Source organism: Brevibacillus reuszeri (assembly GCF_001187725.1).
GTDB lineage: Bacteria > Bacillota > Bacilli > Brevibacillales > Brevibacillaceae > Brevibacillus > Brevibacillus reuszeri.
In genome coordinates this window covers 1895521-1953191 of record NZ_LGIQ01000009.1, presented here as the reverse complement: position 1 = coordinate 1953191, position 57671 = coordinate 1895521, and the positions used below count along the sequence as shown (strand labels likewise).

Here is a 57671-nt window from a genome sequence, read left to right as displayed (position 1 = left end):
ATAAGAAAAGTCCTCCTTTAGTGGAAACTAGTAAAGTTTGGAATATTCCTGTAGCCAGTTTACTCTCTCTTCTGGTGGACGTCTAGCTGGGACTCGCTTTGGACGGCCTTAGAGGAGAGGAAAAGGGAGAAAATGCTGTGGCTCGTAGAGACACCTGCAGGGGGGCATCTCAGGACGGCTCCATTTCAAAAGCGAAACCCGCGTCCAAAGCAGTATATTCAGAGAGGCTCGTTCAAGGTGGACGCTAAAGGCAGGTCTCGCTTTCTCCATTGCGCCTTGGTAGGTGTCTCTAAGGCCTTCGCATTTTCTCCCTTTTCCTCTCACGAGCTGCTCCCGTTTCTCGCTCCTTTGTCAGGTGTGGGTTGCTCAGGATGTATTACTACATAAAAAAAGACAGGATCATGAGTAATAATCCTGTCTCTTTGAAAGCTACTTCTTTACTCTTCAAACTTCATCAGGTCTAATCTCGCACCTTTTATTTTCACCAAATAGAGTAAATAGATGAGTCCGACGAGGCTCCACAGAATTCCCAGAATCATTGATTTGATGTCCAGGCTGATCCACATAAAGCTGATGAAGCCTACACCGATGAGCGGTGACAATAGATAGCTCCACCACTCTGTCACCCGTAATCGTTTTTGTTTGCGCATATAGTAGGCAATGACGCTGAGGTTGACGAAGCTGAATGCGATCAGCGCTCCAAAGTTGATAAAGGAAGTCGCTGTCAATAAATCCAGGAACAGAGCAGCAAACATCAAGGTACCGACGAGCAGGACATTGAGCAGTGGTGTCTTCAGCTTTGGATGCACATATCCGAACCATTTTCTTGGCAAAAAGCCATCGCGCCCCATCGCAAAAAGCAGACGTGTGACGCTCGTTACCGATACCAGCCCAGAAGCTAGTGTAGACGATAGAGCGGCAGCCAAAAACACTAATTGAAAAATGGAGCCACCAATGTGAAGGGCAATTTCGGCAGAGGCAGCTTCAGGGTCAGATAGGACAGATACATCCGGGAATAACGCCTGCATGAAGTAAGAAGCTGTAATAAACAAAGCTCCCCCTACCATCGCTACCAACAAAATTCCCCGGGGAATCGTCTTTTTGGCATCGACGGTCTCCTCTGTCAGTGTTGTAACAGCATCAAAGCCGAGAAACGAGAAGCACAGGATCGACGCACCGGAAAACAAGGCAGCAACAGTCAGCTCTGGCGAAAAGAACGGTCGGATCGCAAAGACTTGTCCGATTCCGTCTCCAGTAGCCAGCCCTCGAATTGCCAATCCTGCAAAGAGTACGACAACTGCGATTTGAAAAAGGACAAGAAACGAGTTGATCGACGCTGTAACGGTTACACGAAATATATTAAGAGTAGTAATCAGGACAATAAATCCGACGATCCACCATGTTGTGGGTACCTCTGGAAAAACAGATGACAGGTAAACGCCCGTCAACAACGCATTAATCATGGGTAAAAATAAATAATCGAGCAGCGAAGCCCAACCTACCATAAAGCCAGCGTAAGGATTAATCGTCTGCTGCGTGTACGTGTATGCGGTCCCCGCTGAAGGAAATACACGGACCATTTTCCCGTAGCTGGACGCTGTAAACAATATCGCCAGAAGCGTCACTGCGTAAGCAGCCGGAACAAATCCGCCTGTTTCTTCGGATACAATTCCGAACGTATCAAAAACGGCCATTGGTGCCATATACCCCAAGCCGATCACGACAATATGCCACAGCTTCAAGCTGCGTGTGAGTTCTGCTCTCCCGTTCACTACCTGTCCCCCTTCTATTCATGACATGAATAATTATACACGCCCCTGAAAAAAGTTCCATAAAAAACGCTGCCGAGCACAGTCTCCTGTGCATGGGCAGCGTTCGTTGCTTCTCTCTTCACTTATGCTTTTGGCAGCTCAAAAGAGCTTTTCAGTGAAACGATCCGGTTAAAGACAAGTTTGTCTTCTGTCGTATCCTTTGGATCGACATTGAAGTAGCCGTGACGGAAAAATTGGTACTTTTCTTGCGGCTGAGTATCTTTCATGTTTTGTTCCACAAAGCCTTGCAGCACTTCCAAGGAATTCGGGTTGATGTTGTCCAGGAACGTACCTTCTGTTTCCTCGCCATCCATAATCAATGGCTCGTACAGACGGAATTCAGCCGGAACAGCATCGGACGCATTTACCCAGTGGATCGTACCTTTTACTTTGCGACCAGTAAATCCGCTTCCGCTCTTTGTTTCAGGGTCGTACGTGCAGTGAATTTCGATCACGTTGCCGTCAGCGTCTTTCACTACATCGTTGCATTTGATGAAGTACGCATTTTTCAGGCGCACTTCATTTCCCGGAAAGAGGCGGAAATATTTGTTCGGCGGATTCTCCATGAAGTCATCCTGCTCAATGTAAATCTCACGGGAAAACGGAATTTCGCGGTTACCCATCTCCGGATTTTCCGGGTTGATTTCCGCATCCAGCATTTCCACTTGTCCTTCTGGATAGTTGGTAATAACGACTTTAAGCGGGTTTAAGACTGCCATTGTACGCGGCGCCTTCAGCTTCAAGTCTTCACGAATAAAATGCTCCAGCATCTTCTCATCAACGATGCTGTTGCTGCGTGCTACCCCTACCTCACGGGCAAACGTACGAATCGCTTCCGGTGTAAAGCCACGACGGCGGAAGCCCGCAATGGTCGGCATGCGCGGATCATCCCAGCCATCTACTACCTTCTCATCTACAAGCAGCTTGAGCTTGCGTTTGCTCATCACTGTATTCGTGAGGTTCAGACGAGCGAATTCGTACTGACGCGGCACATGCTCCATCTCACATTCGCTCACTACCCAGTCATACAATGGACGGTGATCCTCAAACTCCAGTGAGCAAAGCGAGTGAGTAACTCCCTCGATCGCATCCTCCAGCGGATGAGCAAAATCGTACATCGGGTAGATACACCATTTGTCACCCGTGTTATGATGATGCGCATGTGAAATTCGGTACAAGACCGGATCACGCATGTTGAAGTTCGGAGAGGTCATGTCGATTTTCGCACGCAACACTTTTTCTCCGTCCTTGAATTCCCCTTGGCGCATCCGAGCCAACAAATCCAGGTTTTCTTCTACTGAGCGGTTTCGGTATGGACTGTCAACACCAGGCTCTGTCAACGTTCCGCGCAATTTGCGCATCTCTTCGGCTGGAAGATCGTCTACATACGCTTTTCCCTTTTTAATCAGCAGCACAGCACGGTTGTACATCTCTTCGAAGTAGTCCGATGCAAAAAACAGTCCGTCCCATTCAAACCCAAGCCATTGTACATCGCGCTTGATCGCTTCTACATACTCTGTGTCTTCTTTTACCGGGTTGGTATCGTCAAAACGCAGATTGGCTTTACCAGAAAACTCATGTGCGAGCTCAAAATTGAGAATGATCGCTTTGGCATGTCCAATATGAAGATACCCGTTCGGCTCTGGGGGAAAGCGGGTAATGATTTCCTTTACTTTTCCCTCTTGCAAGTCGTCGACCACAATATTGCGGATAAAATTGGATGACGCTACCTTGTTTTCCAATGAAATCAACCTTTCACTTCACCTTTACATTCCATAATACTGATTCTACTCTCAGAGTTCAACAAAATCGGGCCGTTGCCCGGCCCGGAGGTTATTACAATCGTGTTATTTGGGAAAATGCCGGTTGCAATAAAGATGGACAATCGAATCGAGAGAACGTCTCTTCTCGGTAATTTCCTTTATGGCTGCTTCATGCTCCGAACGTATGAGATGCTTCAACGGCTGTTCAACCAGATTAAATCGTTGAAAAGCAGCTGCCGCCATTTCATCCCACACTGGATAATAACGTAGCAGATCATCAGGCAATACACGAAAGCGACTTGTGCCCTCTTCTGGCAAGCAGTCAAAGGGTTCATCCAGATTCAGCGTCCCATAATCGTCAGTCAGCTCTTCCCCTGGAAAAATGTCGCGTGCTGCCAGCTCCAGATCGTACATGGTCGCTACGCATGTCGCATAAAAGCTGTGGTTAACAAACCGGGCTTTATCCCAGCACAGAATGTACTTTCCGTACTGGTTTCTGAACGAATATTTTTGCACATCCTGCTTGCGTAATGGGTCCAGTTTTTCCACAAAGACAGGGTCTAATACCTGATCCAAATCATCCATGGCCCATACGATCGTTCCTTTGGGAATGAACTTCGTCGCGAACACACCGTACCCGATCTCATCGTTGATATAGCGCAGTTCTGTATCGGGATGCATCATGGTTTTGTTTCACTCCTTGGCGCAGTCGCCTTTTTATTATCATAAGCAGTTCGGCCAAAAGTGGTGTGCGTTTGTGACCGTTATTCGCCTTACTTTTGAGACTGGTGTCATCAATTTAGGTCATTGTAAAATATATCCATATCTACTAATTCAGCAGAGGAGGTTCGCTTGCTATGATGTCTCCTACCACTCCTCATGATTGAACGAAGTCAGCAGTTCCTCGAATTCGCCCGTTCCAATCCCGGCTATCCCGAGACGGTGAAACAAAGGCTGGAACAGGAAACCGATGTGCAAAAGCGACAAGAGCTATCCGATCAACTAGGCGATCTTCTCACCATGGACGCTTCCCTATCTTCTGTGGTACCTACTCCTCCTACGATTACTTTTGACGGCTCTCTCACTCTGCATGGCAGCAAACGAACAGCCGTATTGATCGCCATGGGAAACGGACATAGTGCCTGTGACTCTGTTCTTTATTTGCCGGATGATCAAGTGATGTTCGCCGCGGACCTCTTGTTTGTGCAGAGCCATCCCAGCGTGCAAACCGGCAATGCCAAGGAATGGATTAAAATACTGGGGCAAATGAATGATCAGTCTTTCCACAAGGTCGTCCCCGGCCATGGTCCTGTAGGAGAAAAGAAGGATGTTCTCGCATTGCGGCAGTATTTGCTCGAATTAGTAGAAAAGGCGCAAGCCCTGCACGTAGTGACGTGCTCACTGGAGCAAATAGCAATCCCCTCCGTGCCAGAGCCGTATGCAGAGTGGAATGTTTCCAGCCTGTACAGACAAAATCTCCAACACTTGCTCCATCAGCTTCCGACAAAAATCATGACCTAATTTTAAGAAGTTGCGCATTTTATTTTACAGACCCATCAAATGAGCTAAATACTTATCAATTATCATGTTTGTTAAAGTGTATACTAACAGAACAATCACAATGTATATCAAATAATCGATTATCAGTTCCTTTTTATTTCTATGAAAACCTTTCCTGTATATCATTTTCACCGTCCAAATTACAATAATTACCCCAATTATGTAGTAAGCGTTGTTAAAAAAGGGATAAATACTTGTATTACCAAGGGCATGTTGATCAGCAAGCAAAAAAATGAGCATTTTTCCAACTAAAATATACATGGATGATAAAAAGCACATAATAACATACTTTCTCATGCCTGGTCACTTGCCTTTCTATGTACTAATAGCCGGCCCATCCTTAATGAGGTGGGCCGGCAGGCGTTACTTAGAACCAACTATTGTTGTAATACCAGTTTGTGCCTTAATGTTCCCGATATAGGTTAAATATGCTACGTTTTTACCTTGCGTTCCTGCTGAGACAATACCATATATATTTAAGTTGCTTGTTACTTTACTGTCGGGAGCACCTACTGGCGAGCCACTATCACCATTTATTACAGGAATGCTTACTTTTTTCTGGCCGATTAAATACGCTCCCCAGGCAAGTACACTTGCGTTTGTTTCCTCTACCCATCCACACATCTGCTTATCTGTTTCGCCAAGTGAAGTGCAAACCCCCATGCCTTCCCAGTCATTAATTTGTTCACCAATGATTTTATACCCGGATGCATCATAACTTGAGCCAGATGTAGTTAAGATATAAGGTGTTGTCAAGCTGGAGTCTACTTTGACTAGGGATGCATCAACTGACCCACCGTAATCAAAAACCTTTTTATAAACAGTACCGATATTATTGTTGGTTGTATAACTTTGATTAACTTTCTGCCCAACAGCAGAAGCACAATGACCGGAAGAGACAAGAAAATAGTTACCTTTGCTATCCTTAGCCGAGAAACCTACTGTGCAAAATCCTGATCCCTCATAATTCATCTGAGCACCTCCGGAAACAGGGCGAAGTTTAATGGAGGCACGGTCTATTTTAGATTCAGCCCGTTCTACTTTTACGAAGTTTATCAATTCATTATCGATTGAATCGCTGTTCATAAATTTCTTAATTGATTTTTTGTTCAATTGGTTAGTGATCTTTTCTCTAGCACTATCCTCATCATTTGTGTACCCAATGATCACTTGCTGTTATGCAAAACTTGAAGATATAGAACCAATTTCATCATCTGTTTCATCGATCGTTGAAGATAGTTCGTCCACAATGCTTTCTAAACTCTTCCTTGAATATTTTACTTCATTGTACTTCACTTTTACGTCCTTACCGAGTGTTTTTGAAACTTCAATCAATTGATCATCACTAGGAATCGAGAGGAATCCAATATTTATTACCCCACCATTCTCTTGGTCCACATATAAACCAGCAAAATTGCCCTCAAACTCATTTTCAAGAAATTTTATTAATTTGGGGATTCTTTCTTGGACCTCGATTCGTTTCCAAAACTCTTCACTTTCAATTGGAGTAACGTATTTGCCTTGTGAGTGAGATTCTTTCGTTTGTGCTTGAATTTGACTAGGTATTGCGGAAAGTGTTAAAGCTCCTATTACAAACAAACTTAATAATTTGCGACTTAAATTCACGAAATTCCCTCCAAAACTTAGAATTTGTCTTTGCAATGCTAAGCAAGTTTTCTGGAATGTAGAGCATGAGCTTTCTCATTTTAATACGATATCTTCGAGATATATCCCCTATTAAATCGCACCACCCTTTCTCCTTTATAAAGGAATTAATTTGTAATTGGTAATTTCACCCTTTTTAGTTTATCTGAAACAATTAGAGAAATGTGTCGAACTGTGTATTAATAACAAAAACAGGTAATTGTATCTATCTTCCTCTGCACGGTAGATAGAATGTCATAACCATTTTCTATTCGTCACAGATTGAAATAGAAAAGCTACCCGGCTGCGTGAGTAGCCAAGTCCCTAATCCCATCATCGTATTGAAAAATATGCTCTTTCTCTCCGAATGACTTTAAAGCTCTAATCATTCCATTTTTTCCACATTAAAAAATTTTTCCCTATTTACCCTAAGGGATAAATAGTCTATATTAATTGCTAATAGGAATTTTAGGAACTTTTTCCCACAACAAATGAATCAGTATTTTGATATTCAATCATTGATATCGAATCGGCAAACCCGGGGAAATCCGGCGACGCAAAGCTACAGGGGCTACCCTCGCATCAGCGGGCACGCTTGCCAGCTACCGAAATATTGATGTAGGACAAGACCAATGATCCTATATCATTGGTCTTTTTTTGCGCTCAAATTGTCTAAATTTGTCCATATTTGTATTTTTATTACATTAACAATCAAAGGAGGTGAGGCTAGACAAGCGCAGAGGAGTTTTTTGGGAATTACCATGTAACGAATCAGAAGGAGGTTTCATCGGAATGTCATTCTGGAAAAAACTATCAGCAATTGCCTTGACTGGTGTAATTGGGCTCTCGACACTCTCGCCAGTACAAGCAGCAAACCGACCAACGTCCATGTCACCAAACGCAATGGTAACTACACCACACTATCTTGCTACTGCTGCCGCACTCAAAACATTGGAAGATGGCGGAAACGCAGTTGATGCAGCGATTACTGCCGCTTCTACGCTGGCTGTTGTCTATCCTCATTACACCACTATCGGTGGAGATAATTTTTGGCTCATTTACAATGCCAAAACAAAAGAACTGAAAGCCTTGAACGGTAGCGGTCGCGCAGGTGAAAAGGCGACGATTGAATATTACAAGGGCAAAGGCTACGACACTATTCCTTCCCGTGGCTACGAATCCGCAAACACTGTGCCTGGCGTAGTTTCAGGCTGGTGGGAAGCTTACAACTACGCTCATAAAAGCATGAACAGCAACAAGCTCTCTTGGAGCAGGCTGCTTGAGCCGGCCATCGGCTACGCAGAGAACGGATATCCTGTTTCTCCAAACCAAGTGTACTGGACCAAGCAAGCTACTGATCCAACGGACAATAATTTGAAAAATCTTCAACGTTTTGATGAATTCCGCAAAATCTTCCTGAAGCCAAACGGTGATTCGTACCAACCAGGCGAGCTTCTCAAGCAAAAGGATCTGGCCAAAACCTTGCAAATCATCGCGAAAAAAGGGGCTGACGGATTCTATAAAGGAGAAGTTGCTCAAAAGATCGTGGCAGATATGCAGAAAAATGGTGGTCTGCTCACGCTGAAAGACTTTGAGAAGCACACCTCCACTTGGGCAGATCCGATTACTGTCGACTACCGTGGTTACAAGGCGTACAATGTGCCGCCAAACTCCCAGGGTATGGCATCGCTCTCTATCTTGAACGTATTGAACAATTTTGACCTAAAGAGCATGGGTGAAGGAACACCTGATTACTACCACACCATCGTTGAAGCGACCAAGCAAGCCTTTGCTGACCGTGACAAATGGTTGACTGACCCTGCATTTGTAGATATTCCTGTTAACGATCTGTTGTCCAAGCAGCATGGAAAAGACATGGCTGCACGTATTGATATGAAGCAAGCTGCCAAAACCGTTGAACCGCTCGATCCAAAAGGGGATACAACGTGGTTTGGTATTGTAGACAAGGATGGCAATGCCGTCTCGATCATTCAAAGCCATTATTTTGACTGGGGCTCCGGTATTGTAGCAAAAGATACAGGTGTTCTTCTGCAAAACCGCGGCAGCTATTTCTCTTTGGACAAGAATCACATCAACCATCTGGAGCCAGGCAAGCGCACATTCCATACGATCAACCCTGCTATGCTGTTTAAAGGAGACAAGCCTTATCTCCTCTACGGAACACAAGGTGGAGAAGGCCAGCCGCAAACACAAGCAGCCCTCGTTACTCGTATCATCGACTTTGGCTTTAGCGTACAAGACGCGATTGAAGCACCTAGATGGCTTCATGGACGCAACTGGGGATCTTCCTCCAACAATCTGAAAGTAGAAAGCCGTATTCCCCAAGAAGTTCTCGACGAGCTCGTGAAACGCGGTCATCCGGTCGAAAAATTGGAGGCAGCTTACACCGACGCAATGGGACAATCCGGTGCTATTCTGATTGACCCACAAACCAACGTCAAATTTGGTGGTGCCGACCCACGCGGTGAAGGCGCAGCCATGGGCTATTAATTGGTAGTAAGACTGCTGAGCTGGCCTCAGCAGTCTACCTTTGTATATTTCATTCCGAGAATCACATACCAACCAGGGATAGAAGAGGGGAAAAACCGATGTTTTTGTTCAGCAAACTCAAACGAAAAATGATCTTTTGGTTTCTCCTGGTATCCATCATTCCACTCGTCGGCACGACATTGTTTATCAGCAGCAGCTTTTCGACGATCTTAATTGATAAACAAAAAAACTCCTATGTTGATCTGACCTCCAGTACAGCCATCGCCATGAATCAATACCTGGACCGACGCATGACAGAGATCCAAATCCTTGCACGCACTTCAGACATCGGCTCCGATGAGGCGGAAGCGAAAAACACCTTCCTTCGCAAATTCACCGAGGATATGAAGCTGTATGACGGAAATACCTTTATATCCAAAGATGGAAAAGTAACATCCGACACCTTTCCCAACAGCATCGGAATCGATCTTAGTGAGCGTCAATTTTTCAAAGACGGCATGCAGGACAAATCCAGCTTCTCCGATGTTTTGATCGCCAAAACGACAGGGAATCGCTCGATCATCGTCGCCTCGCCCGTCACAGGGCCAAATAAAGAAAAGCTTGGTGTATTAACTGGCCTCGTCAACGTCGATCAATTTACGTCTACCTTTTTGCAAAACCTGAGTGTGGGTGATGGCGGATACCCGATTCTTGTCGATAACAAAAATCAAATCCAGTACCACCCCAATCAGGAGCTGATTGGAAAGCCGCTTGCAGAATCCGCTTTGCCTCAAGGTTTAACCGATATTTTGGCAGCAGAAAAAGCAGAGAAGGCTTCCTATCATTACACGGATGCGGGAATGGAATACGTGGTAACCTACTCCCCGATTCCAGCTACAAACTTTGGCTTGTATTTGCACATCCCGATCGCCTCCATCACCGAAGCGGTTTCAGGAGTCAACACGCTGGCAATGGTCATCGTACTCGCAGTCGTTGTCGCTGTGAGCGCTATCGCTTACATCATCGCACAGCAAATCACACGTCCGATTGTAGAAGTGGCTCAGGTTGCTAACCGCATATCAGAAGGAGAATTGACTGTTCAGCCGCTGCAAATCCGGACCAAGGATGAAGTTGGCGCACTCTCTCAATCAGTCAACACGATGGTCGAAAATCTCCGAACGATCATTCAACAAGTAAATGCTACAGCTTCGGACCTCGCCTCCTCTGCTGAACAGCTGTCTGTAAATGCAGATCATACGAGCAAGGCTACGGAGCAAATCGCCACAACCATTCAGGAAGTGGCTTATGGTGCCGAAAAACAAGTGAAGAGCGTAGAAAATAGCGTAGCGGCCATGCAAGAAGTGTCCGGTGGTGCCAAGCAGGTATCAACGAATGCCCAGTACGCTGCTGATTCTGCCGTTGAAGCATCACAGATTGCCATCGAAGGCAATCAGGCACTCCAGGTCGTCGTCAGTCAAATGCGCTCCATCGATGATACGGTTACCAATATTGCGGAAATCGTGAAGCGCTTGGGGAACAGCTCGCAAGAAATCGGTCAAATTGTCCAAGTCATCACGGCGATTGCTGAACAAACGAATCTGTTGGCTCTAAACGCTGCGATCGAGGCAGCAAGGGCTGGGGAGCAAGGACGCGGGTTTGCCGTTGTTGCAGATGAAGTTCGTAAGCTAGCTGAGCAATCTGCACAATCTGCCCAGCAAATTGAAACGCTCATCAGTGCCATTCAGCTCGAATCAAATCAAGCGGTTCTATCCATGGAAAAAGGCACAAAAGAAGTCGCCTTGGGCCTGGAGGTAGTAAACAACGCTGGCAAATCGTTCGAGCAAATTCAGGATGCCGTTTCACAGGTAGCCAGCCAGATTCAAGAGGTAAAAACGTACTCCGTCCAAATGTCGGTTGGTACGGAGCAGGTCGTAGAATTAGTCAGCATGATCGAGGAAGTAGCGGAAAACTCGGCTGATGGCACACAAAACGTGTCAGCCGCCACTGAAGAGCAGCTCGCCGCAATGGAAGAGGTCACTTCCTCCGCAGGCAACCTGGCGAGAATCGCCGAAGAACTGCAATCACATGTAAGCAGGTTTAAGCTGTAAACAAAGCAATGGAAAATGGGAAAGCCGCCGGGTTGCTCTTCCCGACGGCTTTTCCTTCCTCATTCTTTAGATCAATGCAAGCATCCGGTCTGGATGATTGGTGCAAATCTGCATGTCTGCATGCCATGACATCACAGTGCGTATATCACGTGGGTCATCCAGCGTCCAAGCAACAACCTTGTATCCTTTGTCCATCGCCGCAAGAGCCAGCTCACGAGTCAAATACGGATAACCCATGGAGAGAATCGTAGCCCCCGCTTCTTCCATCTGTTCCAGCATCAAGACAGGACGGCCGAGTACAATCAATCCGGTGACAACCTCTTGATCCAGCTGTCTCACCTGACGAATCAAATCGTGATCAAACGAGGTAATGTACACCTCTTGTTTCATGTCGTGCTTTTCTAAAAGCTCCAGCACCTTTTCAGCAATTCCGGGATACATGTCACTCGTAGCCTTCAATTCGATGTTTAAGGTGAGGCGACCTTTTACCGCAAGCAACGCTTCTTCCAGAGTGGGAATCCGCTCATCTGAAAATTCCTCTCCAAACCAGCTCCCGGCATCCAGCGCACGCAGCTCCTCCAGCGTGTGATTCATAACCAGCCCGCTGCCAGTCGTTGTGCGCTCCAGTGTAAAGTCATGAATCAGCACAGGAACACCGTCACGTGAAAGCTGTACATCAATCTCCATCGCAGAAATACCTGGCTCAGATAGTGCAAGTCGAATCGCTGCGAGTGTGTTTTCCGGTGCTTTTCCTGACCAACCGCGGTGTGCCATACAAATATTCATCTGGCCATCTCTCCTCTTGCTTACGATACGCTTATTTTTTCAGTAGCTTGCTGCCTTTGTCCGTAGCTGTTTGCAACGCCTCATCTACGCTAGCTTGACCGAGCATCGCACGTTGCAGTTCTTTTTGAATGACATCCTGAAGCTCTTTGTAGCCAGGAGCCATTGGACGAGGATAGCCGTATTGCAACTGCTCAACTGCTACTTTGAAGTTTGGTTCTTTTTCATAGAAGGCTTTCATTTCAGCTGAGTCTACTGCTGCTGTCGTCACAGGCATGTAACCGGAAGCGATAGACCAAGGAACGGTTTGCTCTGTATCGGTCATCCATTTCATGAATTCCCACGCCGCTTTTTTCTCTGCATCAGAGGACTTGGCAAGCATCACGAGATTGGCTCCGCCTGTTGGCGTACCAAAGGTTTTGTTTGCTGGCAGGAAAGCTGCGCCCATGTCAAATTTGGCATTTTTCTTCAATTCCGTCAAGGAACCTGTGGAGGTGAAAATCATGCCTACCTTTTGGTTCAGGAAGTCTTGTTCTGCTACATCCCATGCATTGTAGTTTTCGCCTGGAGGGTTTTTCATAATGCCTTCCTTCACCATTTTGGACCACAGTTCCAGTGGAGCCTTACCCGCTTCGTTGTTGATCGTCAGCTCTTTGCCATCCTCGCTCAGGATGCTGCCGCCGCCTTGGAATACAAGCGCTTCGTAGAACCAGATATCAACAGGCGTGGAGAATCCGTACCGGGTAATTTTATCCCCTTCTTTTTTGCTCAGCTTTTGCGAAAAGCTGACCAGCTCATCCCATGATTTCGGTCCGTTTGGATCAAGACCAGCTTCCTTCAGCATGTCGCGGTTGATGTACAGAAGCGGAGTAGAGCGGTTAAAAGGCACTGCGTACAACTTGTCTTTCCAGTAAGAGTTTTTCATCAGGCCGGGAATATATTTCTTTTCATCACCTTGCGAATAAGGAGTCAGGTCTTCCAGTACCTTCGCATCAGCGAATGCCGCGATGGAGGCGATCTCCACCATCGTTACATCCGGATTGTTTCCTGCTGCGACGGATGCCAAGACTTTGGAGTGGTTTTCCTGATAAGCTCCCTGATAAGCAGGCTTTACGATAATATCCTTATGAGTGTCATTGAACTTTTTGACCATATCTTCGATTGTTTTGCCGCGAACGCCGCCGAGTGCATACCAGAAGTCAATCTCAACGGGACCGCTGCTGGCAGTTGTCGCCGCCGGTTGAGACGTGCTGCCAGTGCCTGTACTAGCCGATTGTTCTTTCCCTGTCGATCCGCAGCCTGCAAGCACTCCTGACAAGCTGAGAGCGAGCGCACATAGAATGGTTCCTGTCTTTTTCATAGATTTCATGATTTGGTTTCCTCCCACAAGGTATGGTTTATTTGGATTGGTAGACAAACGCTTTGATGATATGGCGCTGGGCTACAAAGAAAATCACGAGAATCGGCAGAATCAGGATCATGTTCCCCGCCATCATGACGTTCCACAAGGTTCCCCCGTCTGACATATGCAGGCTGGAGATCCCGATAGGCAATGTTCGCACTTCGTCGCTGTTAGTCATGATAAGCGGCCAGAAGTAATCGTTCCAGTGATAGATAAAGCTGAATAATCCGAATGTAACCAGCACCGGCTTTGCCATCGGCACCATGATAGTCCACATGATTTTCCACTCCGAGGCATTGTCCAGGCGCGCCGCTTCGATAACTTCGTCAGGTACCTGCATGAACGCCTGACGAAGCAAGAAAATTCCAAAGGCACTGGCCGCGTAAGGCAGGATGAGCGACCATAGCGTATTCACCAGTCCCCAACCGCTCAATTGAACATAGATGGGCAAAAAGATCACTTGTCCGGGAATCATGAGCACGATCAGAACCAGTCCGAACAACAGATTCCGCCCGGGAAACTTGTAGCGCGCAAAGGCGTAGGCAGCTGGCACCGCGGTCAAAAATTGCAGCAGCAAAATACCGACCGCAACCAATATGCTGTTCCACGTGTAGGTAAGGAACGGACCTGACTCCCATGCATGGGCAAAATTGCTCCACTCCCACGTCTCAGGCAACAGAGTCGGGGGAAACTGCCTGACCTCTGACATTGTTTTGAAGGCTGTCGATGCCATCCACAAAAACGGAAATACAAACAGGATGGCCACTACCAAAAGCCCGATCCACTCTACTGTTTTGAGTGAAACTTCACTCACTCGTTTCATGCTGCTCCTCCTTTCTCTCTTCTCGTCATCAACGATAGTGAACACGTTTGGACATCACCAGGAAATGCACAGCCGTCAGAATGCCTACCAGAATCAATAGGATGACGGAGGCAGCAGAGGCGAGCCCGCCGTTATAGAAATCCATCCCTTGCTGGTAAATGTAAAAGACGAGCATGTTCGTACTGTTAATCGGTCCACCCTGTGTCATGATGGCAATGGTGTCAAAGGCCTGAAACGATGAGATCGTATTGATAATGAGCAGAAAAAATATCGTCGGAGACAGCATCGGTACAGTGATGCGAGTCAGCGTCCGCCACCACGGTGAGCGATCAAGTGCCGCCGCTTCGTATATATCACCGGGAATGCTTTGCAGCCCTGCAATGAAAATCAACGTATTGTACCCGACACCTTTCCAAATGCTGACGATGATGAGTGACAATAGCGAGCTTTTCGGGTCGGTCAGCCAGGTATAACCGGGAAGCCCAACAGCTTCCAGAACGGCGTTCAGAAGACCAAATTGCGGGTCCATGAGCCACATCCACAGCATAGAGACGGAAACAAGCGAGATGATATGCGGGCTGAATACTGTCGCCTGAATAATGCCGTACACTCTCGCCTTGCGATTCAGCCACAACGCGAGCAAAAAGGAGATCGTCAAGCCGAGTCCAACAGTCGCAACGGTAAATATCGCTGTGTTCCCCAGCACCTGGCGGAAATCTGTGTCCACAATCAGATCGCTGTAGTTTTGAAGGCCTACCCACTCCATTTCTTCCAGATTGATCAGCGACCAGTCCTGAAAGCTCAAATAGATAATGGACCCAATCGGGTAAAAAAAGAACAGAATGAAACAAATCATGGCGGGTGCCAGGTACAGATATGGGCGGAGGCGCGATGCGAGTTCTAGCCAAGCCAGAGGCACCTTGCGCACTTCTGCTTTCACTTGGCTCGCACCCGGCAGCTCGTAGGCGGTTGCCGCTTTTCGCATCAGCTAACCCCTCCCGCAAGAGTCGACACATGCTCTCTTCCGTTCAGACGCCCTACACGCTTGCCGCTTACCCGGTCAAAAACATACATGTGTGGCCAAGCGACGGTTACGGTTACAGACGCGCCAATCTGTCCGGAAACCTCGGTATCCGCCTTGGCAATGATTCTTCCTTTTTCTGTCTCCACATGGAACAGTGTGTCTGAGCCAAGTATTTCCCGTGAGACGATTTGGCCTCTCGCTATCCACATATCGTCATGTGAAACCGGTGAGACTGTCGCCGGCAGCAATACGGCTTTTTCCGGGCGGAATCCCCACAAATGCTCGCTTTTGGTTTCTGCCGGAACAATATTCATCGCTGGCGAACCAATAAATTGAGCGACGAAGAGATTATCTGGCTCCTGGTACAAATCCATCGGGGCAGCCACCTGCATGATGTTGCCATCGCTCATGACGACGATCTGATCTCCCATTGTCATGGCTTCTACCTGATCATGTGTCACATAGATAAAGGTGCTACCCAGCTGTTTATGTAGACTGGTCAACTCTACACGCATCTGATTTCTCAGCTTGGCGTCCAGATTGGACAATGGCTCATCCATCAGAAACACCTTTGGCTTTTTTACCATAGCCCGGGCGAGTGCAACGCGCTGCCGTTGACCGCCTGAGAGCTGTGACGGCTTTCTTTTCAAATAAGAAGACAAGCCAACGATTTCCGCTATTTCTTCCACCAATACCTGACACTCTTTTTTGGATACTCCCCGATTCCTGAGTCCGTAAGCGATATTGTCGTAAACGTTCATCGTCGGGTAGAGTGCGTAATTTTGAAAAACCATGGCGATGTCCCGCTTACCTGGCGGCAGTTGATTTACGGTTTGATCACCGATCTGGATTTCCCCACCCGATACCGTCTCCAGACCTGCGATCATGCGTAGCGTGGTCGATTTTCCACAACCAGAAGGCCCAACCAGAACAGTGAAGGAACCATCGGGAATGACCAGGTCCAAGCCTTTAACCACATTCTGGCTCTGAAACGTTTTCGATACCTGTGTAAGCATCACTCGTGCCATCTTTTTATCTCCCTCCCTCTGTTTTTACAGCTATCATTTCTGTGACAAACGCTTCGAAGTCAGGGTAAGTAAAATCGGGCTTCGCGTAAGACCATTCTTCCTTGCCGTACCACTCCAGCACTACTGCCTGTACCCCGGCACCTACAGCAGACAGCACATCATAGCGGCTGTCTCCGATCATCATGGCTTCGCCCGGCTGCTTATTCATCTCTGCCAATGCCTTTTGTACTGGCTCAGCAGATGGCTTTCCTCTGGACACATCATCTACAGACACAATCACATCAAACAAATGGTCAATCTCGGCCATTTCCAATCCGGCGACTGCAAATTCACGCTGCTTGTTCGTAACGATCGCCAGTGCATACCCCGCTTCTTTGAGCTTTTTCAAGCCTTCCTGAATGAACGGAAAGGGGCGAACATGATCGTCATGGTTCTGGCGCACAAAGGCGTAGTATTTTTGCAGCACTTCGCTTTTGTCAGGAAGACCTGCTGCCGCTGCAACCGCTGCAAGAAAATCGTCAAAGGACTCACCAAACCGCGCCAACAGCTCTTCTCTGCTGAAATGCCCGGGGGCGTATTCGTTAGCTGTAAAGGCAACGGCATCAATTACGGCATCACGGCTGTCCAGCAAGGTACCATCCAGATCAAATAACAACGCTGTAATCATGTATGAAACTCTCCTTCCACAATGAGGGACTCCCGACCGATACTGCGGTCGCTCCATGCTGTAGTACTACTTCCATCTGTTCCCGCTTGCGAAGTAAGCCTCCGGCGATAATGGGAGTATCAATCATGCTTCTGAATTCTTCGATATACTCTGGCAATAATGCAGGCATCAGCTCGACTGCATCTGGCTGCGTATCCTGTATAGATAGAAGTCCTGACTTCAGCGAGTCACTGTCCACCAAAAACAAGCGCTGAATGGTTAACAGGCCTTGCTTTTTCGCCAGCTTAACGAGTGTATTGCGTGTGGTTACGATGCCATCTGGCTTCACGTAATGCGCGAGAAAAGCAATCCCTTCCCGGTCATAGCTGATACCACCAATTCGCTCGAGGTGGAGAAAAACGGGAATTTCTCTACTTTTGAAAAAGTCCACATAGCCTTTAATGACGCCAATGTTGCCGATGGAAAGCACGGCTGCGCTCAAATTGGCTTCAGCGGCTTTTTCCAGATACTTCGCCTCCTTTACGGAAGCGATAAGCTTTATCTGTGCCAGCCTGGCTCGGAATTCTGCCTGATTCATTCGCATTCGCCTCCTTTTTGTCCATAGCAAAAAACCCAACGACATGACAATGCCAAAGAACTTTCGAGGAAAGTACTTGGAAAGGCTGTCGGGGGTTTCTCCATGGCTCCAACCGAGGGATTTTTTCACTTGTTAATTAGAATGGTACTGTAGAAGCGTTAAGAGAACATAAAGCGATTGTTAAAAAAGGGCAAAGATCGTGTAAGCGTGGAATTGACGGAAATCGAGGAATGGATGTATCATTCAATCTATATTCAAATAATCAAATATTCGAAGATAAGAAGGGTTGCAAAGATGAAGTGGGGCGGAAGATTTGAGGGCTACAATCAGGAAGCGTTCAGGAAGGATTGTATTTCCGGATTTATCGTAGGTATTATTGCGATTCCTTTGGGGATGGCCTTTGCCATTGCTTCGGGAGTGAAGCCGGAATATGGCATTTACACCACGATTATTGCAGGTACCTTGATTTCCTTGCTTGGCGGCTCCCGCTATCAGATTGGCGGACCTACTGGTGCCTTTATTCCGATTTTGTTTGCCATCGTCATGCAGTACGGGTATGAAAACCTGCTCATCGCAGGATTTATGGCAGGTATTCTGCTTGTCCTCATGGGGGTCCTACGGCTTGGCGGCTTGATCAAATTTATTCCCCGCCCTGTCACGATTGGATTTACTGCGGGAATTGCCGTCATCATTTTTACCGGACAGATTTCCAATTTTCTCGGGCTTCAGGGCGTGCAAAGACATGAAGACTTTCTTTCCAATATGAAGGAGATCTTCATCCATTTCGTTACACTCAACATATACAGCGTTGGCATTGCTTGCCTTAGCCTTGCCATTATTTTCATTACGCCGCGATATCTCCGAAGCATTCCGGGCTCTCTCGTTGCCCTTGTGATCACAAGTATCGTGGCTGTACTCTTTTTAGACGGAAAGGTAGCCACCATTGGCTCAACATTTGGCGCGATCCCCAGCACATTGCCCAGCTTTCATTTTCCCGAAATCACATGGGAACGATTGCAAAATTTACTGAGTCCAGCCCTAATCATTGCTATACTAGGAGCGATAGAGTCTTTGTTATCCGCGGTCGTAGCCGATGGGATGACTCGCAGCCAGCACAACAGCAACCGGGAGTTGATCGGGCAAGGCATTGCGAATATGGCAGCCCCGTTGTTCGGTGGTATCCCGGCTACAGGAGCGATTGCGAGAACCGCTACCAACATCAGAAGTGGTGCTGTTTCCCCCATGTCGGGAATCATACATGGCCTGGTCGTGCTGCTCATCCTGATTGTACTCGCTCCCTATGCCTCTAGCATTCCTTTGGCCAGCATGGCTCCCATATTGATGCTGGTCGCCTGGAATATGAGCGAACGCAAGGAATTTATGCACATTCTCAAAGCAAAAACCAGTGATTCAATCGTACTTTTGATCACGTTCCTCTTAACTGTTTTCACGAATTTGACAACGGCTGTTGAGGTTGGTCTGGTTTTGGCAGTCTTGTTGTTCGTCAAACGAATGCGCGATAGCCTGCAGGTAGAAAAAGTGCTGCCAGACCCCTCTTCCAAGCATGAAAAGGTCGCGTCACACATGGTTACGGCGAGCCATGATTGCCCACAAATCAGTATGTTTACGATTGAAGGTCCTCTCTTTTTTGGTGATGCAGACGTGTTTGAACGCTCGCTGATGAGTACCCTTCAGAAGCGCCCCAGCGTTTTGCTGCTCCGAATGGGGCATGTCCCTTTTATGGATATGACCGGCGAAGCGAATTTGGCCAAAGTAGTACGACAATGTATCAATCAAGGCACAACGGTACTTATCTCGGGAATTCAGCCCCAGCCAAAGGAAATCTTGCAGCGCACCGAGCTAGATTCATTAGTGGGCGAATCACACTTTTTTGCCCACACCGGTGATGCCATTAATTATGCACTGAGCAAATTGGATCTGGACAAATGCTTGGGGTGCAAGCATTTTGCTTTTCGGGAATGCTCCACCTTATCCAGTTCTCAGCAGGAGACCTTTGTCCAGAAAACGACCTGAATGACGATACGAACAGATCGGAGGAACTATCGCATTGAATTTGGAGCTACAGCAATTTAAGGCCAATTTTTTCAAGGCATTAGGACACCCCCTGCGCATTCGCATATTGGAATTGCTTGCCGAAGGGGACAAAAATGTGAATGAGCTACAAACCCTTATCGGCAGCGAAGGCTCTGCGGTATCACAGCAGCTCGCCGTATTGCGCAACAACAACATCGTTTATGGTACGAAGGATGGGAACAAAGTCACTTACTCCTTGCGCGATCCCATGATTATTGAGCTTTTAAGCGTGGCTCGACAAATTTTTAACAACCACCTGATTGATACTATTTCCATGCTGGATCGGTTCAACGAGGAGTAACATTAGAAAACTTGGCTTTGCCAAGCCTTTTGGCGCAGGCAGGGCCTTAGTTGCGCTTATACTATCTTCCTTAGAATTCTTATACTTTCCGATAGTACAAAAAGAGCCCAGGACCACTGTAGTCCTGGGCATATTATTTTACTCGGTAACAGCTACCACTGCATCCAGTGCAATCAGCGCTTCTGCTTCGATCGCTTTTGCCATGGCATCAGTATGCGGATTGTACGACTCCAACAGATCTGCGTCAGCGTAGCCGTCGATTGCCAGAATGGAGCCTGTTTTCATTCCGCGCAAGGCAGCGATGACAAACAGAGCGGAGTTTTCCATTTCCACTGCCAGCACGCCTGCTTTTTGATACAGCTTGTGCGGGAATTCCACTACGCCGCTGTAGAAAACATCAAGTGTCAGGGTAATCCCCTCGGCTACACTCAAGCCAGAAGCATCGGCTTTGGCCGCCTGGACAAGGGCATCAGCGACGCGACGGTTGGCAACAGCCGGGAAGCCTGCCGGTACGAGCTGACTGGTCAGCCCATCCTGACGTACAGCCGCAGAGCTGATCACGAGACTGCCTGGCTCGATCTCGCGTTGATACGATCCTGCTGTTCCTACACGAATAATGTACTCTACACCGCCTTTTGCCAGCTCCTCGAAGCAAACAGCAGCGCCTGGCGAGCCTACGCCGTGACTTACGACAGCCACTTCTACGCCCTTCCAGGTTCCTGCATAGCTGTGGTACTCACGATTTTCCCCGATTTGCCGCTGATTTTCCAGCTTGGAGGAAATCAGTGCCGCACGTTTTGGATCACCGCATACAATCACACGCTTTGGCAATTCTGCTGGATCTACCTTTAGGTTCGTCAACATCTTAATCAAACTCCTTTTTCTCCCATTCATCCTCAGGGATAGGCAATGCTTCACCAGAGAACCGTTCTTCCCGGAACGGGTCTGCGATCAGGTGAAAGCCGTTTTGCTCCCAGAAGCCGGGTTTATTTTCCGTCATAAACTCGATGCCTCGCAGCCACTTTACACTTTTCCAAAAGTAAAGATGGGGTACAACCAGTCTGAGTGGCCAACCATGCTTGTCTGTCAGAGGCTCCCCGTCAAAGGAATGCGCCAAGAGCACATCATCTCGCTCCAGATCAGCCAGTGGCACATTTGCTGTATAGTCGTTGTCACCATGCAGCATGACGTAGGAGGCTTGCGGGGTTACCCCGATGGCGTGCAGAAAATCGCGGAAACGCACTCCCGTAAATGCATTGTCAAAGCGTGACCAGCGCGTAACGCAATGGATGTCTCTCGTCACTGTCACCTGTGGCATGTCCATGATCTGCTCATACGTGAGTGTGACTTCCTTGTCCACTTCCCCGAAAACACGCAGTGTCCACGTCTTCATGTCGTAAACCGGCACGTCTCCCTCGTGCAAAATGGGAAACCGCTCGGTTAAAATCTGTCCTGGCGGCAATCTTTTGGCAAGTGCCGGGTCGACAGCAGGAATCTTCATTTTTTTAATTCGATCTGCCTTGTTCATATCGCATTTCCCCCTATCTTGGCTGTTCGTTTTCGCTTGCGAATTAGCGGGTGCTTTGCTGATTGTTGCTGCTGCCCTGACCTTTATCCTTCAGGAAGAACATAGCCAAAATGGTCAGCACATAAGGCAGCATCGAAGTAATTTGGGTCGGCAACGAAAAGCCTTGAAGCCTTATGCTGAGAGCATCCATCAAACCAAACAGGAAGCTGGACGCGAGTATTCCCAGTGGATGAGATTGACCCATCATCATAGCAACGAGCGCAATGAAGCCACGTCCAGCCGTCATACCTTCTGTAAACATGGTTACCTGTCCGAGAGAAAGCTGTGCGCCTGCTACACCGCACAAGGCTCCACACATCACGATTGCCAGTACCTGCAAGCTTGTTACTTTCAAGCCCAGGCTACGCGCTGCTACCGGGTTAAGCCCCACGGCAAGTACACGAAAGCCTGTCACAGTACGATAGAAGAAAATATAAAGCAATATCGCAGCGATAAACGCCACATACACTAGCGGCGAATGTCCTGACAAAATGTCGCCCAGGACAGGAATATCCTTGATCACCGGAATGTCCAGGCGTGGCAATCCAGCCATGTCCTTGTCATAAAAAGCTCCTTTTACACCAAAGATCGCACGCAAGGCAAACGTCGTCAGACCAAGCGCCAGAAAGTTAATCGCCACACCGACAACAATTTCATTTGCCTTCATCCGGATCGTCATATACGCAAATAAAAGCGAGAAGAGAATACTGGCAAGTGCCGCAATCAAGATGGCGAGGAAGAGATTCCCGGTAAAATGGTTGCCCACGATCGCCGAGAAAGCACCAACGAGCACCAGCCCTTCCAAGCCTACATTAAAAACACCTACACGCGCGCATAGCGCCCCGCCCAAGGCAGCAAGCAAAATCGGCGTTACCATCCGAATGGTAGAACTGACGAGGGTCCAATCAAGCAGCTCCATGCGATTCTCCCCCTTTTGTCTTCCGCTTTTTCCACCAGTCGTAGCTGAATTTTGCCGAGATGAACAGAATGAGCACAGCCTGAATCACACTAGCCAGCTCCAATGGTACGTCTGTATTGCGTTCTACACCCATTGCTCCTGTCTGGAAAGCAGCAAGCAAAATCGAGGTAATGATAATTCCAATTGGATTGGAGTTGGCGAGCAAGGTAGCCATCAAGCCCGTCCAGGCAAAATTGGGAACCGTTAGGGCACCGTCGACAAAGCGATAATGGGCGCCAAAGACTTCAACCGTTCCTGCCAAGCCTGCCAAGCCACCACTTGCAAACATGCCTGTCAGCATAACCTTGATGCGATTAATTCCGCCGTACTGGGCAAACAGTGGGTTTTGACCGAGCATTTTCACTTCATAGCCAAATGGCGTAAAACGAATGACCCAAAACAGTACGAGTGCAGCAATGATCGCAAAGAGAAAGCCTGCATGTACACTCATGCCCGCAAACAGCTTGGGCAGCCAAACACTTTTCTCCAGCATCACTGTCTGTGACAAAGCAGCAGAGCCAGTCCGGTCACGAAATGGTTCTGTCACGAGATAGCTCGCAAACAATACCGCGATATAGTTGAACAAAAGTGTGGAAATGAGAAGCGGAATGCGAAATCTCGCTTCCATAATGCCCGGGATCAGCGCCCACAGCCCGCCTACTGCCATTCCCGTAAGAATAGCTGCTACCAGCTTGATCATCCCTGGTGCCGGCAAATAGATGGCAACCAGTGTGGCACTGATCGCTCCCAGCACCATCTGGCCTTCTGCCCCGAGGTTAAACACTCCCGCGCGAAAAGCCAGTGAAAGACCTAGCGCAATTAACATAATTGGTGTGGCCCTTGCCAAGGTTGACGTGAAGAAGTAGAAGCTGCCAAAAGCCCCTTTCCACATCTCCTGGTAGGTACCTACAATGGATTCACCCACTGCAGCGATAACGAGCGCCCCGGTCAACAGGCCGATCAATACTGCCAGCAAAGGCTGAACCAGCGACTTACCTAGCTCTTTGACTGCTGCCATGAACGCTTCCTCCTGCCATCAACACGCTGATTTTTTCTTCTGTTGCTTCCGAACGCGCTAGCTCACCAGCAATTTTCCCTTTGTACATCACCAAAATTCGGTCAGATAGGGCGAGAATCTCGGACAGCTCAGAGGAGACGAGCAAAATCCCATCCCCCTGGTTGCGTTTTTCAATCAAGGCTTGATGGATGTACTCCATCGCACCGATGTCGACGCCCCTCGTTGGTTCTGCTGCGATTAGAAATGGCGTTTCCTGCCCCAGCTCGCGAGCCACGATCAATTTTTGCAGGTTTCCGCCGGAGAGATTCCCCGCGAGCTCCTGTAGTTGTCTGGACCCTGTTTTAATGGCAAATCGCTCGACCCAACCACGAACCACCTGCCGAAAAGCTTCACGCTTTACGATTCCGCGGCGATAGTATTCGGGCTTTCGCTGATAGCCCATCAATGCATTTTCCTCTACACTCTCGAGCTTGGCCGTTCCCCACATATAGCGGTCTTCCGGGATATGGGCCAATCCAGCATCGCGAATAGTAGCGACCGGCTGATTTGTCACATCCTTGCCTCCAAGACGTAGGCTGCCTTCCTGCGCTGTCCGCAGACCACTCAATGCTTGCAGCAGCTCGGACTGGCCATTTCCGGAAACACCTGCAATTCCGACAATTTCCCCATGATGAACAGTAAAAGTAACGTGATCGAGCAAGGTTTGCTTGTCCCGAACCGTCAAATTTTCTACCTGCAGCAGTGGACCTCGATCCAGAGACACGCGTTCACTCAGCTCCTGCAATTCCCGTCCGACCATGAGCCGTGCCAGATCATCTACATTCGTTTCCTCACGAGAGACCGTTCCCGTTACCTTGCCGCCTCGCAGTACGGTGATGCGATCTGCTACCTCCATCACTTCCTGGAGCTTGTGCGTGATCAAAATGACACTTTTCCCGCTCTGCGCCAAATTGCGGATCGTTTGCAGCAGCTCGCGAACCTCCAGTGGTGTCAAAACAGCGGTAGGTTCATCCAATACGATGATGTCCGCTCCCTGATACAGAACCTTCAGAATCTCTACCCGCTGTTGTTCACCAATCGAACAGCTAGAGACCTGTGCCTGTGCATCAATCGGAATGCGATATTGCTCGCTCAGCGCACGAACCTTTTCCACCGCTTCTTTTCTTTTGAAAAAGCCCGTCTGCTTCGGTTCATAGCCAATCACAATGTTTTCAGCTGCAGTGAACTCGCCAAACAGCATAAAGTGCTGATGAACCATTCCGATACCACTGCGAATGGCATCCTCCGGTCCGCGGAACGTCACTTTTTTGTCGCCCAGCACGATATCTCCTGATGTTGGCTGCTCCATACCATACAGCATCCGCATTAACGTTGTTTTCCCTGCTCCGTTTTCACCAACAATTGCGTGTACTTCACCAGCAGCCAGTGAGAACGACACCTTGTCGTTGGCAATAAAATCTCCGTATTTCTTGGTCATGTCCCTCATTTCCAAACGATAGGCCATCCCCACTCCTCCTTTTTCTGTGCTGCCGCTCCAAAGCTTCCTCGAACACAATCGTGACCGACTACACAGCTGTAGTCGGTCACATCAATGCACTGTGTGTATTCTCTTAGAACGTGTCTGGAACTTTGCGAGTTCCAGCTACAATCTCATCGTTGATCGCTTTTACTTTGTCGATAACTTCCTGACCGATAAACGCATTCAGTGGGGTTTGGCTCTCATGAGTTACATAAGTAACGCCCACACCTTTTTCTTTCAAGCCATACGTTACTACGCCTGGCTTCAGGGAGCCTTCAACGAATGCCTTCACTGTTTCATACGCTGCTGCATCTGTGCCTTTCAGCTGCGACAGTACGATGTGCTCAGGGTCGATTGTCGTACGGTCAACGTCTTGGCCTGCTGTATAGAAGCCTTTTTCCTTTGCCGCTTCGAAAACACCCAGATCGCCTACTGCTGCCGCTCCATTAATGAAGTCAGCGCCTTTGGAAGCTTGCAGGAGCGCCATTTCTTTTGCTTTTGCCGGGTCAGAGAAGCTACCTACGTAGTTCACGAGGAATTCTGCGTTTGGATTTGTTGCTTTCATGCCTTCCTGGAAACCGCCAGTCCATTTTTTCAACAGTGGAATATCCATCGCTACGACCATACCAACTTTGTTTGTCTTGGTAGCAAGGCCAGCTGCGGCACCCATCAGGTATGCTGCTTCTTGCTCGCGGAATGTTACACTGCGAACGTTTGGCAAATCTACTACTGTATCAATAATCGCGAAGCTCTGATCAGGGTTTTCTGCCGCTACTTTTTTCAGTGCATCCTCTGCTTCAAAAGAAGAAGTGATAATCAAATCATAATTTTCTGCTACAGCTACACGCAGATTTTCTTCAATCGCGCCGTGGTCAGTAGACTCGATGCTCTTCACTTCTGCACCGAACTCTTGTCCAGCTTTTTTCGCGCCCTCATCCATTTGTTGGAAGAATGGGTTTACCCCGATTTTTTCTGGCAGGATCAATGCAATGCGCTTTTTCGCTGCGCCCTCTTGTCCTGTTGCTTGTCCTTCTGTTTTATCTGCAGGTGCATTTCCGCCTGCCGAGCAGCCTGCTGCCAATACCGCAAATGTGGTCAAAGCCAATAACAACTTTTTCATGGTGTCGTCCCCTTCTCCTATTTGTCCATTTCGATCGTTTTTCTCTATATCAATACGTAATGTACGTCTTTTGGACGTAAATTCCAATAGCAATAACGAATATTTCACTTCGAATTCATTTTATTGTTCGCAAATTCCCCCTCGTTTTCATGAAAAACGTCGAGACATTTTCACAGAAAAAAAACTCTTCCCTGAGGAAGAGTTTGCGTCCGAGGCCGTCCTCTTCCTCATCTGTCAAAACCCCGGTCAGGTTTTGCAGGAATTGGCACCTTACTGTACACGTACAGTGGTTGCCGGGCTTCATCGGGCCAGTCCCTCCGCCTCTCTAGATAAGGTAGGTGAATCTATCAAGTTATAATGATGATTATTCTAGCAGAACGACTCAAAAATGCAATTGTTTTTTGATTTCCAAACTGTGGTTATTTGTCTTAGTGAAACGTTTGCTGCAAACGATGAGACAGTGTATTTAGCTCGCCCAGCTCTTCCGTAATTTCACTCAGCTTTTGATGCTGGTTCTCTGCCGTCGCAAAAAGCTCCTCCAGATTGGCAACCGACTGCTCCGTTACAGCCGTAATGGTTGACATCTCTACTGCCACTTCACCAGAGCGCATTTTTACCCGGTCCATACTGGAGCGCACTTGATCTGCCGCCTCCAGGAAAGCGACCATTCCTGTCCGCACCTTTTCAATCGAAGCCACTGTTTTCACTGCCAGCTCTTGTCCTTTGGCAACGGACGCTTCTCCGCTGCTAATTTGCTGCACGGCATTTTCACTTTCCTGATGGAGCATTTTTAAAATCTCGGTAATTTCCTGTGTAGCGGTGGCGCTTTGCTCTGCCAGCTTGCGCACCTCGTCTGCAACGACTGCAAAACCACGTCCATGCTCGCCTGCACGCGCCGATTCGATTGCTGCATTCAACGCCAAGAGATTGGTTTGCGTCGCAATTTGATTAATAGCGCCAACAATTTCCTCTACGCGATTTGCCTGACGATTGAGTTGATGGATGGTCGAAGCCGCTACATTTACCGACTGTACGATTTGCTCCATTTGCAAAGACAAATCATTCATCATCGTCACGCTGTCAGTCAGACGACGATTATTGTGATCGGACTCGCTCTTCATCGCATTCGCCTGATTGGTTACCGCTACGATCTCGGAATCAATCAACTGCACCTCTTCTTCGATCTTCACGGTAGAGTTTGCTTGTGATTCCATGCCTGTAGCTACTTCCTTGAAGGCGATCATCATCTCATCCGTATTGCGTTTCGTACCTTCTGCATGCTCATGAACATGCTCGGACGTACGATCCAGTTGCTCTGTCATTAATTGAATTTGTCCCAGCATTTCTTCCAGACGCTTTTCTTTCTCCTCCGCTTCCTGACGAGCCGCATTCGCTTTCTTCAGCGACGCTTGTCCTGCCAGACAGAGATAGGTCATTGCCCCCATCATCATCAGGATCGCGGCAATGCGCAGAGCCATATTCACTTCATTAAAGTCACCGCTGAAAATCTCATATGTACCTGTATAAAATCCAACGACCGACAAAATGATTTGGACAACCCCGGTAAATACGACCAGCTTCCAATCCAAATACGCTGCTAAAAAACCGATTACGATGAATGCAAGAAAAGGTACTTCTTCATAGGTCGTAAAATGATCAAAGATTATCGCATAATACATGAAGCCTACAGCCACTAAATAACGAATCACATGACTGTTTTTACGAATGAAGTAAAGCGGTGACACGATCAAGGTAATTAGTAGTCCCACTGATGTCAGCTTCCAATATTCCACGCCAGTTGAATAGGTAATAAGTCCCGCCATCCAAAGATGATTCCATAAGATAAAAATCATAAAGCCTTCTTTATTTGTTAACGTATTGCGTACCAATTGAACCATAATCGCCCTCCTTTATTCCGTTTCTTATATTTATCGGCATCTTTTCCATTATAAATCGAACTATATTACCAAATATGTGAAAAAAATAAGAACAGCAAAAATAATTTGGAATAGGCTGATACAACAAGACTGTTTTCCATTTAGGAAAGAAAGGAACTAACCAAGTGGAGCTCAATCAATTGCCAGCCACCGTGGTCACCCGGACAATCAATCGTCCAAATACTACCATTTATTATCCACAGCTTGCGGGTCTCGCCAATCAACAGGCAGAAAAAGATATCAACAGGGCCATTGTCCAAACGGTGCACGGCCTGATGCATGAGCAACAAAGAGTGCAAGTACCCGGCAACACACAGATGCAAGGAAGCTACGAGATCAAAAGCAACGAACGAGGCATCTTCAGCGTGACGTTGACCAACTATGCCTACACTCCCCAAATGGCCCACGGCATGACGTTTATGGGCTCGATCACGGCAGATATCCAGACAGGCAAGCTGTACACGCTGCGTGACCTGTTCAAGCCCGGAAGTGATTACGTCAGGGTCATTTCCGATAACATCCAGCAGCAAATCAAGCAACGGAACATCCCTACCTTGAATGGCTTTACTTCCATCAAGCCTGACCAGGATTTTTATCTCGCAGACAAAGCATTGGTCATCTATTTTCAGCTTTACGAAATTACACCGTATTATGTCGGCTTCCCCATGTTCCCCATCTCTGTCTATGATCTGGAGCCAATCATGGATGAAAAAGGGCCGCTCGGTATTATGTCAGCCGATTAACCGGGAACGTAATGCCTCAAAAAAGCTGATGCCTTCATCCGAAAGGTATCAGCTTTTTTGAGATCTTGCGGACAAGCTCCGTACATCGCAGGAACCTTTTCGATTGTAAAAAAATACAGCCTAGCCATAATCGAATAAACATTTACTTATATACTTCAAGCTGTTAGTATGATATTTGTACATATTTACTTAAGCAACCAAGTCTATCATATATCGAGCCAACTCCCCTTGGAGGTATGATATTGATGCATCATTACGGACACAAGATTAGTCAAACGGCTAGAGTTTTCAGTAAAACCTTGAATGGAATTATGTCCCCGATGGGTCTGTATAGCTCACAATGGGGCATTATTCTGTGCCTTCACTATCGCAGTGCACTCACGCAGGTACAGCTTAGCAACTATTTGAATGTCGAAGCGCCAACAATTACACGGACGCTGACTCGTTTGGAAGAGATGGGCTGGATTATTCGTGCAGAAGGCGATGACAAGCGCGAGCGCTACGTTTCGCTGTCTCCTCAAGCGATTGAGCGCTTCCCGGAATGGCTGCAAGCGGCTAGTGAGCTGGAAGCGGTGGCTCTTCGCGATTTGGATGAAGAGGAATTGGCAGTTTTTAATCGGGTACTGAAGAAGATGAATGAAAATTTGAATTCGGTTTGAAGGCATTTACACATATGAGAACCTCTATCGAGGGCTTCCCCGAGGAGGAGCGACCGCGTTTTAGCTGAAGATTTCCAACGTTAAAAAAGGCTTTTTCCCGGAATGAGCTTGCCCCGAGAAAAAGCCTTCTTCTCTATTTCATGTCTTTCATTCTAGCCCAAACGCTTGACTACATTTCTCGCCATCCAAACGCCAGCTGCGCCTGCTTGGGCCAATCCTCTTGTAATTCCGGCGCCGTCTCCACCACAGAACAAGCCTTTGATTTCTGTCTCGAATTCTTCTGTCAGCTTCGGACGTGCAGAGTAAAACTTGGCTTCTACCCCGTAAAACAGGGTGTGTTCAGAGGCAATCCCTGGTGTGACCTTGTCCAGGGCTTCGACCATTTCGATCAAGCTTTTCATCGTATTGTACGGAAGCACAAGGCCGAGGTCTCCAGGTACCGCTTCCTTTAATGTCGGCTCCAGGAAGCCTTCCTTGATGCGGGATACGGTAGAACGGCGTCCACGGAGAATATCACCGTATTTTTGTACAATGACGCCTCCATTGGACAAATCATTTGCCCGCTTGCAAATTTCTCTGGCGTATTCATTCGGTTTGTCGAAAGGCTCCGTAAACGTATGGGAAACCAAGAGTGCGAAGTTGGTGTTCGGCGAACCGAGTGCCGGGTCCTTGTAGGAGTGACCGTTTGCTGCCATGACACCGCTATGATTCTCTACCACGACGTGGCCGGACGGATTGCTGCAAAATGTGCGCACCCGTGTCCCTACCGAAGTATTGTATATAAATTTTCCTTCGTACAAGTGTTCATTGATCTCACGCATGACCACATCGGACGTTTCTACACGAACACCGACATCTACCTGGTTGTTGTACATCTTCAGGCGACGCTTTTTCAAAATAGTCGTCAGCCATGCAGAGCCGTCACGCCCTGGTCCAATTACGACATGCTCACTGTGGAGCTCTTCCCCGTTCTTCAGCACAATCCCTGTCACTTTATGACCCGTCTCTTCTTTAACCGTCAAAATGTCCTCTACTTCTGTCTTGAACATCATGTCGATCCGCTCTTTCAAATACTCAAAAATGGATTGTAAAATTTCCAGGTTCTGCTCTGTTCCCAGGTGACGCACCTGTGCACGCAGCAATTTTAGTCCTGCTGCATATCCGCGCTGCTCAATGGTTTTGATCGTCTCGGTCGTCGGGTCTGTGATCGACTCTGTGGCACCATGCGCCAAATTGATCTCATCTACATATTGAATCAGATTGAGAACAGTGGATGGGCTCAAATAATCGGTCATCCATCCGCCAAACTCAGTCGTAACATTAAACTTTCCATCGCTATATGCGCCTGCTCCCCCAAATCCACTGGTGATCGAACAGGCCGGCAGACAGCCTGCGAAGTCCTTTTTCCCTGCGGCAGGTGGACAGAGCTTGATCTTCTCTTCCAAAATTGGACAACGACGACTGTAAATATCGTGCCCTTTGTCAATGAGCAGCACCTTGGCCTCCGGTGCCTTTCGCGTTACCTCATAGCAGGTAAAAATCCCAGCTGGACCTGCCCCAACAACAATCACATCATACTTTTTCATGGTCAGTTTCCCCCTTGCGCATGCAAAAATTCCCGGCCAACGAATAGGGTATGTCAATAAACAAACCCCATTCGTAGCCGGGAATTTACGGTTCCCTGTAGAGACCCTCAAACCATATTTCTGAGGATATACGAATCGTAGAATTCATCAACCAGTTAAGTATCACGCAACAAAAAATATTGTAGCGCACAAACTGAATCAGGTCAATAAACAGATTGGTTTTCGTTCGGTTTATGGAGCTAAACGGGCATAAGTTCGTTTCTGAAAACAAGTGAAACAAGCAAAATCCGAACAATATTCCCGAACATTCGGATTTGAGGCATAGATCGCTCGCATCTTCCCGGCAGGAAACAAAAATAAAAGATTGAATAAATACAATTTTACAAAAATATTTTTGCTCGCCATCACATACAAAAAGGATGAGGCGTGTACATGCGGGATTATCGTTATTATCAGTCTGTTTTTGCTGGTATTCCAAAACCGTTTGCCTTCGTGGATCTCGATCTTCTTGAGGAAAATGCTGCGCAAATCGTACTGCAAAGCAATGAAAAAAAGATTCGGATTGCGAGCAAATCACTGCGTAGCGTGTCTATCCTCAAGCGACTTTTGCAATTGGACGATAGCTTTTCCGGGATTATGTGCTACTCTGCCCCGGAGGCACTGCATCTGTGCGCTGCAGGCCTCGATGACCTGCTGATGGGCTATCCGATCTGGGAAGAGAGCTGGATTGTTGCGCTTGCTTCGGAAATAGCGAGCGGCCGCACCATCACACTGATGATCGATTCTCCGGAACATGTACAGCATCTGGAACGAATTGCGCGCAGGGAGCAAGTCAGAATTCCCGTTTGCCTGGATATGGATATGTCCTCAGACTGGCTCGGCTTTCATTTTGGCGTGTGGCGATCATCGATTCGTTCCTTGGACGCGGCACTTACTGTCGCTCGTCATGTCTCCTCCTCCGATTATTTATATCTGGACGGAATCATGGGATACGAAGCGCAAATCGCCGGGGTGGGTGATCGCTATCCCCGTCAGTTTTTGAAAAATACCGTGATTCGGATACTCAAGCAGCAATCCGTGCGGCAAATTGCTGAGCGACGTGCTGTCATCGTTCACGCCATTCACGAGTTGGGAGTACGTCCCCGTTTTGTGAATGGCGGGGGCACGGGCAGCCTGCATCTGACAGGCAAGGAGGACGCGGTTACTGAGGTGACGGCAGGCTCTGGTTTTTACTCACCGGCTCTGTTCGACTATTACCAGGACTTTCGCTTTCAGCCTGCTGCCAGTTTCGCACTGGAAATCGTCCGCAAGCCGACACCTCACATTTACACCTGCGCTGGTGGCGGTTATATCGCTTCAGGCTCTGCCGGGAAAGATCGCTTACCCAAGCCTTATCTCCCCAAGGAAGCGCGTCTCCTCACCAATGAAGGAGCTGGCGAGGTACAAACACCGCTTTTTTATCGCGGCACGGAAACACTAGATCTGGGCGACCCCATCTTTTTTCGCCATGCAAAAGCAGGAGAGCTTTGTGAGCGTTTTGCACGCTTTTATTGTGTTTCTGGAGGAAAAATTGTCGAGGAAGCAACCACCTATCGGGGGGATGGACTATGCTCACTGTAAAAAAAGGAACACGACGCTGGACGAATTGGACAGGAAATGTTTCCAGCCATCCACAGCAGTTTGTCATGCCTAAAAGTCTGGAAGACGTGATCTCTGTCGTCGATCAGTGCCGCAAGACGAATACGCGTATCCGTGTTGTCGGTTCCGGCCATTCTTTTTCTCCTTTAGTCCAGACAGATGATTGCCTGCTGTCTCTCGATCTTCTCCAAGGTCTTCATCATGTTGATTCCACCGAGCATACGATTGAGGTATGGGCGGGCACCAAGCTGAAGGCACTTGGCGAACTGCTGCATCAGCAGGGCTATTCGCAGGAAAACTTGGGCGATATCAACTCGCAATCCATCGCTGGGGCAATCAGCACAGGCACACACGGCACCGGAATCCAGTTCGGCAGCATCTCTACGCAGGTGGTCTCCATAACAGTCGTTAGCGCAGCCGGTGAGGTTGTGGAATGCAGCGAGGAACTGCAGCTGGAGCTTTTCAAAGCGATGCGCGTCTCACTGGGACTACTCGGAATCATCGTACGGGTCAAGCTGCGAGTCCTCCCTGCGTACCGATTGCGTTATCAAAGCTACCGTATGCCGCTAGACGTTTGTCTTTCTTCTCTCGATACCTTCAAAGCCGAGCATCGTCACTTTGAATTTTTCACCTTCCCTTACTCTCCTACTGTGCAAGTGAAATTCATGGACGAGACGAATGAGCCTCCGAGTGGAAATCACCGATGGACCTATTGGAAGACGATGGTCATTGAAAACGGTCTTTTCTGGTGCCTCTCGGAGAGCTGTCGCCTGATGCCTTCCCTCTCCAGGCGTATTAGCCGATTATCTGCCCAAAGCGTCCCTTCAGTCACAGAAAGCGGCTATAGTCATCAGCTTTTTGCTACCCCGCGCTTGGTTCGCTTTTATGAAATGGAGTACTCAGTCCCTGCTGCCCATATGAAAGACATCATCGAAGAGCTGCACCAGGCGATTGAGCATGAGCAATTTGCCGTTCATTTCCCGCTTGAATGCCGATACGTAAACAAAGACGACATCTGGCTCAGTCCCGCTTATGAACGAGAAAGCGCCTTTATCGCGGTTCATATGTACAAAGGAATGCCCTATCAAGCCTATTTCGCCCGCATGGAGGAGATTTTCGCTCGCTATGAAGGGCGGGCTCACTGGGGAAAAATGCACAACATGACTACGGAAAGATTGCACCAGGTTTATCCGCGATTACAGGATTTTCTGGATTTACGAGCCCAGCTCGATCCACAAGGACTGTTCGTAAATGACTATTTGGCCCGTCTGTTGGGGATTTCCCGGCAATAACAGCAAAAAGCCTCCACCAGCTTTAACAGTTGGTTGGAGGCTTTTTGGGGTTCTTCTTCCTTTACCCTTGGGTCGGTATATCCGGGTGCTTTGACTTCTTGCGACCGTAGCGCAAGTAATAGTAGAGGTAAAATACGACCAGAGCGGCAATTCCATAGTACAGTCCAAACCGCTGCGTCGCGTCAAAAATCGGGAAGAGCAAAATAAACGTACACAAAGCCAAACACAAGATGGGCATTACCGGGTAAAACGGGGCAACAAACTGCAAGTCTTCTACTTTGCCGCCTTCTCGCAAGTATTGGCGGCGGAAGTTGAATTGCGAAAGTGCAATCCCCATCCACGTAAAGGTAACGGCGATCCCTGAGACGGACATGAGCAGAACGTACACGGTATCTGCCGCAAGCACACTGGTCAGAAGCGACAACAGCGAGAATGCCAGTGTAGCCAGCAACGCGTTAAGCGGTACGCTGCGTTTGGTCAATTTGCCGAAGACCGGATGCGCCATGCCGCTGTGCGAAAGTGCCCACAGCAAGCGCGTAGCCGCATATAAGCAAGAGTTTCCTACCGATAAAAGCGCTGTCAAAATGACAAAGTTCATGATATCTGCTGCAAACGGAATTCCGACAGCATCAAAAACCGTTACAAACGGGCTTTCCAGAAGGCCCAGCTCACTGGAAGGGAAGAGAGCGGACAGAATCATGACAGAAGCAACGTAAAACATGAGAATACGGAAAACAACGTTGCGGATGGCACGGGGAATGTTTTTCTGTGGGTTTTCTGTTTCACCCGCAGCAATCCCGATCAATTCAGAGCCCTGATAAGAGAACACGACGTTCATCATCGTGACAAAAACAATCGTAATTCCAAACGGAAAGAGTCCCCCTTCTGCTGTGAAGTTGGACAAGAATGGTGCTGGTCTGCCCTCCATACTGACAAATCCAAAGATAGCCCCTATTCCGACAACAATGAAAACAAGTACCGCCAATACCTTAATTCCGGCAAACCAGTACTCGGTTTCCGCAAAGCCCTTGGTTGTCAGTGCATTAAACGCAAAGAGCAAAACAATAAACACGGCGCACCAGATCCATACCGGTGTATCCGGGAACCATCTTTGCATAACCATCCCTGCGGCGGTAAACTCTACACCGGCAGTCGTCGCTGACCCAAGCCAATACATCCAGCCAAGCGTAAAGCCGCTTGCCGGGCCAATGTATTTGGTAGCGTACGTTTGAAAGGAGCCAGTTACAGGCATTTTGACAGAAAGCTCCCCCAGACATGTCATCACGAGGTACAAGAGAATACCCCCGACGATATAGGCAAGAACAGCCCCACCTGGACCAGCTTGATTAATCGTAAAGCCGGCATTCAAAAACAGTCCTGTCCCAATAACCCCACCCAGCGATAACATAAACAAGTGGCGGCTTTTCATCGAACGTTGCAGCTGAGTATCTTTTTCATTTCCCGTATTCATAGGAACCCTCTCTTTCCATGGCTGGTTGACGGAAAAATGTAAGCGCAATCTTTTTTTACGTATAAGAATTCATAAACGATTTTTCGCGCTTATGAATTCTTATACGCAGGGAAACTCACCACGAAAACGCGGCTGCTCCTCCTTGAGGTAGCCTCTAGAGAGGTTGGTTTAGGAAGGGGGAACTGCCTGCACTAGAAGCGCAGGGACAGGCAGCTCAATCCACCATCTTGTTTACGGAATTCAGACATATCCAGCTCAATCACATTGTAGCCAGCATCCGTGATTTGTTTTTTCGTGCTCTCGAAGCCTTTTGGAATGATGACATAATCGTTGATGTGGATGCAGTTAGCGGAGTACTCTACTTCTTTTTCAATGATGATGTGCTTGTAGTCCTTGAAGGTGTCAGATTCGATGAATTCGCCTGCGAGCACCACTGTGTTATTGCCCAAATAAGCGATGCCCGTCTTCAGATGGAAGAACTCCTCCAATTGAACAATCGTAACCTCATAGCCATACTTGGCCAAAATTTCACGGAACTGAATCGCTCCTGCTTCATTCGTACGTGTAGAGAGACCTACGTAAAAATGATTTTCTACTTGCATCACATCCCCACCATCAAGGAAGCCAGGTGCCTGGATGTATTCGATTGTATCGTAGAAGCGCGGGATAATCGTCTTCATATCCTCGATCTCACCGTTGCGGCTGTCTGCACCTGGGTTGGTAATTACTGCACATTTTTCGGTCAAAACAGCAGTGTCCTCGACAAATGTGGAATCAGGGAAACGCTCATCTGCTTCCAAAACGGTTACTTCCAGGCCAGTTTGCTTCAAAGCCTCTACATATGCCGCATGCTGCTCAAGCGCAAGTGCAAAATCTGGCTTGCCCAGGTCTGAGGTTGTCAAACCGTTCACATAGCTGGCTGCTGGTTTCTTTACGATCGCGCGTGAAAATTTCATGATAGGTAGCTCCCTTCTCTTTTGCAAAAATTCGTAGCGTGAACCCTGACAATCTTTTTAATTTTTCCACAATACGAAATTTATTCTGTTATTCAAAATTACACACTCCTAATGTAAAATAGTTTTAAATTTTTTGTCAACGAAATTTTATCCGCTTTAAATTATGTTGATTCAGTGAAAGTATTCTGATAGATTGTTACTTGAAAAGGCCAGCGAGGCATCTCCAAGCCGTACTCTTGCACAAGAAAGTCAGGGGGGAAATACGTTGGTACAATCTATTGATCGAGCGATGAGCATCATTTCGGTACTAGTTTCTGACGAGAGTAAAACGCATTGGTCCATTTCGGAAATTGCTGAAGAGACGACACTGCCTCTAAGCACGGTGCATCGATTAATCAGCAGCTTGATGAAATATGGACTTATTATGCAAAATCCGGAAACCAAGCATTACAAAGTAGGCTTTACGTGGATGGAAATCGGTCTGCGTCTATTGGATAAGATCGACACCCGGGCCGTTGCCCGCTCCGTCATCGAACGGCTGGCGGCAGATGTGAACGAAACCGTCTACCTAAACATTCCAAACGGTGCTGACTCGATCATCGTAGAGCGCGTCGAAAGCTCTATGACTGTTCGAATCATTGATAATCTGGGCGAGCGAATCCCGATGCACATCGGAGCTGCTAACAAGACCATCCTCGCCAACATGCCCGCAAAGGAAGCGGAGAAGATTGTTTCCGGGCTAGTATCTGATCCAGACAAGCGCAAAGAACTCTTGGACCGACTGCCTGAGATCAAGCGCAATGGTTACGCCACCAGCTACGGTGAAAAGACAGAAGGAACTGCTTCTGTAGCCGCACCGATTCTCGGCTATAACCAAAAAGTGGTTGGGGCATTGAGCATCGGGGTACCGAGCTATCGCATTACCGATGAGGTTTTGGCCTCGCTGATTGAAAAAGCTCAGAAAAGCGCTATGGAAATCTCCCAAAAAATTGGAGCATTATCCTAATTTTTTTACCCACTAAGCGGAAAGAGTTTTCACTATACGGAAAACGGAGGCTATCACCATGCAAAAATGGCAGACAAAAGAACAATTAGTTGATCTTCTGTGCAACCTGGTAAACATCCCGAGCGTTACCGGGTCAGCTGCAGAGAAGGATTTGCCTCACTACGTAGTCGAGCAGCTGCGCACGCTGCCTTACTACCAAGCGAACCCGGATCATGTACGCGCCAATCCGACTGGTGACGATCGTCATTTTGTTACAGCTCTGGTCAAAAAAGAGAGCGTTCGCGACACCATTATTTTGGTCAGCCATTTTGATGTGGTCGATGTAGAGGATTACGGTGCTTGGCAGAAGCATTCGTTCGACCCTAAGACGCTAACTCCTCTATTCCTGCAAAATCAGGCGGATATGCCTACGGAAGTGCAACAGGATATTCGCACAGGCAACTGGTTGTTCGGCCGAGGAACCATGGACATGAAATGCGGCTTGACTCTGCACATGTCGATGATTGAGCGTGCCATCGCCGGAGAATTTGATGGCAATATTCTGTTATTGACTGTTCCTGACGAGGAAGTGAACTCTGTCGGGATGCGAGCAGCCGTGCCTGCTCTCTTGAAGATTGCTGAAGAATTCGATCTGGAGTACAAGACTGTCCTCAACTCCGAGCCAATGTTTACACGCTACCCAGGTGACCAAAACAAATATTTGTACACAGGCTCCATCGGAAAAGTATTGCCTGGGTTTCTTTGCTACGGGAAAGAAACCCACGTGGGCGAGCCGTTTGCTGGCCTGAACGGAAACTATATGGCCTCCCAGATTACGTGTGAGCTGGAGCTGAATACCTCTTTTTGTGAAGTGGTAGAGGGCGAAGCTTCTCCACCGCCAACCAACCTGATCCAGAAGGATTTGAAAAAAGAGTATTCCGTGCAAATTCCTCATCGCGCAGTGACTCTGTTCAACCTGTTCCTTCTGGAAAAACGCATGGAGGAAGTCGTAGAGCCGCTTCTTGACGCAGCCAGAAACGTAGCAGATCGTATCAAGGAAAACTACATCAAGCATGCCAGCCAATTCGCGAATTTTGCACCGTTTCATCCTCGCGATTTGTCTATCTCCGTGATGACCTATGAAGAGCTCTACGCGTATGCGCTCAAAACTCATGGCGAAGATAAGCTGAAGCAGCTTGAAGCCGACGTCATCGCCAACCGCAATGACAAGGATGATCGTGATACCACCATCGAGCTGGTCGATCAATTGGCGATTCTCTGCAAAGAACTGTCCCCGATGATGATTCTGTTCTTTGCTCCACCGTTTTACCCGGCCGTCAGCTCCCGCAATCATCCGTTGATCAAACGTATTTCCACGGAAATGGAAAGCTATGCGCGTGACAAGCATCAAGTCACCCTGGTGAAACAAAACTACTTTGGCGGCATCTCTGACCTCAGTTACGTCGGTCTGCAATACCCGGCTGCATCCATGAAGCCACTTGTTGCGAATATGCCGTTGTGGGATAATGGCTATTCCATCCCACTGCAAGAGCTCGAGGCATTTGATGTGCCTGTATTGAATCTGGGCCCTGTCGGACGTGATGCCCACCAGTGGACAGAGCGCCTCCACGTCGATTATGCGTTTGATACCTTGATGGACATGCTGCCACATTGCATTCAATCTCTTTTGAGCAGCGAAAATGAGGGAAAATAATCACTAGCTTTCCCTTCTGATAAATAGAATGGCTCTTACAAGGCAGCATCGCCGCTTCGTAAGAGCCTTCTTTCTTTTTACCATTATGATCACCGTCAATCGTTTACGCGCAGATGCTCGACACTTTCGTTCAACCCGTTATTCATCCTCGCTCTCTTTTTCTATATAATGAAGAAAAAGATTCAGGGAGGGTTTTTACATGTCCATGCACTTCGAGGCAAAGGAAAAAGGCTTTGTCACTCATCTATCCTACGGTGACCTGCATGTATCCGGGGATGAAGAGTACGGCTTTCGTCCATTCCAGCTGCTCGTTTCATCTATCGCTGTTTGCAGTGGAGGCGTTCTGCGCAAGGTTTTGGATAAAATGAGAATGCCCTGCACTGATATGAAAGTCACCGCCGAAGTGGAACGCAATGAAGCTGAAGCAAACCGCGTCGAAAAAATTCATCTCCACTTCATTATTACAGGTGAAAATCTAAAAGAAGAAAAGGTACAAAAAGCGATCGAAGCAGCTAGCAAAAACTGCCCGATGGTTCAATCTGTAAAAGGAAGCATTGTCGTAACGGAATCTTTCGAGCTCGTTTCTTGAGAGATTTCCCGCACGCGTGATCAAATCTGGAATGAGAGGTAACCATGTCCGATCATCATTCTGACCATCTGCACCCTGAGCTTACGCCTCTTTCAATGTTTGTACTAAAAAGCACGGAGCAAGTGAAGCTGTTGCCGGGTGAAACAAAGTCTCTCGCTGACTTATCTGCCCATATGGTTGTGATCGTGACAGAAGGGACGGGCTTTTTTCATACAAAGTCCGCTCCCAGTACGATCACAACCGGGAGTGCCCTGTTCGTTCACGAGGAATCCTCAATGCAAATCAGCTCTGCTGAAAAAGAGCAGCTTGGATTTCTTCTGTTCGATTTTGACGTATTGCAACAGGGTTCTGATTCCGATCATGTTTATTCGCCAAACCGTTCCTGGAAGCCAGAATACGAAGAATACTTCCTTCATTCGAACAATCGTTGTACCGAGCTTGCCCAAACACTATATCTCAACCGACGCACCCGTGATCCGCTGGAAATCTTGCAAAATCAGATCCGCTTTCAGCAGCTGCTTCATTTGATCTGGAGTAATCCTCCGTCGTCGATTGATGAGAAATCTTCTACTGTCGTAGACCGCACCGTGACGTACATTCATACGAATTTTGCCGATTCGATTGGATTGGTAGATTTGGCGAAGCAAGCAGGTCTCACCCCTCGATACTACACGGAAATTTTTAAAAAGAAGGTAGGAAAAAGCCCCATCGAGTATTTGACCAGCTACCGGATGGAACAGGCGAAGAAGCTGCTGCGTGAATCAGATAAACGATTGCGTGAAGTTGCCCGACTCATCGGTTACGAGGATGAATTTTATTTCAGCAGGCGCTTCAAGCAGCAGGTTGGCGTTTCTCCTTCCGTCTACATTCGCATGAGCCAAAAGCACGTCTCACCTGTCACCCTCCAGTATGCTGAATATTTGATGGCTCTCGGGATCAGGCCGATTGCTGCTCCCGAGGACCAGGTTCTCTATTTGCGTGAGCAGCTGCAGCTCAAGGAAGCAGATTACATCGTCAGCTTGTCCAACGATGATCCCGAGATGATCAAGCCGTTGGAGCCGACCTTCATTTTGACGGATTACACGGAGGACTGTTCAGCCTTTTCCAAAATCGCTCCTACGATTGCCCTGCCGTGGCTCGCTCACGATGTCTTCGGTCATTTTAAAAAGATAGCCGATGTTCTCGGAATGCAAGAAAGGGCAGCTTCGTGGCTCAAGCAGCACGAGCAAAAAGTCCAAAAGGCGAAGAAATTCGTAAACGGCTCCATGAATAAAGAAGAAACCGTCTCTATTCTCAATGTGAGGGCAACGAGCCTGCTCGCTTACGGCGTACGGAATATCGGTCATGTCCTGTACCGCTCCCTGGAGCTAACCCCGCCTGCGATCATTCAGGAAAAACTGAAAAACGACCCTCATTTTTGGGCTACTCCTATCTCAGAAAAGCAATTGAGCGCGTATGCTGGCGACTGGATGTTTGTCCATGTTTTTGATGATGACCTCTCTCGGGCGCATTTGCAGGCATTGATGAAGCAAGAATCGTGGAACCAATTGCCTGCTGTTCAAAAAGGGCAGGTCGTGCTGCTTAATCCTACTTGGTTTGCCTATGATCCTCTGTCGCTTGAGGTTCAATTGGAAGAAGCCGTGCAGTTTTTGACCAAGCAAAAGCAATCGTGGCCTCCATATTATCCAAATAAAAACGGAATATCCTCCATGGATGTAAAAATGAATTCACGGTAACATTGTCCTTGTTATTGAGAATGATTTTCATTTCGGAGGGTAATCATGAAAAAATCACGTATACAGACATGGCTTTCCGGGCTTATGCTTCTGACCCTGGTCTTCCTCACCGCTTGCGGACAAAGCGCGGGTCAAAACCAATCTGGTCAGCAAAGCTCTACCCCATCCTCTCAAGAGGCTGCATCTGCCGGGGATAACAAGCAAGTGGAAACACGCGTCTATAAACATGCAAAAGGCGAGTCAGTCATTCCTGTCAAACCACAACGTGTTGTTGCGCTGCAATATTTGAGTCATATGCTCGCACTGGGCGTGAAACCGATCGGAGCGCTCAAAGGACACATGGAAGGCGAAGACATGGCTCCCCTGATTGATGGAATCGAGGTAGTAGGTGATTACGATGCCTTCAATCTCGAAAAAATCCTGGAGCTGCAACCAGACCTGATCCTGATCGACACCGAAGCGGAAGAACAGGTGTACGAAAATTTGACGAAGATTGCTCCAGTAGTGCCCATCGATTTTAATGAATACGATGTATTTGGGCATGTAAAAAAAGTCGCAGAAGTGCTTGGTAGAGAAAAAGAAGGCGAAGAATGGCTGGCGAAGCACAATGCAAAGGTAGAGGAAGCACGTAAACTGGTACAAGCCAAGATCGGAACGGACGCTACTGTTGCTGCCTTGAATATCCGTGCGAAAACAACCAAATTTTATGGAGCACGCAATATGGGGCATGTCCTGTTCAACTCTCTTCAATTGAAGCCACCGGCACTGATCAAAGCTGAAATCGAAAAAGACCCTCTTTTCTGGTCGAAGGACGTATCGATGGAGCTTTTGCCTGAATATGCAGCAGATCATATCTTCCTCATGCTTCACCCAGGCGATGATGCGGTCAAGTATTTGAAGGAAATCGAAGAAAGCAGCCTGTGGAAGAACCTGCCTGCGGTTAAAAACAATCACGTGTATGTAGTTGATTTGGAAAGATGGCTAGGCTACGATCCGATTTTGATTGAAGCACAGCTGGATGAAGCTGTGAAGTACTTAACAGGAGAAAAAGCACCGACCAAGCTATAGCCACTATTCTTGCTTGGGCAAGGTGCACAAAATAAAAACACAGCTCCGGCGAAAAACCAAACCGGGCTGTGTTTTTTTCTGTGAAAAACGTCGAGACGCTTTTTATAAAAGTGGATGTGACCGCTTGAGGTCAAACACTTTTGTCCCCCGACGAGAGGGAAAAACGGTCATGACCGTTTTGTTCTATTGGGCTACCGTTTGAGGCTGCGCTACCTGCCCCTTCTTCTTTTTGCTCTCCGGAATCAACACATTCAAAAGAACAGTAGCCAACGCACCAACAGTAATGCCGGACGACAGAATGTAGTTCACGAAATCAGGTACACCCGCCAATGCATCCTTTGGCAAGACAGTCACAGCCATCGTCATCAGGATCGGCAAGCCAATAACCATCATCGTACGATCATCGATGGAAATGTTTTGGATGACTTTAATGCCGTTTGCTACAATCGCCACACAAACAATCCCGAAAATACCGTTGATGACTGGCTCCGGAATACAGGTAATCGCTGCGGACAGCTTTGGAACCAAGCCAAGTGCAATCAAAATGATTCCACCTGCCATGATCGCCATCCGGCTGCCGACACCGGTTACCGCAATCAGACCAGCATTGGAGGAATAACCGGTAGTAGGTGTACCCCCGAACAAAGCCCCTACAAAACACCCCAATCCTTCGCCCATTGCACCGCGATTCAGGCGCTTCTCTGTTAATTCACTATCTGTAACGGTTGAAACAACAAACCAGGTTCCTGTCGTTTCAATCATGATGATCATGTACACGAACAGCATCGTCAATACAGCACTAAGATCAAATACTGGAGCGCCATATGGAAAGAGCTTTGGCACGGAAAGCCATGGTGCTTGTCCTACCGCACTGAAATCTACCGTTCCGAAGTAGGCAGCAGTCAGCGTCCCTACCAAAATGGCAATCAGAACGGAAACGAGTCTAAAAAATGCACCTGCCACTTTGGCTCTGGTGCCAAGCAGCATACAGATTACGAGAACACCCGCAGAAACCGCCGCGATAAAAATATTCGTCCAAATATCCCCCGGAGCACGATAAATGTTGCCCATTCCAGTTGGCATCAACGAGATCCCTACAATAATAATTACCGTTCCCCCGACCAATGGAGGAATGAACTTGCGAACACCTTTTGCAAACCATTTGAGTGGATATCCCAAAAGCGCCATGAACAAAGCCCCAGGAATCAGGCTACCCATCATCGCTGCCATGCCGAGCTTGCTGCCAATTGCAGCGAGAGCACCGATTGGTACATAAGAAGGTCCTTGTACGACAGGCAGGCGCAAGCCAAATCCAGTCTGGATCAACGTGCCGATACCAGTCGCGAGAAAACACATTTGGATGAAAAAGGAAGTACTAGAAGAGTCCATGGTAAGTAATCCAGCAATAATAATCGGAGCAATATACAAGTCCATAGCCAGCACATGCTGCAATCCAAGCAAAAACGCCTTACCCACGCCAATTTTGTCATCGATGCCCACTACAAGCCCCGTGCTTTCGCGATGTTGTTCCACTTTCTGATGGCCTCCCAGGATTCATAATTACGAATAACGAACATTATATCGCAGATTATAAGTCATAATTCCTAAAAAGCGCAACTAATATCAAACAAAAACCGGTAAACAATTTGTGAATGTTCGTGTTTTAGGTTGACTTGTCTTCCTTCAACCCGCTACAATGAGGGAGTATTCGAATGGAGAGAACCCATCCCGTTCAAAAAGAGAACTGTTTTAACGCCGCTTTTTGAACATCCTATTAAAGGAGTGTCCAATAGATGATCGTGCAAGATGCTGTACTGCGTAATGAGTGGATTGTCGCCTGTCGTTCGACGGATGTCCTAGACCGTCCGACCCAGGTTACCATTATGGGTGAGCGGATCGTACTATTCCGCAACGAAGAAGGAATTCATGCGTTTAAAGACCTCTGTATTCATAGAGGCGCTGCCCTGTCACTGGGCTGCGTCAGAGATGGCAAGCTGGTTTGTCCCTATCATGGCTGGGAATACGAATCCTCCGGTGCCTGTGTCAAAATTCCGCAGCTACCTGAAGATCAAGCCATTCCTGGCAAAGCTCGCGCGATTCCGTATGCCTGTGTGGAGCGCTACGGCTTTATCTGGGTCAATCTCAGCAACGAATCGCCTGCGTTTTTTGCCTTGCCTGAATTTGAAGACGAAAACTATCGCAATGTCATCTGGGGTCCACAAACGGTAAACGCCAAGCCACCGCGTGTCGTAGAAAACTTCCTCGATGTCGGTCATCTGGCCGTTGTTCACGAGGGCTATCTTGGTGTTTCCACGCACACAGAAATTGGTGATTATCGTGTCCATCGAGATGCTGACGGCGTCATTCGCACCGATGAAATCGCCGTTTTCCAGCCTGATCCGGATGGAACAGGACAAGCCAAGCACGTGTATTACACCTATGAAATCATCCGTCCTCTGACAGTGAAATTCACCAAGCGCGACCAGGAAAATGGCAACAAAATGTCGATCCTGTTGACCGTTATGCCGCTAAACGAACAGGAAACAGTCGCTTACGGCGTACTCTCTTTCAACTATGAAATGAATCTGGAAGACGAGGAAATCACCAAATTCCAGGATTTGATTTTCGCCCAAGACAAGCCGATCGTGGAAAATCAAAAGCCAGAAGACCTTCCTCTCGATCTGCAAATCGAGCTTTCACTCAAATGCGACCGCGCCAGCATCGCGTATCGCCAATATTTGACCGAGATGGGCGTCAAGCTAGGTACAGCCTAAGCACACCTCACCGTCCATACAACAAGCGAAGGACCCACCAGCCATTTTCCGGCCAGTGGGTCCTTATTAATTCCTCGGATTTTATAAAATCGGAGACAGCAACCGCGTCAACGACTCCTGCATTCGCGAGCGCATTGGTCTGTTCAAATACTCATCGGTCGTCATTTCCCGGCAATCAGCCAGATCAGCCATGAACAACTCCTCCAGCTCCTGCGCCATTTTCGTATCATACAGAAACGCATTCGTTTCAAAATTGAGCTTGAAGCTGCGAATGTCCACATTGGCGGTACCTACAGAGGATAGCTGTGTATCCACAACCAATGTCTTGGCATGCATGAAGCCTTTTTCATACAAAAAGCATCGTACTCCGCTCTTCAAAAGCTCCCCCAGATAGGAATGAGTCGCCCAGAACACCATCAAATGATCGGGACGTCCCGGCACCATCACACGCACGTCAACACCAGACATCGCTGCCATTTTGAGCGCAGTCAGCATACTGTCATCGGGGATGAAATACGGCGTCTGCATGTAAATCTTTTTTCTCGCCTTGTAAATCATCTTCAAATACGCATGCTTGATTTGCTGCTTTTCAGAGTTGGGACCACTCGATACAATTTGGACGCCAATTTTCCCTTCCAGATCATTCATTTCCGGGAAATAAGCAAATGACTCCTGCATTCTTTTTGGTGCTGAGAGGTTCCAATCCAAAAAGAATCGGGCCTGGAGCATATACACTGCTTTTCCTTCGATCTGCAGGTGCGTATCTCTCCAATATCCAAGCTTCTTGTCTTTTCCCAAGTATTCATCCCCGATGTTAAAGCCACCGATGAAGCCGACTTTTCCATCAACGATCGTCAGCTTGCGGTGATTCCGAAAGTTGACCCGGAAATTCAGAAACGGAATCGAGGAAGGGAAAAAGGAGACAACCTCTCCGCCAACCCCCTGCAATGGACGGAAAAAGCGTGAAGGAATACCGGCTGAGCCTACCGCATCATAGAGCAGCCTGACCTCGACACCTTGCTCCGCCTTTTTCACCAGTAGGTCGATCAGCTTATGGCCCAGCTCGTCATTTCGGATGATGTAGTACAGCAGGTGAATATGCTCGCGGGCTCCTTCAATCTGTTTGAACATGGCGTCGAAAAACCCGTTTCCTTCATAAAACACCTGGAGGGTATTATCTTGCGTATAGTAAGCACCGTCGCTCACCACGTTCATGTAAATCATGTCCCGGTGCCTCTCCATCGCTGGATCGTTCACGTTGAAATGGCCTTGCTCCAGTACATGCTTTTGTTTATCGACAGCTGCCCGGAAATGGGAGAACTCCCCCTCTTTCAGGCGATACAGCTTTTTTTTGCTTAACCGTTGCCCAAATACCAGGTACAGAATAAATCCGACCCCCGGCAAAAACAGCAAGACCATCAGCCATGCCCAGGTGGCCGCTATATTGCGTCGCTCCATAAAAATGAGGACAACGGCCAAGATCAGATTCCCTATAGAGATGACCGCAAATATTTTCTCCAGCAACAGCATCAGACCACATCCGCCCTTAGGATATCTCCCATTTTACACCATCCGTTCACGGGATTCATCCTTGGCCGTCGGCGGATGAATTACTTGCTCAAAAGCTGCCCGCTTTTCATGATTAAGTGATCGTCGAGGTACACGTCTGGCTCCTTCACAACCAGGTCAATATGGACTCCTGCCACGATGGTTCCACCAAATGTATTATTGCTTCCAAATGCTACGTGAATCGTACCATACACCTTTTCATCCTCAAGAACAACTCCCGTAATACGCGCCTTGTCGTTGGTGCCGATGCCGAATTCACCAAGCATGCGTCCGTCCTGATCGCCCAAAATTTGCAGCAGACGCTCGGCAGATGCCCCCTCAGCATTTGTAATACGTCCATTTTCAAGTGTTAACAACAACGGCGTATCGATTTTGCCAATGCCAGAGATCGAGCCATCTACGAGAATTTGCCCGTTAGCATGTCCCTCTACTGGTGCAATATAGGCTTCCCCTGATGGCAGGTTTCCCGATTCTCCCGGGTTTACATACATGCCTGTACTCGGTACACCATTGCGGCCTGCGATCGAAAAGTGGAGTGACTTCCCTGCCTTTTCGATACGCACGGTGCTAGCCTTTGTCAGCATTTCCGTAACTTGCTCGGTCAAGACTTTGACCTGCGCGTAGTCTGCCGAGATCGCGCCTTCCAGAAACATATCCGCGGTAATCCCAGGCATCGTAGCCAGTCTTGTTCCGTTTGCCGCTGCCTCCTTGCGTGCCTTTGTATGAGTCAAGGAATGCTCAGTTGCGCAAATGACTACATCAGATTGCTTCATGGCTTCTGCAACAGCCACAGGAGGCTCCTGGCCAGACTTTTCTCGCTCCTGCATGATCATCAGCACTGCCTCTGCACCGAGCTGCTTGCCAGCCTCCCAGAGCGCTTCTCCGAGCTCACGCTTTGGCTCGTCCGCTACAACCAGAAAAGTCTCTCCCGCTTTCAGAGCCATACAATTGGTCAAAATCCCTTTGCTTGTTTCTATCAATTTCACGATTCATCATCCTTTTTTAACGTATAGGAATTGATAAGCGTGCCACTTATCTTGATTATATCCACCTTTTCTTACTCGCATTTCTTCTTTCGTTATTTAAATCAGTACTCCTGCCAAAGAACTATTTAACGAAATTTTCTTGATTTTATACACAAAACGGTTATGATGGAAATAACAAATACATAGAAGAAGACGATGGGGTCTTTTTCTGCGCAGAGGTGATTTTTTGCGTGGAATGAGCCCCTTTTTGCATTACCGGGCTTTTTTCCAGACGAAAATGAGAGCGTTTACAAAAAGAGAAAATCTGTCAATGAATTTCGTAGAGAAAAAGGGGATGACACAATGTCACACATTCAAGCCAAGCGCCACTTTTGGTGGGTAAGCCTGCTGCTTATCCTGGCGCTGTTCGCCACACAGGCAGCCATGCCAGCCAACGCCGCTACTACTGCACAGGTGCTCGACAAGGGGAAATGGGCACCGGCAACCTACAAAGCTATACAAGAGCTCATCGATAAAAACGGGGTAAACAGCCCTTCCTACAAAGCGGCGAAAAAGCCGTATGCCGTTTTTGACTGGGACAATACAAGCATCATGCACGACACCCAGGAAGCACTCTTTGTTTATCAAATCCATCATCTCGCCTACAAGCTGACACCAGAGGAATTCGGCAAAGCAATCCGCACCAATGTACCAGAGGGTCCTTTTTCGGAGGGCTATCATAATGCGGATGGCAAGCCTGTCACACTCGATGCGATTGCAACGGATCTGGTAGCGGATTACACCTACCTGTATCAAAACTATAAAGGTCTCAAAGGGACAAAATCGTTGGAAGAAGTAACTGCAACGGAGCAGTTTGCCGATTTCCGCGCGAAGCTGTATTTCCTCTACGAGGCGATCAACGATACGCACAGCAACGCAGTAGGCTATCCATGGGTACTCTACCTTTTTACGAACATGACAATTGATGACGTGCACAAGCTCGCAGAAGTCTCCAATGATGCAAGTCTTGGCATGGCGATTCAAAAGGTGAGCTGGACAAGCCCGAAAGCTTTGACAGGAAAAGCAGGTGTCATTACAGCTTCCCATACGACCGGGCTGCGCCTGACTTCTGAGGTAGCCAACCTGATGAATACCCTTCGCGCAAATGGAATTGACGTGTATGTTGTATCTGCATCCCTGGAGGATGTCGTACGCGTCTTCGCTACCCTGCCAAAATACGGCTACAACCTGCCTACTGAAAACATCATTGGCATGCGCTTGGAAACGAAGGATGGCGTAATCCAAAACAAATACCAACCGAACTACCCATTCACTGTCGGTCATGGCAAGACAGAAGTCATCCAATCCATACTGGAGAAAAAGTATGGACATGGTCCAATTCTCATCGCTGGGGACAGCAATGGTGACTTCGAAATGATGACGGAGCTGAAAAGTGTACAGCTCGCTCTGGTCATCAACCGTGTCAAAGGCGGCAAAATCGGACAGCAAGCGATGAAAGCTGCTGAGCAATTAGGGAAAGCTACTCCTTCTGTCGTGCTCCAAGGCCGCGACGAAAACACAGGAATGTGGATTCCAAACGAGATGACCATCAAGCTCGGCAAAATGGAGCCTGAGCTTCTGGCAAAATAACAAGCGCGACCGTAACGAAAGAACCGTCCAACTGCAATTGGGCGGTTTTCTTGTTTTCTTCCATCTGAGCGCTGTGATACCATAAATAAAAAGTGTCCGATGCTTCAACCACTTCGAAAAATTGAGAGGTGTTTAGTATGGGAAAATTGTTTTCATCCATACTTCCCGAGCATGAAGCCTTTATTAAGCAGCAACGTATTTTTTTCGTCGGTTCCTCCCCTTTGCAGGAGGATGGACATGTGAACATCTCGCCAAAAGGCTATGATGTTCTGCGTATTTTTTCTCCTACGCATGTTGCTTATCTGGATCTAACAGGCAGCGGCAATGAGACAAGTGCGCATCTGGAAGAGAATGGACGCATCACGCTTATGTTTATGGCTTTCGAAGGACCTCCGATGATTATGCGGCTCTATGGAACAGGGCGCGTGATCCTTCCGAGCATGCCTGAATGGGAAGAGCTGTTTCAACATTTTGAACCTTTGCCTGGCGCCAGACAAATCATCACTGTCGATGTGGATGCTGTAAAAACATCCTGTGGCTACAGCGTTCCTTTCTACTCGTATTCAGGAGAACGGATGACCCTGCAAAAGTGGGCCACTCAAAAAGATGAGCAGCAGCTTGCCGCCTACCATAGGGAGAAGAACACCACCACTATGGATGGCCTGGTAACACCCTTGGGCAAACAACTGCTGGAATCCGATAATTAAATAAAAGCCTCGCCACATGTTCCTGGCGAGGCTTTCTTTTGAATTATTGCATGGCCACTTTCAAAACCGCACGTACGGAATCAGCCGATTTATCCAAAGCTACTTTTTCCGCTGCTGTCAGATCCAGCTCAATGACCTTCTCGATGCCGTTTGCACCAAGCAGCGTCGGTACGCCCAGGTAGAGGTCGTTGTAGCCGTATTCGCCTTGGAGATAAGCAATGGACGGAAGGATGCGCTTCTTGTCCTTCAGAATCGCTTCTGCCATCTGGACCAGGCCAGCTGCTGGCGCATAGTAAGCAGAGCCGTTGCCGAGCAGACTGACGATCTCTCCGCCGCCCTTGCGTGTTCTCTCTACGATTGCATCCAGACGTTCTTGTGGGATCAGCTTATCCAGCGGGATTCCGCCTGCGTAGGAATAACGCAGAAGCGGCACCATATCGTCACCGTGTCCACCCAGTACAAATCCGCTTACATCCTCAACCGATACATTCAGCTCCATCGCCACGAAGGTACGGAAACGAGCAGTATCGAGCACACCGGATTGACCGATTACGCGGTTTTTCGGGAAGCCAGATGTTTTGAAAAACGTGTACGTCATCGCATCAACCGGGTTGGAGAGAATCAGTACCGTAGACTGTGGTGCATACGTTTTTACTTGCTCCGCTACCGAGCGCATGATCGCCGCGTTAGTCGCTACCAGGTCGTCGCGGGACATGCCTGGCTTGCGTGCAATACCAGCCGTGATGATGACAATATCGGAGCCTTCGATATCTTTGTAATCGGAAGTTCCCGTGATGGTAGAATCAAAGCCGAGTACAGGGGCAGACTCCATCATGTCGAGAGCCTTCCCTTTGGTTGGGTTCTCCAGCTGTGGAATGTCTACGAGTACGATGTCAGCCAGTTCTTTTTCTGCCAGGATAAAAGCAGTTGTAGCTCCTGTAAAACCACTACCAATCACCGCTACTTTTTTTCTACGAAAGGTCATGATGATTCCTCCTCACGATTTTCCCAATCTTACAAGACCAGCTTCACTCCGCTTGCCTTTTGCTCCAGCATTTTGGAGAGGATGGTACCGATATGGGCTCCTGCCTCAATAGGAGACGTCCCTTGACGGTGGATGTTGGAGATTACTGTCCGCTCTGACTCCACCATCCCTTTACGCGGGCGATAGCACATATACGCACTCATGGAATGTGCCGTTACCAAGCCTGGACGTTCCCCAATCAAAAGCACCAATACCTCAGGCTGCAGCAGCTCTCCGATATGGTCCATACTCGCTACGCGTCCGCCTTTGACGAAAAACGGTGTACCGCAAGTCAATCCGTAGCTTTTGAGAGAGTCAATCAAGGATGGAAGCACGTCGCGCAGGTTTGCGTCCACTGCACTGGCACTGAGTCCATCTGAGACAACGATCTGTACCTGTGGCTTCTTTTGGCAGCGCTCTTGGAGCAGACGCACACCTTCTTCGTTGAGGATGCGTCCCATGTCCGGGCGCTTCAAATAATTTTCGGTATTGTCATATTGCGTTTCTACTGTGAACATCGAGAATTCGTCAAGCAATGACTGACTAACCTCACCATATACGGCATCGACAGCAGCCGCATGGTCACGACGCAGCTGGAGCATTGTTTTGGTCAGCGGTCTAACGCCAGTACGCCATACACCGATGCGAGCAGGGGTGCTGTCCAAAAGCTCATTTAGTCCTTCCTGCCATTTCGGATTTGGTACTTGCGCCGTTCTTTCTGGTTCTACAGGCAATGCCAGCTGCTCCCGTTCACCAGGAGAAGCGGCTTTTTGCACCGCCACCATTTGTGGAGCAACAGGTGCTTCTGTCTTTTGCGTCCCGGCTGGTGCCGTCTGTCCCATTTCACCCAGCTTTTTTTGCAATTCAGCTACGACTTTGTCTACCAGAAAATCCAATTGTTGATCCATCCGTATTTCACCTCCCCTTCTTACATGAAGATTGTCGGATCGCCCGCGATTGAAGTCAGCTTGCCGTTTTCCATGATGCCCATCTTTTCCAGCCACTTTTCAAAAGCGGGTGCTGGACGCAGACCAAGCACTTCACGGAAAGCCGCGATATCATGGAAGCTGGTCGATTGATAGTTCAGCATGACGTCGTCTGCCATCGCTACACCGATCACGAAGTTTACGCCTGCTGCCGAAAGCAGGATGCCGAGATTGTCCATGTCGTTCTGATCGACCTTCATGTGATTCGTATAGCACACGTCACAGCCCATCGGTAGTCCATGCAGCTTGCCCATGTAATGGTCTTCCAGTCCAGCACGGATAACCTGACGGCTGTCGTACAAATATTCAGGTCCGATGAAGCCAACTACCGTATTGACGATAAACGGGTTATACTTGCGAGCCAAACCGTAGCAACGCGCTTCCATCGTCAGCTGGTCCATGCCATAATGCGCCTCAGAAGAAAGCTCCGAGCCTTGGCCTGTCTCGAAATACCAGAAGTTCGGCCCATAAGAGGTGCCTTCCTTGCGCATCAGCTCATCCGCCTCATCCAACAGCGCAACGTCGATACCGAAGGCATTGTTCCCTTTTTCGCTACCCGCCAAGCTTTGGAAGATCAAGTCTGCTGGTGCGCCCTGACGAATCGCCCTCATTTGGGTAGATACGTGAGCCAGTACACAGTTTTGCGTTGGAATATCGAATTTGTTCATCACGTCTTTGGTCATTGTCAAAATGTCCTTGACGCTATCCGCTGTATCAATAACCGGGTTGATCCCGATAACGGCATCGCCAATACCGTAGCTGAGTCCTTCGTACAAAGCAGCTTTGATGCCCTGAACATTGTCAGAAGGATGGTTTGGCTGCACACGTGCTGCGAGTACCCCTTGCTGACCAATTGCTGTATTGCAATGCGTAATGTTGCGAATCTTGGCTGCTGCTGTGATCAGGTCCAGGTTGCTCATGAGCTTTGCAGTAGCTGCAATCATTTCACTGGACAAGCCTCTGCTGATGCGCTTGATTTCGCTGTCGCCAGCTTTGTGACTCAAAATGTACTCACGCAGCTCGGCAACGCTCCAGTTTTTGATTTCGTTATAAATCTTTTCGTTGATGCCTGCTTCAATTACCCGGGAAACCTCATCCTCTTCTGGCGGAAGCATCGGGTTGTTGCGAATGTCTGCGAGCGTGAGATCAGCTAATACTTGCTTGGCAGCTACACGTTCTCTCGAATCCGCAGCTGCAATACCTGCCAGCTGATCACCCGATTTGTCTTCATTCGCTTTCGCAAAAATTTCTTTTAAATCACGGAATTGATAGGTCTGTCCAAGCACAGTCGTTTTCGTGTTCATCGCGTCCACCCCTTCTTACGTTACGGCCTTTCATCGAAAGCGAGCGTTTTTACCACGACCGGAATAATCGTTCCCGAAATAGGTTCGCCAAGGTCGATGTAATCGCCATATTCTACACGCACCTGATCGATGCAAATAATCTCCGGTGCTCCTTTGCATCTGAGCGCCAATGCCTGACCAAGCGCTTTTGCCATATCCGTTTCACAAATGACTACCATGGTCTTGCTCTCGGTAAATGCCTGTCGGTATTGATCGGCCAGCTCCTGTGCGATGGTCTGAAGCAGGGCATAAGAGCAGTAGCCAATACCCGAAATCGCCAAGGCAAACGGAATTCCTGCCGTCTTTTCAAACAGACGCTCTCCCATGCCATACACCGCTGCTACTTCTTTGTGCAATTTCCCAGGGTCCGTCAATTGCTCTGCCGTCAGTTCCAGCTTGAGAATCGGAATGTTCTTGATCGGCAAAAGCTCTGGTTTGATATGGACTGTTGATCCACTAATCTCTGTGCTTTGCATCCCTGCACCAATTACTGTCGCTCTTACTGTCTGCTCGGGATCAAGCCATCGGACCGGGTAGGCTCCCTTTTCCCGCTCCTGCTGGAGGACGTAGCCGAGGAGCGGGCCAAAATCTCCATATCGGCTAACATCAGCGATACTATTTACGGGGCCAGCTGTCATGAGCTGCCCAACCCCGCCAGAAACAGTGAGTTCATCGACTGGAAAAGCATCACGCAAATGCGGGCCTAGCACTAACAGCCCGGATACCTGCCGCTCCTTGCCCGTCAAATAGTCCAGCATACTTCTTGCCATTTGTTCGGCAAATTCCTTGATCTGTTCAAATCCGATTGCTTGCCCGGTCTGGATACGCAGCCCTTTGGCAGACAGCCACTGCGCAATATTCGGAGAAACATATTGAACTACGCCTTGAGGATCGAGACGTACCAGTCGTCCACCAACATGAAACGTAACGGTCGCAATCGCTCTGCCTCTCGCAAAGTACGCGGCATTCGCGGTTCCGCCTCCGATATCAACGTTAACAATCGTTCCTTGAAGCGTTTGGGAACGCTTTTCCGCACCCGCACCCTTACCCGCCAGCACACCCTCCAAATCGGCACCTGCTGTCGCTACGACAAAATCACCGGATCGCTCTGCCAGCAAATGAACGATATGCTGAGCGTTCTTTTTACTCGCTGTTTCCCCGGTAATAATAACCGCGCCTGACTTGATGGAAGAAAGACTGATCTGTGCCGTTTCATACTCGCGGCGCAAGATCTCGCCGATGCCTTCTGCGTCGATCTCGTCAAATCCAAGCAGCGGTGTAGAATGGACAGCACTTGCGTATAGCAGCTGCCTTTCTACAATCTGATAACGGGGCAGCGAGAAGGTGCTGGACATCCGTCCCAGTCGCAATCGACTCACAATCATTTTGGTGGTACTGGTTCCGACATCTATTCCAACGCTTTGGATCCACTGTTCATCCATATGAACCTCCTTGAACCATTGGCGTGCCTGACGGGGGAGTACGAGAAAAAACGCTTGAACAGCCGGTTCCTCGCTTCCGGTCTGACTCAAGCGCCTTTGCTTATTCGTGCTATCCACTTGTCATTTCCGATCGAATTGTAAAACGGTTACCTATGCAACCTAAGGCAAAAGCTCGTGCTCGCCTGAGAGGATTTCCTCTGCCAGCTTTACAAGTGGCATGCGCCGTTGCATGCTTACTTGCTGGAGCCATTTATAAGCAGCATCTTCTTCCATGGAAAGAGCGGTCATCAGCTTACCTTTTGCCTTTTCCACTGATTTGCGATCCTCAATTTTTTGCTTCAAATCGCTGATATCCTTCTTGAGCGATACTACTTTTTCCTTCTGGCTCAAGGCGATTTCAACTGCGGGAATCAGATCATCCTCAGATACGGGCTTTACCAGATACGCGGTCACTCCAGCCTTTCTGGCATCCTGCACCAGCTCCTTCTGACTGTATGCAGTCAAAAGCAGGATCGAGCTGTCGGAAAAGGAACGAATGATGCTGCTTGCCTTGATCCCATTCAAGACAGGCATTTTCACATCCATGATAATAAGATCGGGCTTGTGACGATGGGCGAGTGAAACCGCCTCTTCCCCGTTCTTCGCCTCGGCAATGACCTGATATCCTTCGTTTTCGAGCATCTCGCGCAAATCCATGCGGATGATCGGCTCATCATCAACGACCATAATCTTCGGCTGCGTCATCTTCATCCCCCTTTTGGATCGGATAGAGAATGGTAACCTCTGTACCGTTTCCTGTATTGCGGAAATGCATCGTGCCTTCCAGGTCTTCCTTGACCAGCGTATCCACGATTTTCAATCCCAGATGGCCTTTTTTCAAGATCAGTTCCATGTCCTCGATGCCAATGCCATCATCAGTAACGGAGAGGCTGACGAAGTCTTCCTTGGAGACGAGCACGATGGAGATTTTGCCTTCGTGCAGATTGCGAAACCCATGGATCATGCAGTTTTGAATCAATTCGGTAACAATCAGGGCAAACGATGTCGCCTTGTTTGACGGCAAGTAAACCGATTCGCCCGACACTACTACTTGTATAGCTTGCTCAGAACGTCTCATGGAGGAGACGATAATTTTCGATATTTTGGTGATTATCTCTTTGAAATCAATCTGTTCCAGACCATCTTGTGCCAAATACTCATGTATGATGGCGATGCTGTTAATCCGATTGATGCTTTCCCGGTATACCTTTTCAATCTCCGTCGATTGCGAGCGCCGCATCTGCAGTCGCAGCAAGCTGGAGATGGTTTGTAAATTATTCTTCACGCGATGGTGAATTTCTTTGATAACAGCCGATTTGATCATCAGCTGCTTTTCTTTTTCACGAATATCTGATATATCTCTCAGGAGAATGATTCCCCCGATGATGTCTGGCTTGCGTGCGGACGAAACCGCTTTCATCATGATAAAATGCTTTCCTCGTGACAGCTCATCCTGAATGTAACCCCCGTGTCTGACAAAATTCTCCGGGGAAACACGCCAGGAAAAAATCCGCTCAATGCTCTCTCCCTTTTCAGGTAGTTCAAAGCCGATCAGAGACAAAAGCTTGTGCGCACGTACATTAGCGTACGTAATCATCCCGTTTTGATCAAACAAAATCATGCCTTCATGCAAAAGGGATGAAATCGGCATATCTGGAGCAGCAAATTGGATCAGCGTCTCGCTTAAATGCTCAGTGGTTTCCTTGAGCATTTCCACATTTCTCTCCTGCTCCACTTGCTTGGAAATATCCTGCTCCGTTATCAACGTACCAATCGTTTCTCCCGCTGCATTTATGATAGGAACGACGCTCTGCCGCATCACGACTTGCTCCTGTGATACTCCGCGTGATCCGATCACTGGCTTGCCTGTTGTCAGGCAGTACATGACCGCAGGCTCGTTGACCGCTGTCGCCAGTTGCCCAACGACCGATCCACTATACATCGAACGAGCTGTAGATGGCGTTGCCTGCGCGATGACAAGCGCTGAGCTACGGTCAATCGTCGGGCAGTCGATAAACATATCGGCTTGCGACAGATCAGCAAAAATCTGCAATTTGGCAGCCAGATCTTCAATGATCCGAATATCGTCCTCACTCAATGTTGTGGCAGCAATGCACAGTTCTCGTATAGATTGCATGCATGTGAACCTCTTTTCACCTGCTTGAAATAGATACTGACCTCATTTTCTCACAGACTGGCCATGGCGGATAGAGGTTTATTGATTAACAATTTCTTGTAAATAGGCACGTAATTCCGGTACCCCTTCACTCGTGTAAGAGGAAGTCCGAAAAATGTTCCCGTTGCCGAGCGATTGGCGCAAAAATCCTTCTGCCCTCTCTATATTGGCATCGGGATGATCCATCTTGGTGATCACCCCTACACACGGTTGGGGAAACCCTTGCGAAAACCCTGGGGGAAAATAGTTGCGCTCGCGTGTGGCATCCTGCACCATCACAATAAGCTCTGCCTCCAGAGAAGTCGCCATCAGCGTTCGATAAAACATCGGGTTTTCACTGTACTCTCCTGGAGTATCAATCACCC

Annotated in this window: 50 protein-coding genes and 3 riboswitches (2 of these 53 only partly in view); of the genes, 17 read left to right on the top strand and 33 right to left on the bottom strand. The window is 48.2% G+C overall.

What is annotated here, in order from left to right; all coding sequences use genetic code 11:
• The 4 genes from ADS79_RS23560 to ADS79_RS23545 all read right to left on the bottom strand — a co-directional run.
• On the bottom strand, window positions 1-2 hold a 2-nt sliver of the coding sequence (locus ADS79_RS23560; RefSeq protein WP_049740781.1) for a QueT transporter family protein. 601 nt of this gene lie to the left of the window's left edge; a 2-nt sliver of its 603-nt coding sequence is all that appears in the window; its start codon straddles the left edge of the window (only 2 of its three bases are visible, at window positions 1-2); its stop codon lies off the left edge, out of view.
• Window positions 3-437: 435 nt separating this feature from the next.
• Entirely contained in the window at window positions 438-1772 is a 1335-nt protein-coding gene (locus tag ADS79_RS23555) for an APC family permease (RefSeq protein WP_049740780.1), read from the bottom strand.
• A 122-nt stretch (window positions 1773-1894) separates the two neighbouring features.
• Window positions 1895-3562 carry a glutamine--tRNA ligase/YqeY domain fusion protein gene (locus tag ADS79_RS23550; protein WP_049740779.1) on the bottom strand — a complete coding sequence of 556 codons (1668 nt, stop codon included), beginning with the start codon at window positions 3560-3562 and terminating at the stop codon, window positions 1895-1897.
• 96 nt (window positions 3563-3658) lie between these two features.
• Window positions 3659-4258: an SET domain-containing protein gene (locus ADS79_RS23545; protein ID WP_049740778.1), complete on the bottom strand. Its 600-nt coding sequence runs from the start codon at window positions 4256-4258 to the stop codon at window positions 3659-3661.
• A gap of 195 nt (window positions 4259-4453) precedes the next feature.
• Here ADS79_RS23545 and ADS79_RS23540 point away from each other — a divergent pair, with 195 nt between their 5' ends.
• Window positions 4454-5095, top strand: a complete 642-nt coding sequence (locus ADS79_RS23540) for an MBL fold metallo-hydrolase (protein ID WP_049740777.1) — start codon at window positions 4454-4456, stop codon at window positions 5093-5095.
• 402 nt (window positions 5096-5497) lie between these two features.
• Here ADS79_RS23540 and ADS79_RS23530 read toward each other — a convergent pair whose 3' ends face one another.
• Window positions 5498-6247 carry a S1 family peptidase gene (locus ADS79_RS23530; RefSeq protein ID WP_049740775.1) on the bottom strand — a complete coding sequence of 250 codons (750 nt, stop codon included), beginning with the start codon at window positions 6245-6247 and terminating at the stop codon, window positions 5498-5500.
• Between the two features lie 63 nt (window positions 6248-6310).
• A complete protein-coding gene (locus ADS79_RS23525) occupies window positions 6311-6760 on the bottom strand; it encodes a hypothetical protein (RefSeq protein WP_049740774.1) in 450 nt (149 codons plus the stop codon).
• Window positions 6761-7299: 539 nt separating this feature from the next.
• Window positions 7300-7388, top strand: a riboswitch (cyclic di-GMP riboswitch).
• Between the two features lie 182 nt (window positions 7389-7570).
• On the opposite strand from ADS79_RS23525, the gene ggt reads away from it, so the two are divergent.
• Both ggt and ADS79_RS23515 read left to right on the top strand, forming a co-directional pair.
• Window positions 7571-9289, top strand: coding sequence for a gamma-glutamyltransferase (gene ggt / locus ADS79_RS23520; protein ID WP_049740773.1), 1719 nt, complete (start codon window positions 7571-7573; stop codon window positions 9287-9289).
• 98 nt (window positions 9290-9387) lie between these two features.
• Window positions 9388-11376, top strand: a complete 1989-nt coding sequence (locus tag ADS79_RS23515) for a methyl-accepting chemotaxis protein (RefSeq protein ID WP_049740772.1) — start codon at window positions 9388-9390, stop codon at window positions 11374-11376.
• Window positions 11377-11442: 66 nt separating this feature from the next.
• On the opposite strand, the gene ADS79_RS23510 is transcribed toward ADS79_RS23515, so the two are convergent.
• From ADS79_RS23510 to ADS79_RS23480, 7 genes are read right to left on the bottom strand one after another with little or no spacing between them, the layout of a single operon-like run.
• A complete protein-coding gene (locus ADS79_RS23510; RefSeq protein WP_049740771.1) occupies window positions 11443-12162 on the bottom strand; it encodes a glycerophosphodiester phosphodiesterase in 720 nt (239 codons plus the stop codon).
• Between the two features lie 31 nt (window positions 12163-12193).
• Window positions 12194-13528, bottom strand: coding sequence for an ABC transporter substrate-binding protein (locus ADS79_RS23505; RefSeq protein WP_049740770.1), 1335 nt, complete (start codon window positions 13526-13528; stop codon window positions 12194-12196).
• A gap of 28 nt (window positions 13529-13556) precedes the next feature.
• Window positions 13557-14384: a carbohydrate ABC transporter permease gene (locus tag ADS79_RS23500; protein WP_049740769.1), complete on the bottom strand. Its 828-nt coding sequence runs from the start codon at window positions 14382-14384 to the stop codon at window positions 13557-13559.
• 28 nt (window positions 14385-14412) lie between these two features.
• Window positions 14413-15369, bottom strand: coding sequence for a carbohydrate ABC transporter permease (locus ADS79_RS23495; protein WP_049740768.1), 957 nt, complete (start codon window positions 15367-15369; stop codon window positions 14413-14415).
• The gene (locus ADS79_RS23490) at window positions 15369-16436 is read right to left on the bottom strand and encodes an ABC transporter ATP-binding protein (RefSeq protein WP_049740767.1); all 1068 of its coding nucleotides are present in this window, start codon (window positions 16434-16436) and stop codon (window positions 15369-15371) included. Before ADS79_RS23490 ends, ADS79_RS23495 begins: the two co-directional genes overlap by 1 nt.
• Window positions 16437-16440: 4 nt before the next feature.
• Window positions 16441-17103, bottom strand: a complete 663-nt coding sequence (locus tag ADS79_RS23485) for an HAD family hydrolase (RefSeq protein ID WP_049740766.1) — start codon at window positions 17101-17103, stop codon at window positions 16441-16443.
• Window positions 17081-17680 carry a glycerol-3-phosphate responsive antiterminator gene (locus ADS79_RS23480; RefSeq protein WP_049740765.1) on the bottom strand — a complete coding sequence of 200 codons (600 nt, stop codon included), beginning with the start codon at window positions 17678-17680 and terminating at the stop codon, window positions 17081-17083. The genes ADS79_RS23485 and ADS79_RS23480 overlap by 23 nt, the downstream gene beginning before the upstream one ends.
• Window positions 17681-17974: 294 nt before the next feature.
• Between ADS79_RS23480 and ADS79_RS23475 the strand changes: the two genes are divergently transcribed.
• Window positions 17975-19714, top strand: a complete 1740-nt coding sequence (locus tag ADS79_RS23475; protein ID WP_049741122.1) for a SulP family inorganic anion transporter — start codon at window positions 17975-17977, stop codon at window positions 19712-19714.
• Between the two features lie 34 nt (window positions 19715-19748).
• Complete coding sequence (locus ADS79_RS23470) at window positions 19749-20075, top strand: ArsR/SmtB family transcription factor (protein ID WP_049740764.1); 327 nt, start codon at window positions 19749-19751, stop codon at window positions 20073-20075.
• A 138-nt stretch (window positions 20076-20213) separates the two neighbouring features.
• On the opposite strand, the gene ADS79_RS23465 is transcribed toward ADS79_RS23470, so the two are convergent.
• The 7 genes from ADS79_RS23465 to ADS79_RS23430 all read right to left on the bottom strand — a co-directional run bounded on the left by ADS79_RS23465 (window position 20214) and on the right by ADS79_RS23430 (window position 28155).
• Complete coding sequence (locus tag ADS79_RS23465; RefSeq protein ID WP_049740763.1) at window positions 20214-20939, bottom strand: nucleoside phosphorylase; 726 nt, start codon at window positions 20937-20939, stop codon at window positions 20214-20216.
• Between the two features lies 1 nt (window position 20940).
• Complete coding sequence (locus ADS79_RS23460) at window positions 20941-21603, bottom strand: sulfite oxidase-like oxidoreductase (protein ID WP_049740762.1); 663 nt, start codon at window positions 21601-21603, stop codon at window positions 20941-20943.
• Window positions 21604-21646: 43 nt separating this feature from the next.
• Window positions 21647-22561, bottom strand: coding sequence for an ABC transporter permease (locus tag ADS79_RS23455; protein WP_049740761.1), 915 nt, complete (start codon window positions 22559-22561; stop codon window positions 21647-21649).
• Window positions 22548-23618: an ABC transporter permease gene (locus ADS79_RS23450; protein ID WP_049740760.1), complete on the bottom strand. Its 1071-nt coding sequence runs from the start codon at window positions 23616-23618 to the stop codon at window positions 22548-22550. The genes ADS79_RS23455 and ADS79_RS23450 overlap by 14 nt, the downstream gene beginning before the upstream one ends.
• The gene (locus tag ADS79_RS23445) at window positions 23593-25122 is read right to left on the bottom strand and encodes an ABC transporter ATP-binding protein (protein WP_049740759.1); all 1530 of its coding nucleotides are present in this window, start codon (window positions 25120-25122) and stop codon (window positions 23593-23595) included. The genes ADS79_RS23450 and ADS79_RS23445 overlap by 26 nt, the downstream gene beginning before the upstream one ends.
• A gap of 106 nt (window positions 25123-25228) precedes the next feature.
• On the bottom strand, window positions 25229-26257 hold the full coding sequence (locus ADS79_RS23440) for a BMP family protein (protein ID WP_049740758.1): 1029 nt from the start codon (window positions 26255-26257) through the stop codon (window positions 25229-25231).
• A 224-nt stretch (window positions 26258-26481) separates the two neighbouring features.
• Window positions 26482-26593: riboswitch (SAM riboswitch) on the bottom strand.
• A 92-nt stretch (window positions 26594-26685) separates the two neighbouring features.
• Complete coding sequence (locus ADS79_RS23430; RefSeq protein ID WP_049740756.1) at window positions 26686-28155, bottom strand: methyl-accepting chemotaxis protein; 1470 nt, start codon at window positions 28153-28155, stop codon at window positions 26686-26688.
• A gap of 164 nt (window positions 28156-28319) precedes the next feature.
• On the opposite strand from ADS79_RS23430, the gene ADS79_RS23425 reads away from it, so the two are divergent.
• Window positions 28320-28937 carry a DUF3298 and DUF4163 domain-containing protein gene (locus tag ADS79_RS23425; protein WP_049740755.1) on the top strand — a complete coding sequence of 206 codons (618 nt, stop codon included), beginning with the start codon at window positions 28320-28322 and terminating at the stop codon, window positions 28935-28937.
• 245 nt (window positions 28938-29182) lie between these two features.
• Window positions 29183-29596, top strand: a complete 414-nt coding sequence (locus ADS79_RS23420) for a MarR family winged helix-turn-helix transcriptional regulator (RefSeq protein WP_049740754.1) — start codon at window positions 29183-29185, stop codon at window positions 29594-29596.
• Window positions 29597-29748: 152 nt separating this feature from the next.
• Here ADS79_RS23420 and ADS79_RS23415 read toward each other — a convergent pair whose 3' ends face one another.
• Entirely contained in the window at window positions 29749-31182 is a 1434-nt protein-coding gene (locus tag ADS79_RS23415) for an NAD(P)/FAD-dependent oxidoreductase (RefSeq protein ID WP_049740753.1), read from the bottom strand.
• Window positions 31183-31236: 54 nt separating this feature from the next.
• Window positions 31237-31336, bottom strand: a riboswitch (purine riboswitch).
• A 278-nt stretch (window positions 31337-31614) separates the two neighbouring features.
• Between ADS79_RS23415 and ADS79_RS23410 the strand changes: the two genes are divergently transcribed.
• Complete coding sequence (locus ADS79_RS23410) at window positions 31615-32802, top strand: amino acid deaminase/aldolase (RefSeq protein ID WP_049740752.1); 1188 nt, start codon at window positions 31615-31617, stop codon at window positions 32800-32802.
• On the top strand, window positions 32790-34112 hold the full coding sequence (locus ADS79_RS23405; RefSeq protein WP_049740751.1) for a D-arabinono-1,4-lactone oxidase: 1323 nt from the start codon (window positions 32790-32792) through the stop codon (window positions 34110-34112). Before ADS79_RS23410 ends, ADS79_RS23405 begins: the two co-directional genes overlap by 13 nt.
• Window positions 34113-34173: 61 nt before the next feature.
• Here ADS79_RS23405 and ADS79_RS23400 read toward each other — a convergent pair whose 3' ends face one another.
• Both ADS79_RS23400 and ADS79_RS23395 read right to left on the bottom strand, forming a co-directional pair.
• Window positions 34174-35583 carry an amino acid permease gene (locus tag ADS79_RS23400; RefSeq protein WP_049740750.1) on the bottom strand — a complete coding sequence of 470 codons (1410 nt, stop codon included), beginning with the start codon at window positions 35581-35583 and terminating at the stop codon, window positions 34174-34176.
• Window positions 35584-35774: 191 nt separating this feature from the next.
• Entirely contained in the window at window positions 35775-36539 is a 765-nt protein-coding gene (locus ADS79_RS23395; protein ID WP_049740749.1) for a dimethylarginine dimethylaminohydrolase family protein, read from the bottom strand.
• 265 nt (window positions 36540-36804) lie between these two features.
• Here ADS79_RS23395 and ADS79_RS23390 point away from each other — a divergent pair, with 265 nt between their 5' ends.
• The 5 genes from ADS79_RS23390 (at window position 36805) to ADS79_RS23370 (ending at window position 42631) form a co-directional block, all read left to right on the top strand.
• Window positions 36805-37545: an IclR family transcriptional regulator gene (locus ADS79_RS23390; RefSeq protein ID WP_049740748.1), complete on the top strand. Its 741-nt coding sequence runs from the start codon at window positions 36805-36807 to the stop codon at window positions 37543-37545.
• 58 nt (window positions 37546-37603) lie between these two features.
• Entirely contained in the window at window positions 37604-39238 is a 1635-nt protein-coding gene (locus tag ADS79_RS23385; RefSeq protein WP_049740747.1) for a M20/M25/M40 family metallo-hydrolase, read from the top strand.
• A gap of 205 nt (window positions 39239-39443) precedes the next feature.
• Entirely contained in the window at window positions 39444-39827 is a 384-nt protein-coding gene (locus ADS79_RS23380) for an OsmC family protein (protein ID WP_049741121.1), read from the top strand.
• Window positions 39828-39871: 44 nt separating this feature from the next.
• Complete coding sequence (locus ADS79_RS23375) at window positions 39872-41563, top strand: helix-turn-helix domain-containing protein (protein WP_236700062.1); 1692 nt, start codon at window positions 39872-39874, stop codon at window positions 41561-41563.
• Window positions 41564-41608: 45 nt separating this feature from the next.
• Window positions 41609-42631, top strand: coding sequence for an ABC transporter substrate-binding protein (locus tag ADS79_RS23370; protein ID WP_049740746.1), 1023 nt, complete (start codon window positions 41609-41611; stop codon window positions 42629-42631).
• Between the two features lie 183 nt (window positions 42632-42814).
• On the opposite strand, the gene ADS79_RS23365 is transcribed toward ADS79_RS23370, so the two are convergent.
• Window positions 42815-44164 (bottom strand): uracil-xanthine permease family protein, encoded by a 1350-nt coding sequence (locus ADS79_RS23365; protein WP_049740745.1) that lies wholly within the window; start codon window positions 44162-44164, stop codon window positions 42815-42817.
• A 260-nt stretch (window positions 44165-44424) separates the two neighbouring features.
• On the opposite strand from ADS79_RS23365, the gene ADS79_RS23360 reads away from it, so the two are divergent.
• Window positions 44425-45405 (top strand): aromatic ring-hydroxylating dioxygenase subunit alpha, encoded by a 981-nt coding sequence (locus ADS79_RS23360; protein WP_049740744.1) that lies wholly within the window; start codon window positions 44425-44427, stop codon window positions 45403-45405.
• Window positions 45406-45486: 81 nt separating this feature from the next.
• Here ADS79_RS23360 and cls read toward each other — a convergent pair whose 3' ends face one another.
• Window positions 45487-46935, bottom strand: a complete 1449-nt coding sequence (gene cls, locus ADS79_RS23355) for a cardiolipin synthase (protein ID WP_049740743.1) — start codon at window positions 46933-46935, stop codon at window positions 45487-45489.
• An 80-nt stretch (window positions 46936-47015) separates the two neighbouring features.
• Complete coding sequence (locus ADS79_RS23350; protein WP_049740742.1) at window positions 47016-47960, bottom strand: aminopeptidase; 945 nt, start codon at window positions 47958-47960, stop codon at window positions 47016-47018.
• Window positions 47961-48302: 342 nt separating this feature from the next.
• On the opposite strand from ADS79_RS23350, the gene ADS79_RS23345 reads away from it, so the two are divergent.
• Window positions 48303-49589 carry a haloacid dehalogenase-like hydrolase gene (locus ADS79_RS23345; RefSeq protein WP_049740741.1) on the top strand — a complete coding sequence of 429 codons (1287 nt, stop codon included), beginning with the start codon at window positions 48303-48305 and terminating at the stop codon, window positions 49587-49589.
• A gap of 137 nt (window positions 49590-49726) precedes the next feature.
• Window positions 49727-50296: a pyridoxamine 5'-phosphate oxidase family protein gene (locus ADS79_RS23340; RefSeq protein ID WP_049740740.1), complete on the top strand. Its 570-nt coding sequence runs from the start codon at window positions 49727-49729 to the stop codon at window positions 50294-50296.
• A gap of 43 nt (window positions 50297-50339) precedes the next feature.
• On the opposite strand, the gene mdh is transcribed toward ADS79_RS23340, so the two are convergent.
• From mdh to ADS79_RS23305, 7 genes are all read right to left on the bottom strand, one after another.
• Window positions 50340-51281, bottom strand: a complete 942-nt coding sequence (mdh, locus tag ADS79_RS23335) for a malate dehydrogenase (RefSeq protein ID WP_049740739.1) — start codon at window positions 51279-51281, stop codon at window positions 50340-50342.
• 29 nt (window positions 51282-51310) lie between these two features.
• Window positions 51311-52228 (bottom strand): ethanolamine ammonia-lyase subunit EutC, encoded by a 918-nt coding sequence (gene eutC / locus ADS79_RS23330; RefSeq protein ID WP_049740738.1) that lies wholly within the window; start codon window positions 52226-52228, stop codon window positions 51311-51313.
• Between the two features lie 20 nt (window positions 52229-52248).
• On the bottom strand, window positions 52249-53610 hold the full coding sequence (locus ADS79_RS23325; protein WP_049740737.1) for an ethanolamine ammonia-lyase subunit EutB: 1362 nt from the start codon (window positions 53608-53610) through the stop codon (window positions 52249-52251).
• Window positions 53611-53630: 20 nt separating this feature from the next.
• Window positions 53631-55091 carry an ethanolamine ammonia-lyase reactivating factor EutA gene (locus tag ADS79_RS23320; RefSeq protein ID WP_049740736.1) on the bottom strand — a complete coding sequence of 487 codons (1461 nt, stop codon included), beginning with the start codon at window positions 55089-55091 and terminating at the stop codon, window positions 53631-53633.
• Between the two features lie 159 nt (window positions 55092-55250).
• On the bottom strand, window positions 55251-55841 hold the full coding sequence (locus ADS79_RS23315) for an ANTAR domain-containing response regulator (protein ID WP_446661161.1): 591 nt from the start codon (window positions 55839-55841) through the stop codon (window positions 55251-55253).
• On the bottom strand, window positions 55807-57267 hold the full coding sequence (locus ADS79_RS23310; protein WP_049740734.1) for a sensor histidine kinase: 1461 nt from the start codon (window positions 57265-57267) through the stop codon (window positions 55807-55809). Before ADS79_RS23310 ends, ADS79_RS23315 begins: the two co-directional genes overlap by 35 nt.
• Before the next feature lie 78 nt (window positions 57268-57345).
• A protein-coding gene (locus ADS79_RS23305) for a EutP/PduV family microcompartment system protein (protein ID WP_049740733.1) crosses the window boundary here: on the bottom strand, window positions 57346-57671 show its 3' portion. 118 nt of this gene lie beyond the right edge of the window; 326 of the gene's 444 nt are visible here — the last part of the coding sequence; the start codon falls outside the window, past its right edge; its stop codon occupies window positions 57346-57348.

Excerpts from the sequence above, each read along its gene's own strand:
- ADS79_RS23460 (WP_049740762.1), bottom strand. The coding sequence starts at position 21,603 with ATGAACAAGGCAGATCGAATTAAAAAAATGAAGATTCCTGCTGTCGAC.
- ADS79_RS23490 (WP_049740767.1), bottom strand. The coding sequence starts at position 16,436 with ATGGCACGAGTGATGCTTACACAGGTATCGAAAACGTTTCAGAGCCAG.
- cls (WP_049740743.1), bottom strand. The coding sequence starts at position 46,935 with ATGCTGTTGCTGGAGAAAATATTTGCGGTCATCTCTATAGGGAATCTG.
- ADS79_RS23440 (WP_049740758.1), bottom strand. The coding sequence starts at position 26,257 with ATGAAAAAGTTGTTATTGGCTTTGACCACATTTGCGGTATTGGCAGCA.
- ADS79_RS23310 (WP_049740734.1), bottom strand. The coding sequence starts at position 57,267 with ATGCAATCTATACGAGAACTGTGCATTGCTGCCACAACATTGAGTGAG.
- ADS79_RS23430 (WP_049740756.1), bottom strand. The coding sequence starts at position 28,155 with ATGGTTCAATTGGTACGCAATACGTTAACAAATAAAGAAGGCTTTATG.
- ADS79_RS23405 (WP_049740751.1), top strand. The coding sequence starts at position 32,790 with ATGCTCACTGTAAAAAAAGGAACACGACGCTGGACGAATTGGACAGGA.
- ADS79_RS23505 (WP_049740770.1), bottom strand. The coding sequence starts at position 13,528 with ATGAAATCTATGAAAAAGACAGGAACCATTCTATGTGCGCTCGCTCTC.
- ADS79_RS23450 (WP_049740760.1), bottom strand. The coding sequence starts at position 23,618 with ATGGCAGCAGTCAAAGAGCTAGGTAAGTCGCTGGTTCAGCCTTTGCTG.
- ADS79_RS23515 (WP_049740772.1), top strand. The coding sequence starts at position 9,388 with ATGTTTTTGTTCAGCAAACTCAAACGAAAAATGATCTTTTGGTTTCTC.
- ADS79_RS23400 (WP_049740750.1), bottom strand. The coding sequence starts at position 35,583 with ATGAATACGGGAAATGAAAAAGATACTCAGCTGCAACGTTCGATGAAA.
- ggt (WP_049740773.1), top strand. The coding sequence starts at position 7,571 with ATGTCATTCTGGAAAAAACTATCAGCAATTGCCTTGACTGGTGTAATT.
- ADS79_RS23465 (WP_049740763.1), bottom strand. The coding sequence starts at position 20,939 with ATGTTGACGAACCTAAAGGTAGATCCAGCAGAATTGCCAAAGCGTGTG.
- ADS79_RS23360 (WP_049740744.1), top strand. The coding sequence starts at position 44,425 with ATGATCGTGCAAGATGCTGTACTGCGTAATGAGTGGATTGTCGCCTGT.
- eutC (WP_049740738.1), bottom strand. The coding sequence starts at position 52,228 with ATGGATCAACAATTGGATTTTCTGGTAGACAAAGTCGTAGCTGAATTG.
- mdh (WP_049740739.1), bottom strand. The coding sequence starts at position 51,281 with ATGACCTTTCGTAGAAAAAAAGTAGCGGTGATTGGTAGTGGTTTTACA.
- ADS79_RS23545 (WP_049740778.1), bottom strand. The coding sequence starts at position 4,258 with ATGATGCATCCCGATACAGAACTGCGCTATATCAACGATGAGATCGGG.
- ADS79_RS23340 (WP_049740740.1), top strand. The coding sequence starts at position 49,727 with ATGGGAAAATTGTTTTCATCCATACTTCCCGAGCATGAAGCCTTTATT.
- ADS79_RS23495 (WP_049740768.1), bottom strand. The coding sequence starts at position 15,369 with ATGCGAAAAGCGGCAACCGCCTACGAGCTGCCGGGTGCGAGCCAAGTG.
- ADS79_RS23370 (WP_049740746.1), top strand. The coding sequence starts at position 41,609 with ATGAAAAAATCACGTATACAGACATGGCTTTCCGGGCTTATGCTTCTG.
- ADS79_RS23475 (WP_049741122.1), top strand. The coding sequence starts at position 17,975 with ATGAAGTGGGGCGGAAGATTTGAGGGCTACAATCAGGAAGCGTTCAGG.
- ADS79_RS23385 (WP_049740747.1), top strand. The coding sequence starts at position 37,604 with ATGCAAAAATGGCAGACAAAAGAACAATTAGTTGATCTTCTGTGCAAC.
- ADS79_RS23415 (WP_049740753.1), bottom strand. The coding sequence starts at position 31,182 with ATGAAAAAGTATGATGTGATTGTTGTTGGGGCAGGTCCAGCTGGGATT.
- ADS79_RS23445 (WP_049740759.1), bottom strand. The coding sequence starts at position 25,122 with ATGGCCTATCGTTTGGAAATGAGGGACATGACCAAGAAATACGGAGAT.
- ADS79_RS23455 (WP_049740761.1), bottom strand. The coding sequence starts at position 22,561 with ATGGAGCTGCTTGATTGGACCCTCGTCAGTTCTACCATTCGGATGGTA.
- ADS79_RS23500 (WP_049740769.1), bottom strand. The coding sequence starts at position 14,384 with ATGAAACGAGTGAGTGAAGTTTCACTCAAAACAGTAGAGTGGATCGGG.
- ADS79_RS23345 (WP_049740741.1), top strand. The coding sequence starts at position 48,303 with ATGTCACACATTCAAGCCAAGCGCCACTTTTGGTGGGTAAGCCTGCTG.
- ADS79_RS23420 (WP_049740754.1), top strand. The coding sequence starts at position 29,183 with ATGCATCATTACGGACACAAGATTAGTCAAACGGCTAGAGTTTTCAGT.
- ADS79_RS23410 (WP_049740752.1), top strand. The coding sequence starts at position 31,615 with ATGCGGGATTATCGTTATTATCAGTCTGTTTTTGCTGGTATTCCAAAA.
- ADS79_RS23485 (WP_049740766.1), bottom strand. The coding sequence starts at position 17,103 with ATGATTACAGCGTTGTTATTTGATCTGGATGGTACCTTGCTGGACAGC.
- ADS79_RS23315 (WP_446661161.1), bottom strand. The coding sequence starts at position 55,841 with ATGAAGATGACGCAGCCGAAGATTATGGTCGTTGATGATGAGCCGATC.
- ADS79_RS23510 (WP_049740771.1), bottom strand. The coding sequence starts at position 12,162 with ATGAATATTTGTATGGCACACCGCGGTTGGTCAGGAAAAGCACCGGAA.
- ADS79_RS23380 (WP_049741121.1), top strand. The coding sequence starts at position 39,444 with ATGCACTTCGAGGCAAAGGAAAAAGGCTTTGTCACTCATCTATCCTAC.
- ADS79_RS23320 (WP_049740736.1), bottom strand. The coding sequence starts at position 55,091 with ATGGATGAACAGTGGATCCAAAGCGTTGGAATAGATGTCGGAACCAGT.
- ADS79_RS23480 (WP_049740765.1), bottom strand. The coding sequence starts at position 17,680 with ATGAATCAGGCAGAATTCCGAGCCAGGCTGGCACAGATAAAGCTTATC.
- ADS79_RS23375 (WP_236700062.1), top strand. The coding sequence starts at position 39,872 with ATGTCCGATCATCATTCTGACCATCTGCACCCTGAGCTTACGCCTCTT.
- ADS79_RS23395 (WP_049740749.1), bottom strand. The coding sequence starts at position 36,539 with ATGAAATTTTCACGCGCGATCGTAAAGAAACCAGCAGCCAGCTATGTG.
- ADS79_RS23540 (WP_049740777.1), top strand. The coding sequence starts at position 4,454 with ATGATTGAACGAAGTCAGCAGTTCCTCGAATTCGCCCGTTCCAATCCC.
- ADS79_RS23325 (WP_049740737.1), bottom strand. The coding sequence starts at position 53,610 with ATGAACACGAAAACGACTGTGCTTGGACAGACCTATCAATTCCGTGAT.